The sequence below is a fragment of the Yimella sp. NH-Cas1 genome, from assembly GCF_022359705.1.
Classification (GTDB): Bacteria; Actinomycetota; Actinomycetes; order Actinomycetales; family Dermatophilaceae; genus Yimella; species Yimella lutea.
In genome coordinates this window covers 2,633,948-2,690,565 of sequence record NZ_JAKSGG010000003.1, presented here as the reverse complement: position 1 = coordinate 2,690,565, position 56,618 = coordinate 2,633,948, and the positions used below count along the sequence as shown (strand labels likewise).

Genomic DNA, 56,618 nt, shown 5'->3' with positions numbered 1-56,618 from the left:
ACGAGCTCGAGCGGTCGTTCCGGGAGGTGAACGACAACGACGACGTCCGCGCGGTGATCGTGACCGGTGCCGGGCGGGCCTTCTGCGCCGGTATGGATCTGTCGGTGGGTGGCAACGTCTTCGGGCTCGATGAGTCCAAGCGCCCGGGCCTGGCAGACATGGACGACCTGGCCGATCCGCGGGTTGCACAGGTGCGCGACACCGGCGGACGGGTGACGCTTGCCATCCACGACTGCCGCAAGCCGGTGATCGCGGCCATCAACGGGCCGGCCGTGGGGATCGGCGCGACGATGACGTTGGCGATGGACGCGCGCCTGGTGTCGCAGAAGGCGCGGTTCGGGTTGGTGTTCGGCCGGATCGGGATCGTGCCCGAGGCGGCATCCACCTGGTTCCTGCCGCGCATCGTCGGAATGGCCGACGCGATCGACCTCATGCTTTCGGCCGACATTCTGGACGCTGAGCAGACCGTCGCTCGGCGTCTTGCGAACGGTGTGCACGGCACCGATGAGTTGCTCGGTGCTGCAAAGGAATTGGCTGACCGATGGACGAAGGGTCGGTCGCCGGTCGGCGTTGCGCTCACCCGCCAGATGATCCGGCGCAACAGCGCTTACGAGCACCCGGTCGAGGCACATCGCGTCGATTCGCTCGCGATGTTCTGGACGAGTGTCGGCGACGGCAAGGAAGGTGTGGCAGCGTTCCTGGGCAAGCGTGCTCCGGAGTACCAAGGACGCGCCTCGCAGCTGCCCGACTTCTACGACGAGTGGCTGTCGCGTGGGCAGTGACGCCAAGGCGGCGACCAAGGACGAGTCGCTGCTCACCGTCATCGTCGCGTTCGCCGCGAACCTGCTGATCGCGATCGCCAAGACCGTCGTCGCAGTCATCACCGCGTCGGCCACGATGATGGCCGAGGCTGCGCACTCGTGGGCCGACACCGGCAACGAGGTCTTCCTGCTCATCGGCACCCGCAAGGCTGCCAAGAAACCGGACGACGATCACCCGCTCGGTTACGGCCGCGTCGGCTACGTCTGGTCGATGTTCGCCGCGTTCGGGTTGTTCACGGTGGGTGCCGCGGTGTCGATCTGGCACGGCATCCAGTCGCTCGGCGCGACCGAGCAGGAGACCCCGTCCTACCTGTGGGCGTACGTCGTGCTGGCCATCGCGTTCGTCCTGGAAGGAACCTCGTTCCTGCAGGCCCTGCGGCAGACCCGCAAGAACGCGGCCCAACGGCGGCTCGCGCCGCTGCGGTACATCCACATCACGTCCAACCCCATGCTGCGCGCGGTGTTCGCCGAGGACGCTTCGGCGTTGATCGGCCTGATCATCGCCGCCTGCGGCATCGGTCTGCATCAGGTGACAGGCGACCCGATCTGGGACGCGATCGGCTCGATCGTCGTCGGCATCCTGCTCGGCGTCGTCGCGATCTTCCTGATCGCTCGCAACATGGACTTCCTCACCGGCGAGAACGTCACGCCGCTGGTCCGGAACGCGGCCCTCGCCGGACTGCTCGATCACCCCGAGGTCGAACGGGTCAGCTACCTGCGCATGGAGTGGATCGGGGCAGACCAGCTGTACTTGGTGGCCGCCGTCGACCTGATCGGCGACCGCCCGGAGCCGGATCTCGCGCGAACCCTCGCCGGCATCGCCGACGACCTGCAGGAACGTCCTGAGATCGTCCGTGCGGTACTGACCCTCACCCGTCCGGACGACACCACCGACCTGCGTCCGGGTGAACTGCCGGCCTGGTACCTCGCGGCTCGTTAACCGGTTGCTGCGCGCACGTGCGTCTGCGAGCGTGACTGCATGAGCGACACCACCATCCGCCGGATCGAACCGGGCGACGCCGACTGGTTCCTGGCTGCGGACGAACTCGTCTGGGCCGACGACGAAGCCGGCGATCGGCAGGATCGCCTGCAGAACACCCCGACACGGGCCGGCTTCGCAGCCGAGCAGGACGGTGAACTCGCCGGGATCAGCGCGTCGTGGGACATCGAGCTGGCGGTGCCGAGCGGGATGACCGGGAGTCGCCTGGTGTCGGCCGAGGGCCTCACCTGGGTCGGCGTCCACCCCGACCACCGTCGCCGGGGCGTCCTGAGCGCGATGATGCGCCACCACCTGCGTTGGACGCGCGACGAAGGCCGTTCACTCGCCGCGCTCAAGGCGTCCGAGCCCGGCATCTACGGACGCTTCGGCTACGGCCTGGCTGCGCAGTCACTCAAGGCGAAGTTCGGCCGGGGCGCCCAGTTCGCCGCTCCCTCAGAGGTTTCCGATCTGGCGGACGCAACCCGCACGACCTTCCGGACTGCTTCCCCCGACGACGCGCAGCGATTACACGCACTGATGCGCCGCTGCGCCGTCCAAGGTGCTTGCGGAGCAGTGGTCCGTCACATCGATGACCTGCGACGGCTGCTCACCGACATACCCGAACAGCGCAGGGACAGGGAGCGTAACCGTCTGCTGTGGGCGACGCGGGACGGCAAGGACGTCGGTTACGCCTTGCTGCGCCGCACCCACAAATGGGACGACGGGTTGCCCGGCGGTGAGATCGACGTGTTCATGTTCGGTTCGACCGACACCGGTGCGCGCCTGGCGCTGATGCGCCGACTCGTCGACTTCGACCTGATGGGTTCGGCCATCAACTGGATGCCGCTGGACGACCCGTTGCTGCTGTGGAGCCCGTCGCCGCGTGGCCTCGGCAGCGGCGTGACCGACTCGTTGTGGCTGCGCATCGTCGACCTGTCCGCCGCCATCGCCGAACGTGGGTTCGCCGCGCCGTGCGACGTCCGAATCGCTGTGCAGGACAAGCTCATCGAAGAGAACGACGGTGTCTGGCACTGGGTGGTCGACGCCGACGGTACGGGTGCCCTCGAGCCGGCGGCGGGCGAGGCCGACCTCAGTCTCGACATCGTCGACCTCGGTGCTGTCTGGCTCGGCGGTCAGACGCTCGGCGCACGGCACGCTGCCGGCTTCGTCAGTGAAACCACCGAGGGAGCGGCCGCTGCCCTGGACGCAGCCTTGCGGACGGCGAGCCAGCCGACGAAGGCGGTCGACTTCTGACCGAGCTCAGTCGGCCGGGTGGAAGCCGGCGTTCTGCGCGGCGGTCTCGTCCATGAACCAGACGTCGGCGTCGCGTTCCCACTCGGCTTCCGATCCGCCACGGAAGGACATCGTGTCCTGCCAGGCGCGAATCGGGTGGCCAAGCGGTTGCGCGCCGTCATCGATCGCAGCGGCAGAGCCGATGCCGTACCCGCCGTCACGAACCTCGTCGTAGTCGCTGACCCGTCGCCCGCCGGTGCCGTCGGCACGCGCCCCGCCGGGGAACGGTCCGTCGTGTGGGCCGGGCTCGACCGCCGCCGCCGGGATGTCCGTCGCCGGGAGCTCCTGCTCCTGGTCCACATCCGGCGTCGAGCGGTGCACGCCCGGCAGATCGCCGTCAGGGTTGTCGTCATCGATTCCGATCGAGCGCGGCGTCGCCTCGGCGTGCTCGCGTCCTGCGCCGGTGTACGCATCACCGGGGGAGTCCGGCACCGCGCCCGCAGCACCGCCGGCGACCGCCGCCTCGTTCTGAGGCTTCTCGTCGACGAGTGCCTCGTCCGGTGCGTCGTGCGCCTCGATCTCCTCGACGGACTCGACCGTCACCGGGTAGTCGTCGGACGACGTCGTGGTCCCCGCGTACACACCGTCACCGCGGGAGACGGCGTCCGGATCACCGACAGTCGCCGGTGTCCGCGCTTCCCGCTCGTCGCTCGACCCGACGGCCGCGCCGCTTGCTGCCCCGGCAGCGGCTGCTTGACCGGCGCGTCGATCGGCGTCGGTGTTCTCGGCGCTCACACCCTCGCCGGCCTCGTCCTGCCGGGAGCCGGCTGAACCTTGCCAGCCGTGCCGGCGGTAGTACTGGTGGAGTTCGCCTTCCTCGCTGCTCGACAGGTGGTCGTCTGAGTCGACGCGGGGTGAGTTCTTCACCACGTCCCGGGTGAACGGCACGCGGATCTCATCGCCACCGAGGTCGACGCCGTCGAGCGGCACCAACGACTCACGCGTGCGGAACAGGCCGGTACGCACGCAGGCCCAGGAGGGGCGACCGGTGGCGTCGTGGACGTAGATCTGATCGACCCCGCCGATGCGTTCGCCCTCGCTGTCGAGAACGGTTGCGCGAGTGAGGCGCTGGAGGTCCTCGTCGCGGATGCGGCGGGCCTCGTGCGGTGAGTTGTCGTGAGCCATAGGGATCCCTCATTCCTCGGGCGACTGTGTCCGAGCGCTGCGCGAACCCGGACTCCTGTCGATCGTGGCACAGCCCCGGTTGCGATTGGCCGTCCTGGGACGGGTCAGATGCGCCAGTGTGCGCTGAACCACAGTGACCGGCAAGGGCCGATCACGACGCCGTGTCTGCGACGATCGGACAAAACCACAGCGGAAGGTGATCGAACATGAATGACGCACCGATCGGGCGCACCGTCGTCCTCAACAAGGGTTTCGTCGACTCGTTGTCCAAGGGGCAGCTGCAGGCGTACGTCCAGGTCCTTGTCGACGCCTCGGAGAACCATCCTGACGCCGACAAGGAGATCATGCGTGAAGAGCTCGAACGCAGCTTCCAGCGCATCGGCGTCGAGATCTCTCCGGTCGAGATCGACCGCACCGCAGAGCAATTGGTGGGTGAGGGTGCAGCACCGCTGACCATCTCGACCAATGACGGCACGATCTTGTTCGAGCGGGAGGAGCGCAGTTCCGCAGAGCCGACCCAGGAGACTCACGCAGACCCCGCCGACCCGGAGCGGCCGCTGTATTCCTGAACCCGGTAGGTCCTGTCGCGCGAACCGGACGTCCGGCGACCCCACAGTCCTGCAGGGTCAGGCAGGGTTCGCCGGACGTTCATTTTCGCCTCGCCCGCCGGTCGCCTGCGGGGTGAATTTCGACGTCCTTGACCATTTCTTGAACATTTTCGGTTTTCTTCGACCGTGCCCTATCGGCCAGCCCGTGCTAACGTCAGTCTCGTTGCAGTTGCAGTTCCTCGTAAGACGAAGTGCCCGCCGACAGGTGGGCATTTGCATGTTCGGGGACGGTTTCGGCAACACAGTTCCTGCCGACTTGGCGGGAATGAAACCGTACACAGATTGAGAGTTACCCCGCATGGCACAAGGAACCGTCAAGTGGTTCAACGCGGAAAAGGGCTTCGGCTTCATTGCGCAGGATGGCGGCGGCCCGGACGTTTTCGTCCACTACTCCGCTATCCAGACCCAGGGCTACCGCAGCCTTGAGGAAGCGCAGCGCGTCGAGTTCGACATCACCCAGGGCGACAAGGGCCCGCAGGCGAGCAACGTCGTCGCGGTCTGAGTTCACCTCAGTATGGTGATGGCACGCAACATCTGAGACTTTCACCAGCGAAACCGCCCCGGCATCTGCCGGGGCGGTTTCGTGTCTTCGGCCGGCGTCAGCTGCGCGCGAGCAGGGACAGGAAGTTGCGTGCGACCGGCGCCGCGACCGTGCCGCCACCCTTGCCGGCCGGAACATCGGCGACCAGGACGGCAAACGCCACATTGCCCTGCCAGCCGGCCAACCAGGCGTGGGCACCGGCTTTCCCACCTTCGAAGAACTCCGCCGTGCCGGTCTTCGCGTGGACCTCACCGCCGGGCACGCCCTCGACGAGCGTGGCGGTGCCGTCGGTGACTGTCAGCCGCATCATCTGCCTGATCGAGTTGACGATCCCGGCATCCAACGGCTTCGGCGTCCGGTCGCCGCCCTGGGCGGGGGATGTGACCAGAACCGGCGGCACGTAGCTGCCGCGCGCGATGGACGCGGCAACGCTCGCGATCGTCATCGGTGAAGCAAGGATGCGTCCCTGCCCGATCGTCATCGCCGCCGTGTCGGTTGGCCCGGCGGACGCGGGGACGCTGCCGCTGTAGGCCCCGTTGACGCCGACCGACTTGCTCAGGTCGGTTCCGAACCCGAACAGCGAAGCCGCCCGCTGCAGATCGCTCGCACCGAACGCTTTCGTCGAGTTGACGAAGGCTGTGTTGCAGGAGTGCGCGAAGTCGTCGCGGAAACTGGGATCGCCGAGCGTCTCACCCTCGAAGTTGCGGAAGGCGCGGCCGTCGATCTTCGTCTCCTGCGGGCAGGCCACCTTGGTGTCGGGATTCAGCCCCTTCTTCAGCAGCTCGTACGCAGAGACGATCTTGAAGGTCGATCCGGGCGAGTAGCGACCGGTGACGGCCCGCTCCAGCCCGTACGTCGGTGCGTTGGCGGCCGCGAGGATGCCTCCCGTCGGGACGTCGATCGCCACGACCGCACCCACGGACCCCTCCGGCAGCGAGTCGAGCGCCTTCTCCGCAGCGGTCTGCACCTTCGGGTCGAGGGTGGTGCCCAGGTTCTTGCCGTCCTGTGCGCCGGCGCCGAAGAGCACCGCATCAGGCTGGGACCTCGCCGAGATCTTCAGCCCGGCCTTCGGCAGGAGCACCCCGTCGTACTGTCGTTGCAGCCCCGAGGTGCCGGCGAACATGCCTGACCGGTAAGTGCTCGGGTCCTTCTTGAGCATCTCGGCAGTGACCGGGCCGACTGCGCCGAGCAGGGGCTGCCCGAACGTACGGTTGGCTGCGAGCGGTTGCTTTCGCTCACGAACGATCGCCCCGGCAAGGTCGCGGATGCCCGACGATCGCTCCTCGTAGTCGTCCTTGCGGTAGGTGATGACATCGATCGTGGACTTCGACCCGGAAGCCTTCGCCGCTGTCACCTTGGCGCGCAGACCGCCGACGCCGGTGGTGTTCTCCAGCCGCCGGGCCGAGTCGAGGGTGGCCTTGGTCGGGTCGAGCGAGATGTCGTACACCGACTGGTTGGTCATGATCGCGGCGTTGTCCCGGCCGCGGATCTCCCCGCGCAGGCCGCTGTCCAGATCGACCACGAATGCGTCGTTCGCCTGCAACTTGGGGTGCCAGAGCGAGCGGTTGTTCGCCACGACACCCCAGCTGTCGCCGGACTTCTCCAGCTCGATCGGGTTCACCCAGCTGAACGTCCGGCCGCCCGAGACGGTCCAAGCGACGTTGACAACAGCCGTGGCGCGGTTGCCGTTGCGCTCGAACCCGGAGATCGAGGTCCGGACGTTGCCGTTGCCCAACTGCGCTGTGGTCGTGCGGAAGTCCTCGGCAGCGGCGGCGGGTTCGGTGCCGACGTAATTCGCCCGGTCGAGCGTGCGGTCCGACCACGCGCTCGCGAAGCTCGTCGCTGCGTTACGAGCGGCCTCGTCCAACTCCTGCTGTTCGGAACGTTCGTTCCAGAGCATGTAGCCCCCGGCTCCGGCGGCGATCATCAACCCTGCGGTCGTCGTTGCCAGGACTGTGCGTGCGCTCATCGATCCCTCTCGGCGTTTCAGGTGCCAGGCAGCTGCTCGTCAGCAGTGCTGCGCAGTGTCCGTGACCGGCTTCACGCTGGTCGACTTGCTCGACGGCTCGGTGGTGGGGGAGGACGTCGTGGGGCTGGACGACGTGGTCGGGCTCGACGTCGAAGCGGTCGCGCCCGCCTTCGGGGCCTTGGGGTCGTGCGGGGTGTTGATCGCGGTCTTGACCATGGAGCGGATCTTCGCGAAGTCGGGGTTGTAGTGCTTGACCGAGTCGGTGACGTTGACCGTGCGCGAGTTGCCGCTCTTCATGCGATCCACCAGTTCGGCGAACGCAGGGAGCTCGTCCTGGGGGACGTCCAGACGGATGTTCTGCCCGGCAGCTTCCATGATGCCGGTGAACTTCGTGACCATCTTGAACGGATCGGTCTGGGAGACAAGAGCGTTCACCATGCAGCGTTGACGACGCATGCGGTCGTCATCGGTGCCGGCGACGCGGCTGCGGGCGTACCAGAGAGCGTTCCGACCGTTCAGCTTCTGATAGCCCGGCGCGATGTAACCGGTGATGCTGCCGGGGACGACGTAGCCGTTGACGACCTTCCCGCCGATCGGGATGCCCGGCGGCGGACCGGGGACGGTGATGTAGACGCCGCCCATCGCGTCCACGAGTTGCTGGAAGCCCGACATGTCGATGACCGCGGTGTAGTCGATGTGCAGACCGACGATCTCGCCGATGACCTCGCGCGTGGTGTCGAGACCGGGGTTGGCCTCGTCGGCGGGGAACTTGTCCTTGTTGTTGTCGGCCTCGATCCAGACGCCGTTCATCATGCATTCGGCGCCGGCGCCACCGCGCTCAGGGCAGTCGTAACCCTTGGGGAACAGGGCGTGCATCGGGTTGTTCTTGGGAAACGGCACCTTCTGCAGGTTGCGTGGGATCGAGATCAACGTGGTGTCACCGGTCTTGGTGTCGATGCTGACGACCATCATCGAGTCGGTGCGCTGCTTGTACCGGTCGGTGCCGGCGTCCGAGCCCAACAGCAGCATGTTGACCCGAGGAACCGACTTCCACGGATCGGAACCCGTCCCGGGACCGCGTGCAGGGCCGCCGCGTCCCTCGTACCGGTCGGTGAAGATCTTGTCGAACGCGCTGCGGGTGACCGTCACGTAACGCACTGCCTGCACGGCCGGCACGGCGACGATCAGCACCATCAGCGTGGTGAAACCGCGAAGCGCCCAGCGCATCTTCGAGGTCCACCGGCGTCCGGACGTCTCCTTCGCCGTCAACAAAATGCCGCTGATCCAGACCAGGGCACCGATGGCGATCAGGACGAGCAGCGAGATCAGACCCCGTTTGGTGGCGAACTTGGCCGCGCCGGCCAGCACACCGCCGCTGAACAGCACGAACCCCAGGACGATGGCCGTCACCGCAGCGCCCAGAGCCAGGACGACTCCGAGCCACTTGCGCCGGGTGCGCAGCAGCCCGATCCCGGGCCAGATGGTCGACAGACCGGTGAGGGCCAGTGCTCGCTTCAACTGCTCGGAGCGCACCTGCCGTACTTCGTGCCGGCTCAACTCCCGGCCGTCGCGTGTGGGCGTGGAAGCGTCGTCCTCGGTGGACACATTGCGGTCCTCGGTCGACATCGATTCCTTCTCACGCTGGTCGTACGGCCGTCCTCGTGGGCGCGGCCGCTCAGGCTGTGGTCGTTCTCCGGATGTTCTGTTGCACGACAATCCCCTGTAAGGGACGACGTGCACGGTACTGCGGTTGGTTCCCCCTCGAACCCATTTTGCAGGTACTCGCCGTAGCGGGGTAGCCTGACCGGGCTGCCGTACATGGTGCCTCGTCGTTGCTCGATGAGCAACGTGAGACATCGCACGGCAAGCGGAGGAGGCGTCGCCTAGTCAGGTCTATGGCGCCCGCCTGCTAAGCGGGAGCGGTCTTAAAGCCGCACGCGGGTTCAAATCCCGCCGCCTCCGCCGATCGACAAGGGCTCCCCGACCGGGGGGCCCTTGTCTCGTTCTGCGGGGTCTCATCGAGGCAGCCGGATCTGGAAGATCGTGTCGCCGGGCCGCGAGGTCACCGACACGGCGCCGCCGTGTGAGCCCACCACCGCGTCGACGATCGACAAACCGAGACCCGTCGACCCTTCGGTGCGGGTACGCGCGCGATCGCCACGGGTGAAGCGTTCGAAGATGTGCGGCACGAGGTCCGGATCGATACCAGGCCCGTCGTCGCGCACCATCAGTTCCACGTGGTCCTCGAACTCGCGGACACCCGCCGTCACGGTCGTGCCGGCCGGCGTATGGCGTCGCGCATTCGCCAGCAGGTTGATCATCACCTGACGCAGCCGTGCCTCGTCGCCGATCACCTCGACCGCGTCCTGCGGCAGATCCAGGTTCCACCGGTGGTCACGTCCGGCCACCTGCGCATCGCTCACGGTCTCGATGAGCAGCATCGACAGATCGACCGGTTCGCGGGCGAGTGGGCGTCCGGAGTCGAGTCGGGCCAGCAGCAGCAGATCCTCGACGAGCGCGGTCATCCGGGTCGCCTCGGACTCGATGCGTCCGAGGGCGTGGGTGACCGAATCGGGCACCGTCTCGGGTTCGCGACGGGACAGTTCGGCGTAACCGCGGATGGACGCGAGCGGAGTCCGCAGCTCGTGCGAGGCGTCCGCGACGAAACGGCGGACGCGCGTCTCGCTCGCCTGGCGGGTGCTCAGGGCAGCGCCCATGTGGTCGAGCAGGTTGTTCAGCGCGTGGCCGACCTGACCCACCTCGGTGCGCGGGTCGGTGTCGCGCGGGTCGACACGCTCGACGATGTCGACCTCACCACGGGACAGCTGCAACTGGGACACCTTGGTGGCCGTGCCGGCGACACGACGCAGTGGTTCGAGGTTACGCCGGATGAGGAATGCGCTCCCGAGGCCGACGATGAGCACGCCGAGCCCGCTGAGCAGCCCGACCGAGAACGCCGTCTTCGCGATGTTCTCCCGCACCGGCTCCAGCGGCAACCCCATGATCGTGACCACCTCCTCGGTCGAGCGTTCGCCGGTGTCGACCTTCATCACCCGCTGCGGATGCCGGACGGCAATCAGCCGGTAGTCGCCCGCGTCGTCGACGTGCACCGTCCGAGGGTTCGAGTCGAGGCCGACCGCGAGCAGTTGGTCGATCTGGGCGGGAGACAGGCGGGTTCGCTTGCCGGGCGCGTTGATCCAGGCGTCCGGGGTGTACTTGTCGGTGTCCGGGTCACGCGAGACCGTCGGGGTCGAGGTGTCTGCGAGCACGTCGAGGCGCAGCATCGAGCCGCCGGCGACACTTCCCTGCGGCCCTTGTGGTCCGGGTGCGGCTCGGTCGCCCGAATTGCTCAGAGCAGCATGGGAACTCGTCAACTGTTCGTCCACCTGGCCGAGCAGCGTCCGCTGCAGTTGCCAGACCGTCAACGCGCCGACGGTGGCCGTGACCAGGAAGAACAGCAACAGGACGCCTGCGACCAGTTTGGTGCGCAGCGTCCAGCGGCCGGGGGAGACAAGGGTCACCCGTGGATCACTTAGCCGGTTTCAGCACGTAGCCTGCTCCGCGCATGGTGTGGATCATCGGCTCGCGCCCGACATCGATCTTCTTGCGCAGGTAGGAGATGTAGAGCTCGACCACGTTCGCCTGCCCACCGAAGTCGTAGTGCCACACCCGGTCGAGGATCTGCGCCTTGCTCAGCACCCGCTTCGGGTTGCGCATCATGAACCGCAATAGTTCGAACTCGGTTGCGGTCAAAGAGATCTCGGCACCGTCCCTGATCACCTCGTGACTGTCCTCGTCCAGCGTGAGGTCACCCACCCGAAGTACCGAGGACGATTCCTGCACCATCTGGGTGGAGCGTCGGATTAGGGCGCGGACCCGAGCGACAACCTCTTCCAGCGAGAAGGGCTTGGTCACGTAGTCGTCGCCACCGGCGGTGAGTCCGGCCACCCGATCCTCGACGGCGTCCTTTGCGGTGAGGAACAGCACCGGCAGGGACGGGTCGCTGTCGCGCATCCGGCGCAGCACCTCGAGTCCGTCGAAGTCGGGCAACATCATGTCGAGCACGACGGCGTCCGGCTCGAACTCCTTTGCCGTCTTCACCGCGCTCGTGCCGGTCGCCGCGGTGCGGATCTGCCAGCCCTCATAGCGCAGCGCCATGCCGAGAAGCTCGGTCAGATTCGCCTCGTCGTCGACGACAAGCACGCGGACGGGTGAGCCGTCGAGCCGGGTGAGCGCAGGAGCGTTTGCCATGAGACCAGTGTGCATTTCACAGCTAGCCGACAGCTATTGCATTCCTGTGCGATTTCTATGACAAGTCAGTGAGGGGCGAGCAGCCGCGCTGCTCGCCCCTCACCGTTGATGCTGGCAGCGGTTATCGAGTCGCGAGCACCTGGCGCATGCCCGGACGGGTCTCCGGCGCCTCGTTGCGGCGTGCGTCGGACTCCTCGTCGGTGGTGAGTTCCTGGCTTTCGCGTTCGGCCTTCACCCGCTCCAGGTAGGCGTTGACCTCGTGTGACTTCTTCGCGTCGTCCCAGCCGAGCACCGGTGCGATGAGGTCGGCTGCTTCCTGGGCGGCTTCGGTGCCGCGGTGCTTGGTCTCGATCGACATGCGGGTGCGCCGGGTGAGCACGTCGGCGAGGTGCAGCGCGCCTTCGTGGGTCGCGGCGTACTTGATCTCGGCGCGCAGGTAGGCCTCGGCGTTGGTCACCGGTTCGAGCAGCGACGGGTCCTCCTCGCCGAGTGCCAGCACCTCGTGCAGTTTCGATCCGTACCGGCCCAGCAGGTGCTCCACCCGCCACTCGGGCAGCCCGGTCTCGGCGGCGAGCTCGCCCTTGAGGTTGAGCATCGCCTGGTAGCCGTCGGCCCCGATGAGCGGGACGTTCTCGGTGACGGAGTCCTTGATCTGGCCGAGGTCTTCGGCAGCGGCGTCGACGGCGTCTTTGGCCATGACCCGGTAGGTCGTGTACTTACCACCGGCGATCGAGATCAGACCGGGCTCCGGACGCGCGACCGCGTGCTCACGAGACAACTGGCTGGTCGACTCGCTTTCGCCGGCGAGCAACGGGCGCAGCCCGGCATAGACGCCGAGAATGTCGTCCTTGGTCAGTGGGGTGGCCAGCACCTCGTTGACGTGCTCGAGGATGTATTCGATATCGGTTTTGGTGGCCGCCGGGTGGGCGACGTCGAGCGCCCAGTCGGTGTCGGTGGTGCCGATGATCCACTGCTGGCCCCACGGGATCACGAACAGCACCGACTTCTCGGTGCGCAGGATAAGGCCGACCTCGCCGGCGATGCGGTCGCGCGGAACGAGGATGTGCACGCCCTTGCTGGCGCGCACTCGGAAGCGTCCGCGTCCGCCGCTCATCTTCTGCACGTCGTCGGTCCAGACGCCGGTGGCGTTGATGACGACCTTGGCGCGCACCGTCTGGGTGGTGCCGGTGTCGACATCGCGCACGACCGCACCGACGACGCGGTCGGCTTCCTTGACGATCTCGACGACCTCGGTGCTGTTTCGCACGACCGCCCCGTAGTGCGCGGCGGTGCGGGCGACCATCATCGTGTGTCGGGCGTCGTCGGCCTGGGCGTCGAAATAGCGCACTGCGCCGACCATCGCGTCGGACTTCAGGCCGGGGAAGAGCTTCAGGGCACCGCCGCGCGTGAGGTGCTTCTGGCGCGGCACCGAGCGTGCACCGCCCATCTGGTCGTACAGGGTGAGGCCGGCGGCGACGTACGGGCGCTCCCAGCCGCGGTGCGACAGGGGGTACAGGAACGGGACGGGGTGGACGAGGTGGGGAGCGATGCGGGTCAGCATCAACTCGCGTTCCTTCAGCGCCTCGGCCACCAGGCTGAAGTTGAGTTGTTCGAGGTAGCGCAGCCCGCCGTGGAAGAGCTTGCTGCTGCGCGAAGAGGTGCCGCTGGCGAAGTCGCGCGCCTCGACCAGTCCGGTGCGCAGTCCGCGGGTCGCTGCATCGAGCGCAATGCCGGCGCCGGTGACGCCGGCGCCGATGACCAGGACGTCGAACTCGCGTTCACCGAGTTCCTCCCAGGCTTGCTGGTGCTCGGCCGGACCGAGTGTGGCGCTGAAGGGCTGCATGACCATGGGAATCTCCTGGCTGCCTCGACGAGTGTTCTGGTTCAACTGTAAACGAGTGGTCAACGTCGCCACCCACTGGCCACTACGGATGTAGAGGACCGAAAAACGCGCCGGTCAATTGTGCTCAAGCCCTACGGACATGGGTCGACCTTTGGTAGAACATAGTCACATCTACGTCGAGGATCGCGGTCCGCGCTCTTCGCATACTGGGAGGAGGGGTTCAACGGTGAGCCTCGGAGCCGTATTTGTCAGTGAAGTGATCGGAACCGCGATCCTGCTGTTGTTGGGTTGTGGTGTCGTCGCGAACGTCGCCCTGCCGAAGAACAACGGTACGGACGGCGGTTTCCTGATGGTCAACTTCGGGTGGGGTCTCGCGGTCTTCGCGGGTGTCTACGCCGCCTGGAAGTCGGGCGCGCACCTCAACCCGGCCGTCACCATCGGTCTGCTCACTCAGAGCCTCGGTGACGAACCCGTGACCTACGCCGAGGGCGTGGAGATCACCGCCGCGTCCACCATGGTCTACCTGGCCGCCGAACTGATCGGTGCCTTCATCGGTGCTGTGTTGTGCTGGATGGCCTACAAGAAGCAGTTCGACGAGCGCGGTGAGGCCGGCTCGCTCGGCGTCTTCTCCACCGGCCCGCAGATCCGTTCCACCGGTTGGAACCTCGTGACCGAGGCCCTGGGGACCTTCGTTCTGGTCTTCATCATCATGATGTTCGGCAAGTCACCCGCAGGTCTCGGCCCGTTGGCCGTGGCGCTGCTTGTGGTCGGAATCGGTGCCTCGCTGGGTGGCCCCACGGGGTACGCCATCAACCCGGCGCGTGACCTCGGTCCGCGTATCGCGCACGCCGTGCTGCCGATCCCGCACAAGGACGACAGCAACTGGGGTTACGCGTGGATCCCGGTCGTCGGCCCGCTCCTCGGCGCCGTCGCTGCAGGTCTGCTCGCGATCGTCTACATGTGATCGGACGTGGGCCCGTCGCATCAGCGGCGGGACACTCCTCTCTTTCCCGCACGAAACTTTCGGCTAAGGAGCCACCGCAGTGAGCAAGTACATCGCTTCGATCGACCAGGGCACCACCAGCACGCGGTGCATGATCTTCGACCACGACGGCAAGGTCGTCTCGGTCGCACAGATGGAACACGAGCAGATCTTCCCCAAGGCCGGCTGGGTCGAGCACAACCCGGCCGAGGTCTGGGAGAACACCCGCAAGGTGAGCGCCGAGGCCATGGCCAAGGGAGACATCTCGCGCGGCGACGTCGCCGCGGTCGGCATCACCAACCAGCGTGAGACCGCGGTCGTCTGGGACAAGAACACCGGCGAGGCCGTCTACAACGCGATCGTCTGGCAGGACACCCGCACCGACAAGATCGTCGAGGAACTCGGCGGCTCCGAGGGTGCCGACAAGTACAAGGACAAGGTCGGCCTGCCGCTGGCCACCTACTTCTCCGGTCCGAAGGTCAAGTGGATCCTCGACAACGTCGAGGGCGCTCGCGAGAAGGCCGACAAGGGCGACCTGCTGTTCGGCAACATGGACACCTGGGTGTTGTGGAACATGACCGGCGGCTCGGACGGCGGTGTCCACGTCACCGACGTCACCAACGCCTCGCGCACCATGTTGATGGACTTGGACACCCTGCAGTGGGACGAATCCATCGCCAAGGACATGGGCATTCCGATGTCGATGCTTCCGGAGATCCGGTCGTCGTCGGAGGTCTACGGCAAGGGCCGGGAGAAGGGCTCCTTCCCGGGTGTGCCGATCGCGGGCATCCTCGGCGACCAGCAGGCCGCCACCTTCGGTCAGGTCTGTTACGAGCCCGGCACGGCGAAGAACACCTACGGCACCGGCAACTTCATGCTCCTCAACACCGGTGAGGAGAAGGTCATGAGCAAGAACGGCCTGCTCACCACCGTCTGCTACAAGATCGGGGACAACAAGCCGATCTACGCGCTGGAGGGTTCGGTCGCCGTCACCGGGTCGCTGGTGCAGTGGCTGCGCGACAACCTCAACCTGATCAGCTCGGCGCCAGAGGTCGAGGACCTCGCCAAGGGTGTCGAGGACAACGGTGACGTCTACATCGTCCCCGCCTTCTCCGGTCTGTTCGCCCCGCACTGGCGCTCCGACGCCCGCGGCGCGATCGTCGGCCTCACCCGGTTCGCGAACAAGGGCCACATCGCCCGTGCCGCGCTCGAGGCCGTCGCGTTCCAGAGCCGCGAGGTGATGGACGCGATGAACGCCGACTCCGGCGTCGACCTCACCGAGCTGAAGGTCGACGGCGGCATGGTGGTCAACGAGACCCTCATGCAGTTCCAGGCCGACATTCTTGGCGTGCCCGTCATCCGTCCGGTGATCAACGAGACCACCGCGTTGGGCGCGGCCTACGCGGCCGGCCTGGCCGTCGGTTTCTGGAAGGACGAGGACGAACTGCGCAAGCAGTGGGCCGAGGACAAGCGCTGGGAGCCGCAGATGGACGAGGCCGACCGCAAGCGTCTGTACGCCAAGTGGAACAAGGCCGTCCAGCGCACCCTCGACTGGGCCAAGGACGACGAGAAGCCGGAAGACGCGGTGTCGGAGGCCGACATCCAGCAGTAACCGACCGGTGGATGAGCCGTCGTGAGGCTGCGAGCGACGCATCGAAACCCGGAACATAACCAGGCCCCAGCCCGACACGGGTGGGGCCTGGTTCTGTTCAGGCAGCGGGGACGCTGTGGTGCCGGCCGATCGGCACCACCAGCGGCGTCCCGGTCACCGGGTCGGGCACGATACTCGCGGTCAGGCCAAAGACCCCGCGCACTCGCTCGGCGGTAATCACCTCGGCCGGGCCGCCCTGAGCGACGACCGTTCCCTCCTTGACCGCGATGAGTTCGTCGGCGTACCGGGCAGCCAGGTTGAGGTCGTGCAGCACCATCGCCACCGTCGTCCCGCGCTCGCGGTTGAGGTCGGTGACCAGGTCGAGCACGTCGACGGCGTGGGCGAGGTCGAGGAAGCTGGTGGGTTCGTCGAGCAGCAGCACGTCGGTCTGTTGGGCGAGCACCATCGCGATCCACACCCGCTGTCGTTGGCCACCGGAGAGTTCTTCGACGAGGCGGTCTGCGAGGTCGAGGGTTGCGGTGGCTTCGAGTGCCTCGGCGACGATGCGATCGTCGTCACGGGTACGGGGACGAAACGCGCTCTGGTGCGGATGCCGGCCCAGCCCGACGAGTTCGACGACGGTCATGCCGCTCGGCGCGACAGGTTGCTGTGGGAGCAGCGCGACGCGCCGCGCGACCTGCTTGGGGTGCATCGATCTCAGGTCGGCGCCGTCGAGCAGCACCGCACCCGCGTGCGGACGCAACACCCGCGACAGCCCGCGCAGCAGCGTCGACTTGCCGCAGCCGTTCGCGCCGACGATCGCGGTGATCTGGCCCGCGGGCAGCGCGAGGTCGAGAGCGTCGACGACGGTGTGCTTGTCGTAGGTGAGGGTGAGGCCACGTGCTTCGAGGGTCATGCGTCGTTACTTCCTCGCGAGGGTGGGGCGGTGGATCAACAGGAGCAGCAGGAAAGGCGCGCCAGCGACGCCGGTGAGCACACCGACCGGGAGGCTGCCGGGCACGACGTACTTCGTGAGGTAGTCGGCGGCAACGACGATGCAGGCTCCGATGAGTGCCGACAACGGGATCGAGGGGCGGCCGCCGTTGAGGCGGCGCGCGGTGGGCCCCGCGAGCAGGCTGACGAACGCGATGGGGCCGGTGACGGAGGCCGCGGTGGCGGTGATGAGGACCGCGACGGCCATGAGCGCGAGTCGGGTGCGGTCAGCCGCAGCGCCGAGTGCAGTGGCCGCTTCGGCGCCGAGTTCGATCAGTCGCAGCGGCCGGGCGAGTACGGCGGCCACCGGCAGGCCGATGGCCAATACAACTGCCAGCCGGGCGATTCCGCTCCACCCGGGGGAGTTGAGCGACCCGGTCAGCCACACCATCGCGTCCTGTGCCTGATGGATGTTGGAGCGCATGAGCAGCCACTGGATCAGCGACTGCAGCGCCGCGCTGATGCCGAGCCCGATGAGGATCATCCGGTGCGAGGCGGTCGCGCCGCGGCCGCCGACGAGGTGGATCAGCAGCGCGACGACGAGGCTGCCGACGAGCGCGGCGAGCGACATCGGTGTGCCCGACCAGCCCAGCAGCACCGACGAACCCAGCGCCCCTGCGCTTGCTCCCAGCGAGACGCCGAGCACATCGGGGCTGGCCAGCGGGTTGCGCAACATCGTCTGGAAGATCGACCCGGCCGCGCCGAAGGCGACCCCTGCAAGAGCTCCTGCGAGCGCGGCCGGGAGTTTGGACTCCATCACCATGAAACCGGCCACCGGGATGTCGGTGCCGGTCACGATGCGGAAGAAGTCGGGGATCGTCACGGTGTAGTCGCCGAGCAGCACGCGCGCGGCGAGCAGTCCGAGCAGTGCGAAGGCCGCGGTTACGAGCGCGACCGACAACCTGCGGCGGACGCGGGTGCGCGCGGCGGCTACCGCCTTCAGGGCAGGGGTGGCGCAGGTTGCGGCAGTCACAGGGTGACCACCTTGCGGCGCAGCAACACGATCAGCGCGGGCACCCCCACCAGTGCGGTGAGGATGCCGGCCGGAAGCTCGCCTGGGCGGGCCACGACGCGTCCGATGACGTCGGCGAGGGTCAGCATCACGGCGCCGCCCAGGGCGCACAGCGGCAGCAAGCGGGTGTGGTCGGGCCCAGCGAAGCCGCGCACGACGTGGGGCACGACGAGCCCGACGAAGGCGATCGGTCCGGCGATCGAGGTGGCCGTGCAGGCGAGCAGCACGGCTCCGGCGGCGACGGTGATGCGCACCAGCGCGACCCGCCGGCCGAGGGCGCGGGCGAGGTCGTCGCCGAGTGCGAGCGCGTTGAGAGTGCGCGCCGAGGCGATCACGATCAGTGCGCCGACGGCGAGGAAGGGGAGGGTGAGGAGCAGGTTCGCCGACTCGCGTCCGCCGACGGAGCCCACCTGCCAGAAACGGTAGACCTCAAGCGCCCCCTGGTCGCGCATGAGCAGCGCGGCGGTGATGCTCGAGCAGCCGGCGGTGACCGCGGCGCCGGTCAGTGCCAGCGTGATCGGGCCAGCGCCACCGTAGGCCGCGGAGGCGATCGCATAGACGGCGAACGCCGCGAGAGCGCCGCCGAGCAGGGCAAGGAGCACGAACGACAGTTGGTTGCCGGCGAAGCCGGCGGTCAGGCCGATGACGACGGCCAGTGAAGCGCCGGCGTTGACACCGAGCAGTCCCGGGTCGGCCAGCGGGTTGCGGGTGAGCCCCTGCAGCGCGGCACCCGACACGGCGACCGACGCCCCGACGACGACGGCGACGAGGGTGCGGGTGGCGCGTGCATCGACGACGGCGGCCGCGTCACCGGTGCCGGTGAAGAACGCGTGCAAAGCGTCGAGCATGCCGAGGCTGCTGCTGGAGCCGATGGCGAGGGAGAGCGCGCAGGCGACGCCCAAGGTCGCCGTCGCGATCGCGAAGCCGACGCCGGCGCGCCGGCGCGACCCGCGTCCGGTTGTGGGTCGGCCGGACGCGGGTCGGGTGGAGACGAGAGTGCTCACTGCGCCTTGGCGGCAGCCGCAGCAAGCTGCGGCAGGAACTTCTCGAGTGCGGTCGGGATGCTCAGCGGGGTGGGGCTGGACATCGGCATGGCCGCGACGTTGTCGGAGCTGGCGACGTACGAACCACGTTGCAGCGCAGGGATTTTCGACAGCAGCGCGTTGCCGGTGATCTGCTTGGTCTGCGCTGCGTTGTCGACGTAGAAGACCAGCACGTCGGCGTCGGCGGTCGAGGCGTTCTCGGCGGAGACATCGACGCTGAACAGGTTGGGCTTGCCGGCCGACAGCTTGGTGACGAAGCTCGGCGTCGTCATACCGAACGCCTCGAGCATGCGCGGACGGTTGTCGATGCTGGTGTAGAAGCTCACCTTCGACAGGTCGGTCGGTGTGAACCAGGCCCACGCCGCCGACTTGCCCTTGATTGCGGGGTACTTCGCGACGGCGGTCTTGATCGAGTTCTCGGTGTCGGTCTTCAGCTTCGCGGCCTCGGTGGACTTGCCGAACGCCTTGCCGACGAGGTCGAGCGACTGCTGCCACGAGGTGCCCCAGGGCTGGTCGGGGTAGGCGACGACAGGCGCGATCTTCGACAGCTTCGCGTAGTCGTCTTTGGTGATGCCGGAGTTCGTCGCGAGGATCAGGTCAGGCTTGAGCGCGGCGACCTTGTCGAACGGGGTGCCGTCGGCGTCGCTGTAGCGGGTGGGCTGCTTTCCGCCGATCTTCGCCAGCGCGGCGTCGTACCAATCGGTCGACTTGCCGGCGTTGCCACCCCAGGTGACTTCCGGCGCGCCGACCGGCGCGACGCCGAGCGAGACCGCGACGTCCTGGTCGCTCCAGCCGAGGGTCACCACTCGCTGCGGCGCCTTGGTGATGGTGGCGGAACCGAGCGCGGTCTTCACAGTCACCGGGAAGTCGCCGCTGTCGGTGGTCGTTGTGGCGCCGGCCGCCTGGGTGCCCGCGGTTTGGCTGTCGGCGCCACCGGTCGGCCCGGTCGAGCAGGCTGCGAGCAAGCCCGTTGCCAGCAGCGCGATGGGAAGTGCGATCTTCTGCATGCGAGGAATTTCCTTGTCGGATAAGAGATTTCGGGCGGGTTGTGGTTCAGACGCGGGCTTGGCCGAGCTGCCAGAAGGAGGAGAACATGACCTTCCTGCGGTGCACACCGCGCTCGCCGACGAGGTGTTTGCGGGTGCCGGTCGCGAGGGCGCGCTCCCCGCAGATCCACGCATAGCCGAGGGCGGGCCACTGCAGACCGGGCAGCACCTCCAGCACGGCTTCGCCGGGCGCGCGATCGCCGCGAATGACGATGTGCGCGTCGATGTCGACCGGTAGCGGCGACAGGTGATCGGTGTCCGGCACCTCGACGATGATCGTGCGCGGCTTGTCCGGGTGCTGGTCGATGATCGCGGCCAGGGCCGGTGCGCCGGTTTCGTCGGCGACCAGCAGTTCGTGGCCGTCGTGCTGGGGCAGGTAGAGCGCGGTGCCCTGGCGGAAGCCCAGGCGGTCACCGACGCGCGCTCGCGACGCCCAGGCAGTGCCGGGACCGGCGTCGCCGTGCAACACGATGTCGACATCGGCCTCGCCGAGGTCGGGGCGCACCGCCCGCAAGGTGTACCACCGAAGTTCGGGGCGTTCGACCGGATTCATCGCATGCACTGCGCGCCGTACGTTGGCCTCGTTCGGATCTGGCATCGTCAGCCGACCGTCGGTGGGGATGAGCAACCCGAAGTACTCGTCGGGGCCGTTGCTGGCGTAGCCGCTGAACTCCTTGGCCACGAACGTGAACCGACGCACATGGTCGGCGACCTCAGTGATCGAGCGGACGGTCATGGGCCACTGCCGAAGGTCGGTGCGGTCGGGCATCTGCGCCATCGTGACGGCGGTGTACGCAGAGACGGCGCGCTGTTCGATGCGGTCGAGCAGAGTGGTCACGCGAATTCCTTCCGGTTGCTGGACCCCACTTCATGATTTGAGAGCGGCGGCCCAAGAGCGGCGGATTAGGTCAGGCATACCTAACTAAGCGTTACCTAACCATGTCAAGCCGGTCTCACTCCCGCCAGGGGGTGCTCGCGGTAATGCGTAAGTCGCGCTTCTACCGGGTCGATGTTCCGCGTAGGCGTCGCTCGCTGCGCAGCGCCGTCGAGTACGCCGTGGCAACCTTCGGCGGACTCGACTACGCGTTCAACAACGCAGGCATCTTCGCGTCCGCACCACTTGCCGATCTCGAGATCGAGGAATGGCAGCGCGTCGTACGTCGAGATCTCGCCCCTGGTGGGCGGCATCCAGGTCCGGGTGTCGTCTCCGGAGGGCCCCTCGACCTTGATCACAGTCGCGCCGAGGTCGGCCAGCAGCATGGTCGCGTGAACCGACGCACACTCGGAGGTAGCAATGGGAAAGCGTGGCAGCGGTCCCGACTTCATCGAAGCCTTGGCCAGAGGCCTGGAGGTGATTCAGGCGCTCGGCGACGCCCACGACACGAAAGGTGCTGCTCGCCGACCTGAGCCCTGAGGAGCTGGACGCGGTGCTCGACCAGCCGAGCCGATCGGGGGTGGTCGCCCGCCGGGAGGTCGACCGGGCCCAACTGGGACGGGAACTTGCGGATACTCGCGCCAAGGGGTGGTGCATGACCGATCAAGACCTCGCAGTGGGCATCCGTTCCGTGGCCGCGCCTCTGCGCGATGCGACGGGGCGTGTCGTGGCGGCTCTGAACGTCAACGCTCATGCCGGCCAGACTTCGGTGGACAGGTTGCTCGAGCACCACCTGCCCAGACTGCTCTCTACGGCATCCTCGATCAGTGAGGACTACGTGCGTCGGAACCAGCTTCGGTGACCGAACAGCAGTGAGGTGGGTCAGAGCCAGTTCTTGCGACGGAAGATGACCCACATCGTGGTGCTGACAGCGAACATCAAGAACAACGCGAACGGGTAGCCGAACCACCAGGAGAGTTCGGGCATCTTCTCGAAATTCATGCCGTAGATGCCGGCGACGACAGTAGGGGTGAACAGGATGGCCGCCCACGACGAGGCCTTCTTCACCTCGTCCGCCTGGTTGTTCGCCACCTCGGCAAGCCGCTTCATCTCCTCATTCTGGGTCTGTGCGACGAGGGTGGCGTTGAGGGTGAGGATGTCGGCGAGCGACTGCCGGAAGCCGTCGACCCGCTCGGCGACACTGGTGGCGTGGTCGGCGACGTCGCGTAGTGAGCGCTGGAGTTCGGGGTCGGTGCCGTATTTCTCGACACCCTTGTCGAGCGCGTCGAGGATGCGTTGCAAGGGCTTCACCGCACGCTGCAACTCCATGACCTCCTGGCTGAGTTCGTAGATGCGGCGCGAGACGCTCGGATCGGACTCGAACACCTGCGTCTCGATCTCGTCGATGTCGTTCTCGAGGCCTACGAGCACGGGAGCGTAACCGTCGACGATGTGGTCGAGCACGCCGTACAGCACGGCTTCGGGGCCGAGCGCGAGCAGGTCGGGCTCGGCTTCCAGCCGTTTGCGCACCGGACCGAGCTTGGGGTCGGCGCTGTGCCGCACGGTGATGACGAAGTCGGGTCCGATGAACAGGTGGATCTCGCCGAAGTCCACGGTCTCGGTGTCGTCGTCGTAGCTGGCCGAACGGAGCACCACGAACAACGTGTCGTCGTAGCGCTCGAGCTTCGGACGCTGGTGGGCGACGATCGCGTCCTCCACCGCCAGCGGGTGCAGGTCGAAGATGCGCGCGACCTGCTGCACGTGATCGGCGCTGGGGTGGGCCAAGCCGATCCAGGCCATCGGCCGCTCGGACGGATCGGGCTTGTGCGACAACCGGTGGATGGTCTCGGAGATCGTCGCGGGGTTCTCCAATTTGCGACCGTTGCAGTAGATCGCACGCTCGACCACCGTGGCCTCTGCGGGACGGTCTTGCTCATCGCGCGCAGGCTCGAACGACGCAGCCGGACCGTCGTAGGTGAACAGGTTGCGTGCGGGTGATTTCGGGACGGTGACCGGGCGTCCGCGCCAGACGGGCATGGCCGAAACACTAGCCCCGAAAGGTCGGATCATTCACGTCCGTGCGGGTAGGCCATGGCGAGCACGTCGAGGGCTTCGTCGAGCTGCTGCTCGGTCAGTGTGCCGTCGGCGACGTGGTCGCGTTCGATGACGACCTCGCGGATGGTCTTGCCCTCCTTCAGGGCCTGCTTGGCGATGCTTGCGGCTTCGTCGTAACCGAGCTGGTGGTTGAGCGCGGTGACGATCGACGGGGACGACTCTGCGTACCGGCGCATGCGGTCGGCGTCCGGCTCGATCCCATCGACACAACGCTCTGCGAAGACCCGAGAAACGTTGGCCAACAACTGGATCGACTCCAGTACATTACGCGCGATCACGGGCAGCATCACGTTGAGTTCGAAGGTGCCGGCGCTGGCCCCGAACGCTACGGCTGTGTCGTTGCCGATGACCTGCGCACTCACCTGCAGCATCGCCTCGCACAGCACCGGGTTCACCTTGCCCGGCATGATCGAGCTGCCGGGCTGCAGATCGGGCAGGTGAATCTCCGCCAGACCGGCGGTCGGCCCGGAGCCCATCCACCGGATGTCGTTCGCGATCTTGGTGAACGCGACCGCGCAGGTGCGCAGCAGGCCCGACAGGTCGACCAGCGAGTCGCGGCTGGACTGGGCAGCGAAGTGGTTACCCGCCTCGGTCAGCGGCAGGTCGAGCGACTTCGCGAGATCGTCGATCACCGTCTTGGCCAGCCCGGTGGGCACGTTGATGCCGGTGCCCACGGCGGAGCCGCCGAGGGGAAGTTCGCCGACGCGGGGCAGCACCTCGCTCAGGCGGGAGATGACGTACTCGACCTGCGCGGCGTATCCGCCGAACTCCTGCCCGAGGGTCACCGGGGTGGCGTCCATCAGGTGGGTACGCCCGGACTTCACCAAGTCGGCGAACTCGGTCTCCTTGGTGCGCAAAGACTTTGCGAAGACCTCAAGAGCAGGGATGAGCTCGTTCTTCACGCCGGCGGTGGCGGCGATGTGCATCGCCGCGGGGAACTGGTCGTTGGAGGAGAACGGGTCGTTCACTGCATCGTTGGGGTGGACGTCCTTGCCGAGCGTGTCGGCAGCGAGGGTCGCGATGACCTCGTTGGCGTTCATGTTGCTGGACGTGCCCGAGCCGGTCTGGAAGACGTCGATCGGGAACTCGTCGTCCCAGGTGCCGTCCGATACTTCTGCGGCAGCGTCCGAGATCGCCTGTGCCACAACGGAGTCGAGGGCTCCACTGGCGGCGCGCGCTCTCGCGGACGCGCCCTTGATCGAGGCCAGCGCGTGGATGAGGGACGGTTCGATCGGACGCCCGGAGATGGGGAAGTTCTCGACAGCGCGTTGGGTCTGTGCGCGCCATTTCGCGTTGACGGGTACTTCGACCTCGCCCATCGAATCGCGCTCGGTCCTCGTCTTCTGCTCGGACATCGTTGCTCCTTCGGTCGAGTTCGTCGTCCTTCTCCAGTCAACAGCGGTTGGCGCTCCAGTTGTTCCTCCGGCTGCGGTGCGAACCGGGCGGGCCGTGGGACAGTCCTTGCATGGAATTGCTGACCGAGCCCATGACCGCTGCCGAGTTCGAGCGTTGGACCGCGGTGACGCCGTCGGTGCAGCAGTGAAGCTGGCCGGGGCGGAGCTGGTCGCGACCAAGATGAGCATCCGGGTGAACGACGTGCCGGACGGCACGATCGAACTGCGTCCGATGACCGAGGACCGTTTCGAACGGTTCATCGGCGACGGCATCGAGCATTACGCCCACTCCATCTTCGATGCCGGCGGTTTCGAAACGATCGAAGCCGCGCGGCTGGCTTCGTTCGAGGAACACAAGCGCCTGCTGCCGCAGGGTCTGCAGTCGCCCGGTCATCGGCTCTGGTCGGCCTTCGACGCGGCCGATCCGACGCAGGAAGTCGGGCTGCTGTGGGTCCAGGAACGACCCGACCACGGCTTCATCTACGACATCGCGGTGGACCCTGCGCACCAGCGGAAGGGCTACGGCACCCACATCCTGCGCGGTGCGGCTGCCGAGATGCGGTTCATCGGACGAGAGACGCTGTGGCTCAACGTCTTCGGTCACAACGCGGATGCTCGTCGGCTTTACGAGCGCGAAGGGTACGCGGTGAACGAGGAGATCGTGCGCATCGCGGTCGGGTCGGGCGGGTAGGTCTACCCATGGCCTGATCGGGGTGCTCGTGCCAACGCACGCGCTCGCCTGTTCGCAGAAGGGGCGGGTGCCACGATGGTGACCGCGCCGTCCTGGGCCTGGCTGCTCATGCTCTCCGAACCGATGAACGGCAAGGACTTCACCGGGTCGCCCTATGTGCTGCCGAATGTGATCGACCGGCTGACCACTCCCACTCACGCGGTGGTGAAGATCGTCGGGGGCAAGGTCGTAGAGCTGCACCAGATTCTCCAGATGTGAGCCGAGCGGAGCAACACGGAAACAACGCGGCGCCGCAAGCCCTGTGCTGCTCGTTCCGCCGACAGGATGGACGGATGCGCCGCGTTGTTTCCGCCCATGTCGAAGCCACTGTTTCCGCCACCGCCGACATCACCTGGTCGGTGGCGGTGTCCGAGGTCGTACCGCGAGCCGAGGAGGAGCTCACGGTCACCGTCGACGGCACGAAGATCGAGATGGAAGAGATCGTCGACGGGATGACGCGGCTGCACCGGTGCCGGCAAACCCCGGCGGGCGCTCTCGTCCTCGACTATCGATGCACGGTCGACGAACAGGCTCCCGAGCCGGACGTGACGCTCCTGGACGAGGTCGTGTTCCTGCGTCCGAGCCGTTATGTCGACTCCGACACTCTCGCTCCCGTTGCCCATGCGACGTTCGGGGATAAGCAGGGCAAGGACCTGCTGGATTCCGTTGCGGTGTGGGTGAATCAGAGCCTGCAGTACGTCAGCGGTTCCAGTCGTCCGACCGACGGATCCATCCAGACCTACCTGTCCAGGCAGGGGGTCTGTCGCGATTTCGCGCACCTGGTGATCGCGATGCTGCGTGGGCTGAACGTGCCTGCCCGGCTGGTGAGCGTCTACGCGCCGGGGCTCAGCCCGATGGACTTCCACGCGGTCGCCGAAGCGTTGATCGACGGCAAGTGGCAGGTCGTCGACGCGACCTCGATGGCGCCGCGTACCTCACTGCTGCGTATCGCGACCGGCCGGGACGCGAGCGACACCGCGTTCATGACGGTTGCTGCCGGTCAGGTGGAGCTCGGTCAGATGCAGGTCACCGCGATCGCCGAGCCCGACCTGCCGACCGATGACCCCTCGATGCTGACCCAGCTGCGCTGATCGTTGTCTGAGTGTCAGACGCAGTCCGCGACGCGGATGGTCTGACACTCAGACGGTCAGGGCGACCCGGACGATCACGGCCACCGCAGCGACGGTGGCCAGCATCAGCATCAGCTGCTTGAACCGGGTCGGGTCGATGCGGTGACGCAGCGGCTGCGCGAGCACCGAACCGAGCACCATGAACGGCATCCAGGCGACGCCTGCGATCAGCGCCTCACGCGGCACCTGGCCGCCGACGCCCAGTCCGGCCAGCGAGGCCAGTGCACCGATGAGGAAGAACGGGGCGAGCGTGGAGCGCACCTGCTGCGGCTTCTGCTCCTGCAGCACCAGGCCGTAGAAGGGTCCGCCGATCGATGCGGCTGTGGCCGAGACGCCGGTGACCAGGCCGGCGAGCCCCGACAGGGCGGGCGTCGGTTGCACATGGATCCGGGTGAACGAGCCCGCAACCGCAGCCAGCACCATCGCGGCGACCACGAGCGAGATCACCGAGGTCGACGCGACCGACACCAACCAGACGCCGAGCGGCATCGTGGCCAGGCGTCCGAGCAGTGCCCAGCTGCAGGACCGCCACAGCACATGAGCTCGTCCGCGCACCGCCTCCAGGAGCGGTAGCGGCAGGACGGTGATCAACAACGACGCCGGCATCAGGTCGGGAGCTGCCATGACGACGAAGGGTGCCGCGACGACCGCGAGACCGAACCCGGCGACCCGTTGCACGAACGCGCCGAGGCCGATCACGAGTCCGAGAACGACGAACAGCGTCCATGAGATGCCCATGGGTGCTCCCTTCGCTCAGGCCGACGGACGATGGTCTCAGCGGCGGCCGGGAAACGACGAATCGGTCAGCGTCGGCCGAGGTTGCAAAGGCGCAGGACGAGGTCGATCGTCCGCCAACTGAGTTTGCCGTCGCCGAAGCGTGCCGCCGCGCGCAGCGGCAACTCGGCGAAGTTGCGTTCGACCATGGGACGGTCGGCATCGCTGAGCTCGGTGCCGGCGATCGTCGCGCGCCAGCAGATCGCCCGGAAGGCGCGTCCGGCCGGGGTCGTGGCGATCTCGGCGAAGGTGGAGTCGCGGTCGAACGGACGTGTCGGACGCGGTGCCGGGATGGAGCGACCGAGCCGCGCGGCGAAATCGACGTCGCTCGCAGCGAGGGCGGGCCCGGACGGTGGATCGGCACTGTCGGTGGCGTCACCGTCGACCTGCAGCGAGAGCGTGAGGCCGGGATCTGCACTCGATCGCGCTGCGACGAGTTCGAATCGTCCGGTGGGACAGCGCCATTCGTCCGTACGGACGTCCCAGAACTCGAAGCTTCGGGCAGGCACCTCGACGTCCACCCGTCGTGAACCGCCGACTTCGAGATGCACCTTGGCGAAGCCGGCCAGCTCGCGTTCCGGACGCAGGACGACGCCGGTGAGGTCACGACGGTAGATCTGCACGACCTCGCTTCCCGCACGCGTACCGGTGTTGGTCACCGTGATGCTCACAGTCAGGACCTGGCCACGGCGGATCGACGGTGAGGACAACTGGGGATCGGACCAGTCGAAGGTCGTGTAGCCGAGTCCGTGGCCGAACGGGAACGCCGGTGCCGGACCGCCGGACACGTGGTGCCGGTACCCGACGAAGAGCCCTTCGCGGTACTCGACCTGGCGTGGGCGTCCGGGAAACCACGGCGTGCTCGCGACGTCCTCGAGACGTTCGGGGAAGGTCTCTGCCAGGCGCCCGCCGGGTTCGGCATCACCGAGCAGCACGTCGACGACGGCGGCGCCGGATGCCTGCCCGCCGAGGTAACCCTCGACGATCGCCGCCACCTCGTCGCGCCACGGCATCGTGACGGGTGCGCCGTTCGACAGAACCACGACGGTGCGCGGATTGGCCTGTGCAACAGCCGAAACCAGTTCGTCGTGCGCCGCAGGGAGCGACAGCGTGTCGCGATCGAAGCCCTCCGATTCGTAGGCCGGGGGCAACCCGACCATCACGACGGCGACATCGGCAGACGCTGCGATTCGCGCTGCTTCGTCGAGCTGAGCGGCGCTGCTCGTGGACGTCGCCGGGTCGTAGCCCTCGGCATAGGTGACCTCGACGCCGGCGTCGGCGAACGCGTCCCGCACCGTCGTCACTCGGGTGGGATTGACCAGTGAACTGCCTGCGCCCTGGAACCGCGGAACCTCGGCCAGCCCACCGATCAGCGCGATCGATGCCCGGCGATCGAGGGGAAGGGTGTCGTCATTGCGGAGCAGGACCGCGCCGGCCGCCGCGGCCCGCCGACACAGTTCGTCGTGATCGGGTTCGACCGAGCCGACCTCGTTGCCCTGCACTCGTGCGAGCAGGTCGAGGACGCGCTGTGCGGACGTCTCGACCTGTCGATCGGTGAGCTGTCCGGAGGCCAGAGCATCCTGAATGTCGTTGTCCGACAAGGAATGTCCGCCGGGCATCTCCAGATCCATACCGGCGGTGATGCCGACGTCACGCTCGTACACCGCACCCCAGTCGCTCATCACCACTCCGTCGAAGCCCCACTCGTCGCGCAGGATCTGGGTGAGTAGTCGGTGATTCTGGGAGGCAAGTTCACCGTCGACCGAGTTGTACGACGCCATCACCGTCCATGGCTTGCCCCGTTTGACGGCGTACTCGAAGCCGGACAGGTAGATCTCACGCAGCGTGCGCTCGTCGACGACCGCGTCGACCACGAAGCGGTAGTACTCCTGATTGTTGACCGCGTAGTGCTTCAGGCAGGCGCCCACACCGACGCTCTGCAGACCATCGACAACCGCCGCAGCGAAACGTCCGCTGATGAACGGATCCTCGGAGAAGTACTCGAAGTTCCTGCCGCCCAACGGGTTTCGCTTGATGTTCAGCCCTGGGCCGAGCACGACGTCCACACCGAGTTGGCTCGCCTCGGCACCCAACGCGACAGCCACCTCCCGTGCAAGGTCGAGGTCCCAACTGGAGGCCAACGTGACGGCAGAGGGAAAACAGGTGGCCGGGTGGCTGTTGCCGACTCCGAGATGATCGGCCGACTCGCGCTGCAGCCGGATGCCGAGGGGACCGTCCGACAGGGTCGCGGGAGGCAGGTCATGAACGGGCAGCGGACGCGTGTGCCAGAAGTCGACACCGCTGAGCAGACCGATCTGCTTGTCACTGGTCAGGTCGGTGGCTCTCGGCATGTGGGACACAACGACCACTTTCGCAAAGTCGGAGGCGGCTTGCTGTGATTCACGCCACATCATCGCGCCCGGAAATGGCAGGCTCTGTCCATGAAGAGCACCATGCAGTCGCCGCCCCTGTTGATCTCGTCCCTGCTGGAGTACGGAACCACGGTGCACGCCGAGAGCAGATGCATCACCTGGACGCCGGAAGGGGACGGGAGGTCACGTACAGCGAGATCGGACGACAGTGTCGACAGCTCGCGAATGCGTTGCGGGGCATGGGTATCGACGGTGACAACCGCGTCGCGACCTTCATGTGGAACAACGCCGAGCACCTCGTCGCCTACCTGGCCGTCCCGTCGATGGGGGCGGTGCTGCACCCCCTCAACATCCGACTGTTCCCCGAGCAACTGATCTACACGGCCAACCACGGCGGCAGCGAGGTCGTCGTCGTCGACAACACCCTCGCCGAGCCGTTCAGCAAGCTGCTGGAGCACCTGCCCAAGATCCGGCACGTCATCGTCAACGGACCGGTCGACGACGCCGTCCGTGAGGCCCTGGGGGCGCCTGCTCACGTCGAGGCAGTGCACGACTGGAACGAGTTGCTGGCCGGTCGGTCGGACGAGTTCGAGTGGCCCAAGGACGTCGACGAGAACGACGCCTCGTCCATGTGTTACACCTCCGGCACCACCGGAAACCCCAAGGGCGTCGCCTATTCGCACCGCTCGAACTACATCCACGCGATGAGTTGCTGCCTGACGCTCGCGCTCACGCCGTCCGACACCGCGCTCGTCGTCGTGCCGCTGTTCCATGCCAATGCGTGGGGCTACCCGTACACCGCGATGCTCGCGGGCGACAACCTGCTCATGCCCGACCGCTTCCTGCAACCCGAACCGCTAGCTCAGATGATCGAGAAGTGGCAGGTGACCGTCGGTGCGGGCGTGCCGACCATCTGGAACGGACTGCTGCAGCACCTGGACGCCAAGGGTGGTGACATGTCGAGTTGCCGCATGCTGATGTCCGGCGGCGCGGCCTGCCCGCCGGCTTTGATGAAGGCCTTCGAGCGCTACGACGTGGAGATCATCCAGGGCTGGGGTATGACGGAGACCTCGCCGGTGGCGAGCCTGGCGTTCCCTCCCGGTCGTCTCGAGGAAGGCGGCGACGAGTACTGGAAGTACCGCGCCTCGCAGGGCCGGATCATGGGCGGGGTCGAAGCCCGCATCATGGGGCCGGACGGTTCGGTGCAGCCGTGGGACGGGGAATCGGTCGGCGAGGTAGAGGTCCGCGGTCCGTGGATCACCGGCTCGTACTACAGCAACGGCAGCGAAGCCGAAGGCGAATTGGCCGATATGGCAAGCAAGTTCGACGACGGCTGGCTGCGCACGGGTGACGTGGGTTCGATGACCTACGACGGTTACATCCTGCTGAGCGACCGCGCCAAGGACGTCATCAAGTCCGGCGGCGAGTGGATCAGCTCGGTCGACCTGGAGAACCATCTGATGGCGCACCCGGCCGTGCTCGAGGCGTCCGTCATCGGTGTGCCGGACGACAAGTGGGGCGAACGTCCGTTGGCCGCTGTCGTCATCAAGGACGGCGAATCGGTGGAGATGGAGCAGTTGCGCGATTTTCTGTCCGGACGCGTCGCGCGGTGGCAGGTGCCCGAGCGCTGGGCGATCATCGACGAGGTGCCCAAGACGAGCGTCGGCAAGTACGACAAGAAGGCACTACGGTCACGCTTCGCCGAGGGCGGTCTCGACGTCGCGGAGACTGGGGCACCCGCCCAGTAGGTCAGAACGAGGAAGCCCCGACCGGCGCATCCGCCGGTCGGGGCTTGGAATCCTCTGTCTCAACACAGATTCTTGGTATTACCTGTGCACCCGTAGGGATTCGAACCCCAAACCTTCTGATCCGTAGTCAGATGCTCTATCCGTTGAGCTACGGGTGCTTGCTGCCATCACTGGCAACGACGTCACACTCTACCTGCTCACCTCGATCGATGAGAAATCGAGGGCACGATGTGTACGTCACGCTCTGATCGGTGAAGCCGGGCGCCCGTCCGGCCCGCAACCGGCGGACGGTTCCGAGCCGGACGAGCCCGCACTCAGTTACCCGGGCTGACGCTGTCGGCGGCGACGATGCGGCCGTCCTTGACCTGCAGGATCGCGGTGTACGTCTGCTCGGCGGCGGTGTACTTCGAAGGGACGACGTAGGACGATCCCTCACGGTAGTTCGACAGGTTCGGTGCACCGTGCACGCTCTGCGTCCACACCCACTGGGGAGCGCTGATGTTCTCGTTGACGCCGACCAGGATCGACGCGCGGGCGTCCGGGGCAAGGGTCGCGGAGCGCGCGGCGCCGTCCTCGGGGCCACACGGCACTTCCGGCTCGGGGTCGCAGTTGTCGACCTGCGGCTTGAAGGTGACCTTGTTCCCGTCGACCGACACGATGCGCGCGGTGAAGCGTCCGTCTCCGGTGTTCTCCTCGCCCTTCTTCGGCTCCGCAGGCTCGACCGTCACCGGTTCGGCGCGGAAGACGTTGTCGCTCTTGAGGATGAACGTGCCCTCACCGTTCGCCTTCCAGACGCGGACGATCGGGTGTGCGGTGCGCTCCGCGGTGGAAGCGTCGTTGTCCCACGAGGACGTCTCGATCAGGCCCTGGTCGGAGAGCTCGAGCTCGATCGGACCCCAGTTGGCCTGCGACCCCTTGGTGTTCACCACCAGATCGTTGCCGTCCTTGGTGAGCGGTCCCCAGACTCCGCTGCCGTTGGAGAAACCGGCTGCGAACCGGTGACCGACGCCCGGAAGGCTGCTGTTGACGACGAAGACGGCGTGGAAGTCACCGAGTTCGGCGGCGTCGATCTTCGGGGTCGACTGCTCGTGCGACTCGGGGGCCCTGGAGGAGCCGACCTGCTTCCACGACGTGCCGTCCTTGCTCTCGAAGAACTTGACCGTTCCGTCCTTGGCGTACGACATGCCCTCGTGGCCGTTGCTCACCTTGATCGATTTCACGTACGGGGTGCCGGCGACTTTGCTCAGGCTGCCCGACTTCACGGTGGACTGCGAGGACGTGCTGCTGGAGTTGCTCGACCCGGACGACGACGCCGACGAACCCTCCGGCGAGGACGACGACCCCGACGAGGACGACGGGGACGATGGTGAGCCGGACGGGCCGGACCCCATGGTCTCGCTGTTGCAGGCAGTGGTGCCGAAGCCGACAATCGCGATCAGGACGAGGCTGGACAGGCGGCGGGCGGTGTTGTTACGCATGGCATTTCCCCTTGTTTCGTGATTGCGCGAGCGAAGTTCGTTGGTGTGATGATGGCGTGTGAACAGGCGTTCCCGCGATGGGGAGACCTGCCCACGCGGCGCCTGACACAGGAACCCGTCTGTTACTCGCCGCGTACCGGCACGGTGACCGGCTCGACGGGTCCTGCGCACTGCCGATCGTCTGCGGCTTCCGGTACGAACTGTCGCCCGCTCAACACGTTGGTCGACTGCAACTCGGGACGGCCCTGCAGAATGCCGGTGAAGGTGTAGCGGCGCATGGTGGTCAAGGAGCAGCCGGTGTCGAACTCGGCGATGTCGAACGAGTACGCCTGGGTCTGTACCTCGGTGCCCTTCTCGGCGCCCTGTGCAAGGCGGGCGCCGAAGAGCCCGCCGCCAGTGAACGTGCCGACGGTCATCCAGTTCCCGTCACGATGCGGGGTGTGGGTGTGTCCGGAGATCAGCAACTGGTCGTCCTCGAACCCGTCCTCGACCGCGCCCGGCTCGTGGCTCACCACGACGTCCGGGGCCGGGACCTCGTTGTCTTTCCACGTGCTCAGAAAGTGCTTGCGGGCACCTGAGTGGATGCTTTTGTCCTTCGGGTCGCCGTCGCCGTAGAAGCGCCGGTCGTTGAAGCCGCCGAATGTCACACCGGCCATTGTCACCTTCGTGTACAGGCGTGAGTTGGGTTGCAGAGTAACCACATTGGGCACCTTGCTCATCCGGTCCAGCAACGCGGTATCGGTGGCGCTGGTCGCGTCGTGGTTGCCGCGGACGAACAGGTACGGCACGCCGAGCCGCTCGATCGACCGGAAGATGCCGGCGGCTTCGGCCTCGCGCACACTGCCGAAGTTGATCAGGTCTCCCGCGTCGACAACGACGTCCACTCTTTCGGATCGGATGATGTCGCGCATCAATGCGTACTGGTTCGTGCCGTGGATGTCGCTCACGAACATCACCCGCAGCGCGGTCGGCGCAGCGGTCGAGCGGGGCGCGTACTTGGTCTGCAGGGCGCTCGAGAGGGCGAGCACGCTGGTGATGTACCGCGAGGACTCGGAGGTGCGCTTCTCCAGATCGGTGAGGATCGACAGGTCGTTGCGCGCCATGCTCAACAGCGACGTGGTGCGGACCTCGCCGATGTGGCGCTCGTGGTAGGTCACGTAACCGGCGAGGGCCGGTGCGACCAGCGAGAGCGCGAGCGCACCGGCCGCCGTGACCAGACTCGCGCGCGGGTTCCGCCAGGCGCGCCGCGCAACGAGCAGGGCTCCGGCGGTGAGGGCGAGGCCGAGGACGAACCGCCAGGCCACCCCGGTGAGCCCGGCACGGGCAGCAGTGTCCAGCTCTGCGGGGCTCGGCTGGAACTGTGCGGGCGTCGGTGTCCGGCCGGCGAAGGCCTCGGTGACGTCCTTGCGCAACTGGGCGTCGACGATGATGCCCGGGGCAGGCAAGGGGCCGTCGAAGCCGACCGACACGTCGCCCAGCAGGGTCGGCAGGCGGACCGTGGAGTCGGGCACCAGCCCCATCCGGACGTCCGCAGAGTAGAACTTCGTCTCGACGGTGGTGGGGAACAAGCTGGTCATCCCGACCCCACCGACGTACCCGAATGCGGCAAGCAACAGCGTCGCGAGCGCCCACCTACCGGCGCTGCGTGCGTTGCTTCGGGTGATCTGTGGAGCCTTCACTCCTCAACCCGACCAAATCACCGGCGTCCTCGGCGGGAAAACGGCACGGTGAACTTGGGATCAGACGTCGTCGGCCTTCTGGGTGGCCGGGTCCCACTTGGTGACGCCCTCTGCTTCCCAACCGCGTTCCTTGCGGGCCTGGCGCGACAGGTCGCGCTGGCTCGGGGTGAGGCGCTCGAGGTAGAGCTTGCCGTCGAGGTGGTCGGTCTCGTGTTGCAGGCAGCGTGCGAACAGTCCCTCGCCCTCGTAGGAGACCGGGTTACCGTCCAGGTCGGTGCCGGTGACGCGGGCCCACTCGGCTCGCGGGGTGGGGAAGTGTTCGCCGGGTACGGACAGGCAGCCCTCCAGGCCGTCGTCCTCGTCCGGCTCTCCGGGCGGCACGACCCCCTTCTCCAGCACGGGGTTCACCACGACGCCGACGAAGTTGTCGTCCTCGCCCCGTTCGGACGGGCAGTCGAAGACGAAGATGCGGTGGCGGGCGCCCACTTGGTTGGCGGCCAGGCCGACGCCGTTGGCTGCCTCCATGGTGTCGAACATGTCGGCGACCAGCGTCCGGATCTCGTCCGTGACTTCCTTGACCTTCTTGGTCGGCTGGTGCAGCGCCTTGTGCCCGATGATCGTGATGGGACGGACGGCCATGTGCGTGGTTCTCCTGGGTGGTGACGGATCAGCGACCAAGTTTCGCACGCGCGCCGAGGCGTCGAGTGCTCAGTGGTCGCGGCGGTCGATGCGTTGCGGCGGGGACGCGTCCTCGTGGCTCACCGACCAACTGTCGCCCTGGAAGGGAGTGTCGATCTGGGACGCGTTCTCGTGGTCAGGTGCGGGCTCGGTGACCTGCGGGCCGCGCAGCAGGCGTTCGCGCATCGGAGTGCGTGCCTTGTCGCGGTAACGGTCGACATAGGTGCCGAGGCGGGACGCGACGTCGGACTCGGGGACGTGGGGGACCGGTCGCGCACCCACAGGCGGACGTGGTGGTGCGGTCTTCGTGGCGGTGCGGGTCGAGGACGGACGGGGCAGGAACGGATCGGTGTCGTCGGCGCGGTCGTCGTACGCGTCCGTGGTCGGCACCATCACCGGCATCGCGTCCTCGTCCGGATGGCTGAACAGTTCGCCACAGATCGCCCGATAGGACGCCTCGGGGTGCGGAATGTAGGTGATCAGGCGCAGTGCCTGCTCCTGGCCCGCGGACTCCATGACGAACTCGCCATAGCCGAGGATGCGTCCGATGACGGGCTGGTTGAACGACATGTCGGTCACCTTGGCCAGCGGCATCATCGCGGTCTTGCGGTTGAGAATGCCGCGTCGCCAGACCAGCCGCTGATCGGTGGCCATGAACCAGTCGCGGGTCCAGAGCCAGACCGTGATGACCGTGTAGGCCAGCATCGCGAGCAGGACGTACCACATCGCGTTCGTGACGACCCCGAACGAGGGCGGTGCCGTGAACCCGACGAACAGCGTGATCGCGAAGCCCGCGAGCAACGAGAAGACGGTGCCGGCAAGCGATGCCCAGTGCGGACGGTGGACGACGACCATCCGTTCGCCGTGCACCAGGAAGCGGCGCATCGTCTGCGCGCCGCGCGGGTCGACCAGTTCACCCCACGAGGATCGGGTGTTGCTCGGATCGTCGAGGGGACGCCGTGGCATGACGCTACTTGCCGATGATGGCCTTGAAGAAGTCGCCCATGTTCTCGACCCCGGAGGCCAGGAGGTCCCAGATGTTGCGGACGATGTCGGCGGACTTGTCAGGGCTGGTGAAGATGGCATAGAGAACGAAGGCGAAGAGCACCCAGATGGTGATCCTCTTGATCTTCTCGGTCGCCATGGGACCCTCCGGTTGATGAGCGAGCGGGACAGCCCGCTCAAGACGAGCATATTTGCGCGGCTCATTCTGCCAGCGATGTGACGGCTGTGACTGGAGTGGTCATCGCCCGGGAGTGTCGCCGTGCCGGTGGTCGTACGCTTCGACTCGTGAACTCACTGGCTCCGGTGTTGCGTTCGGCTCTCGAGGACGAGCTCGCCGGGCGTCCCCGTGCGGCACTTGCGGCCGCGACGGTGCGGCTGTCCGAGCGCTATCGACGAGGTGGCGCGGCCGCGTCGCCGATCCTTGCGACCGATGCGGATGTGGCCGCCTACGCGGCATATCGAATGCCCGCGACGTATGCCGCATGTGAGCGGGCGCTCGCGCTTTCCTCGTTGTGCTTCGGTGGCCGGATCGACTCGGTGGTCGACCTCGGTGGTGGCACCGGCGCCGGGGCGTGGGCGGCTGCGTCGGTGTTCGAGCCCTCGTCGGTGCGCGTGCTCGACCAGGTGGACGCGGCGTTGAAATGCGGGCAGCGACTGTCCTCGTCCGTGTTCGATGCTCGTTTCGAGACCTGGAGGGTCGGGTCTGCCGTACCGGCCGCCGACCTGGTGATGGCGTCGTTCGTGCTCTCGGAACTGAGCGAGGCGCAGCGGGCTTCCCTGGTCCACGCGATGGGGTCGTCGGCGTCCGAAGCGGTGTTCCTGATCGAGCCGGGCACGCCGGACGGACATCAGCGGATCCTTGCCGCCCGTGCACAACTCGTCGATTCGGGTTGGACGATCGCGGCTCCTTGTCCGCAGTCGAGGGAATGCCCTGTGCGGCAACCTGATTGGTGCCACTTTGCCGCGCGGGTCGAGCGTTCGGCGATGCACCGACAGATCAAGGGTGGCGATCTCAGCTACGAGGACGAGAAGTTCTCGTTCGTGTTCGCCGTCCGCTGCGGTGCTTCGCCGTCCGGTGCGCGCGTGCTGCGGCACCCGGGCAAGCGCAAGGGGTTCGTCGATCTGACCGTCTGTGATGCCGCGGGCGAGACCGGTCGACGGGTCGTCACCAAGAAGCAGGGGGATGCGTACAAGCAGGCCCGCGACCTGCGGTGGGGCGACCCCTGGGTCTGACCCATCTGCCGCATCTGGCCATCCGGGCGGCGTCTGGACATCCAGATCACAACGGGTGCCGCCGGCGCTCCCAGTCGTGACTCGGATGTCCATTCGCGATCCGGATCACCAGATTCTCACAACCCCCAAACAAATCGTTGCTGTTGATGTCGCTCTGGGAGAACGCATTCCGCCGACCGTACTGTCGCGGGTGGTCAGCTACGACATGGTCGGCTCGTTCGTCGCGACGCCGATCGGGATGCTCGTGTTCGGCGTCCTCGCCACTGCCGTCCCGCTCAAGCCGCTGCTGATCGCGTCAGGCGTGCTCTACGCGCTCATCGCGCTGTCGACGCTCGCCGTGCACTCGATCCGGACGATGGAACGGCTTCCCGAGCACGCCGACGAGCCGCTGCTCACCTGACCGGTCAGTCGGCGACGCCGTACAGACGGTCGCCCGCATCGCCCAAGCCCGGGACGATGAAGCCCTGCTCGTTGAGACGTTCGTCGATCGAGCCGGTGACCAGCGTGATCGGGATCTCGAGTTCGGCGAGGTCCCTCTCCATGAACTCGATGCCTTCGGGCGCGCACAGCAGCGTAACCGCGGTGACGTCGTCCGCGCCGCGCTCCGCCAGGTAACGGATGGCCATGGCCAGCGAACCACCGGTGGCGAGCATCGGGTCGAGCACGTAGACCTGGCGGCCGGACAGGTCGTCGGGAAGGCGGTTGGCGTACGTGACCGCTTCGAGTGTCTGCTCGTCGCGCTGCATGCCGAGGAACCCGACCTCGGCGCTCGGCAACAGCCGCACCATGCCTTCGAGCATGCCCAGGCCGGCACGCAGGATGGGCACGATCAGCGGCTTCGGCGATGACAGCTTGATACCGGTGGTGGGGGCGACGGGGGTGCTGATCTCGAACGGCTCGACCCGCACGTCCCTGGTGGCCTCGTAGGCCAGCAGCGTCATCAGCTCCTCGGCCAGGCGCCGGAACGTGGGGGAGTCGGTGCGCACGTCCCGCAGGTAGGTGAGCTTGTGGGCGATGAGCGGGTGATTGGCGACCAGAACACGCATGGACCAGACTCTACGGGTGATCGCCGCCGCCGACGACTGGATGCAGATCGCGCTCGACGAGGCGCGTGCCGCGCTCGCCACTGACGACGTGCCGGTCGGGGCCGTGGTGCTCGATGCGGACGGAGTGGTGATCGGCACGGGACGCAACGCGCGGGTCGCGATCAACGACCCGCTCTCACACGCCGAGATCGTCGCGATCCGTGCAGCTGCTGAGACGCACGGCAACTACCGCCTCGACGACTGCACCCTTGTCGTCACTCTCGAACCCTGCCTGATGTGCACCGGTGCGGTGATGCAGGCCCGCATCCCGAGGGTGATCTTCGGGGCATGGGATGCGAAGGCGGGCGCCTGCGGTAGTGCATGGGACGTCGTGGCGACCAACCGCTCCCCGCACAAGCTGACCGTGGCCGGCGGGGTGCGTGAGGCAGAGTGCGCGCAGTTGCTCACCGACTTCTTCCGCGCACGGCGGCGGCGCAAGGGCTGATTGCGACTCCTCACCCCAGGGCCCACCAAGTGGTGCAGATCACATTTCTATAGGTCAGACTGGTCGCCTACGTCCGACCCCAGGAGTCCGATGAGCAGCCCGACCTTGCCGGTGACGCCAGCCGTCCGTGCTCTCGACGACCTGCGGCACAAGGCCGCGGATCTTGCGCGCCTGCACGAGCAATGGCAGCGCAGCCGGCTGGTCCCTGACGCCCTGCGCCCCGAGGTGGCGCGGGCATGGGCGCGCCACGAGCCCGAGCACCGAGCCGCTCGTTCCATCGGCACGCTCGCTGTCGACCAGGTGCGCGAGCGGCGGGACGCCTCGGTGGTGCTCGCGGCTGCGGTCGAGCCGCTGCGTCAGTTGCTGCTCGACACGGCCGTCGAGTCGAGCAACGAGATGGTCGTCTGCGACACCGACGGAGTCGTGCTGTGGGTCGACGGGCCACGTCCGGTGCGCGCCGAGTCGGAACGGCTGGGGTTCGTCGAGGGTGCCCGCTGGACCGAAGACCTCGTCGGCGTCAATGCGCTCGGCACCGCGCTGACGGAGAGGCGAGCGATCCAGTTGTTCGGCGCGGAGCACTCCAACCCCGACCAGCACCGCTGGGTCTGCACCGGCGCACCGATCCGCGACCCCGCCTCGACCGCGGTCATCGGGGCGATCACGCTGTCCGGGCCGCTCGCGAGCGCCCACCCGCACACCCTCTCGCTGGTGACCAGCGCCGTCCGGGCCGTCGAGTCGGAACTCACGTTGAGCCACCGCCGCTCGCTGCGCGACCTTGCCGGCGCAGACGAGCGCGCCGCGCTGGTCGTCGACAGGTACGGCTGGGTCGCGGCGGCCCGCGGTATCGATGCGCCCGAACGCGTCTGGGCGCCAAGGGGATTCGCTTCCGGTGCGATCTGGTTGCCCGCGTTCGGCACCTTCGAGTGCGTGCCGGTCAGGTCGGGCTGGGCATTGCACCCGACTCAGTCGCCGCAGCCGCAGCTGCGGCTGGTGCGGCACCCGCGTCCGACCCTGGAGGTGGGGGAGGCGCAAGACCCATCGGACGCCGCGAACGCGCGGTTCGCGCTCACCCCGAAGCAGGTGGTGCTGGTCGAAGCGCTCGCGGCCGCGCCGGGCGGACTCGACGTCGCCCAACTGCAAACCGTGCTCGGGGTCGGCAGCGCCGTGTCGGTGCGGGCCGAGATCTCCCGGCTGCGACGCCGCGTCGGCGGACTGCTGGAGAGCCGGCCCTACCGCTTCACCGTGCCGTGCGCGATCGACTGACCGCTGCAACCTTCTGCAACGCTTTCTCGCTGCGCACCTGACTCCTAACGTCGGCGATGTGACCCACATCACCTTCGAAGGAGACCGTGATGACCGATGAACTGAAGACCGCCCAGCAGTGGCTGAGCTCGTTCGAGCAAGCCCTCGGCGGGGACGACGACGCCGCGGTGACCGACCTGTTCGGGCCGGAGTGTTACTGGCGCGACCTGGTGTCGCTGACCTGGAACCTGCATACTGCCGAGGGCGCCGACGAGATCACCGCGATGCTCGACGGCACTGTGAAAGGCCTGCGCCCCAGGAACATTCGTGCGACCGAGGCGGCCGACGCCGACGGGGTGATCGAGGCCTGGTTCGAGTTCGACAACGACGCGTTCAACGGCAAGGGCCTGGTGCGGCTGCGCGACGGCAAGGCATGGACGCTGCTGACCACCTCGCAGGAACTCGTCGACTTTCCTGGAGAACCGGGGCACCCGGCGTCCGCTCGGCGCCGAACACGGCAACCCCAACCAGGACAAGAACTGGCTCGACCACCAGAAGGAACGCCAGGCGCGCCTGGGTTACGAGGACCAGCCGTACGTGGTCATCGTCGGCGGCGGTCAGGGTGGCATCGGGCTCGGTGCCCGGTTGAAGCAGCTCGGGGTGCCGACGCTGATCATCGACAAGCACCCGCGTCCGGGCGACCAGTGGCGTGGCCGCTACCACTCCCTGTGTCTGCACGACCCGGTCTGGTACGACCACCTGCCCTACCTGCCGTTCCCGGCGAACTGGCCGGTGTTCACGCCGAAGGACAAGATCGGCGACTGGCTGGAGAGCTACACCAAGATCATGGAGCTCGACTACTGGAGCAACACCGAGTGCGTGTCGGCCGACTACGACGAGTCGACCCAGAAGTGGACCGTCAGGGTGATGCGCGACGGTTCGCCGGTCACCCTCGAGCCCTCGCAATTGGTGCTCGCAACGGGCATGTCGGGTGTGCCGAACATGCCGACCGTGCCGGGCATGGAGACCTTCAAGGGCGAGATCCAGCACTCGTCCCAGCACCCGGGTGGCGACGCGTACGCCGGCAAGAAGGCCGTCGTCGTCGGTTCGAACAACTCGGCCCACGACATCTGCGCCGACCTGTGGCGAGCCGGAGCCGACGTCACGATGCTGCAGCGTTCGAGCACCCACATCGTGCGGTCGCAGTCGCTGATGACCGAGGTGCTCGGCCCGCTCTACTCCGAGGAGGCGCTGGCCAACGGCATCGACCACGACAAGGCCGACCTGATCTTCGCCTCGATCCCGTACAAGGTGCTGCCGGGCGTGCAGAAGCAGGCCTTCGACGTCATCCGCGAGAACGACAAGGAGTTCTACGACGGGTTGGAGAAGGCCGGGTTCATGCTCGACTTCGGCGACGACGACTCCGGTCTGTTCCTGAAGTACTTGCGGCGCGGCTCCGGCTACTACATCGACATCGGTGCCTCCGACCTGGTGGCCAAGGGCGAGATCAAGCTCGTCGCACCGGCGAACGTCGACCACATCGACGAGACCGGGGTGGTGCTCGACGACGGACGCCACCTCGACGCCGACCTCATCGTGTTCGCCACCGGCTACGGCTCGATGAACGGTTGGGCGGCGAAGCTGATCAGCCAGGAGGTCGCCGACAAGGTGGGCAAGTGCTGGGGCCTCGGCTCCGACACGACCAAGGACCCGGGCCCGTGGCGAGGCGAGCTGCGCAACATGTGGAAGCCCACCAAGCAGGACAACCTGTGGTTCCACGGCGGCAACCTGCATCAGTCCCGGCACTACTCGCGCTACCTGTCGATTCAGCTCAAGGCGCGCATGGAGGGGCTCGACACGCCCGTCTACGCCATCCCCGAAACCGTCCACCTGTCCTGAAGGAGCCGTCATGGCCAACGTCCACATCACCGGCGCAGCGCGCGGAATCGGCAAGTCGATCGCGAACCGATTGGCGAGCGACGGACACGACCTGGTCGTGTCCGACCTTCCCGACATGTCCGACGCACTCGAGGCCACCGCCGAGGAGTTGCGGACCCACGGCGGCAAGGTCGTCGCCGCCACCGGTGACGTGTCATCGGCCGACGACGTACGCCGGTTGGTGGCCACGACCGTCGACGAACTCGGGTCGCTCGACGTCATGGTCGCCAACGCCGGTATCGCCCAGACCAAGGCGCTGCTCGAAGTGACTCCCGAGGAATACGACCGGGTGCACGCGGTCAACGGGCGAGGGGTGTTCCTCTGTTACACCGAGGCCGCCAAGCAGATGATCTCCCAAGGCAACGGCGGCAAGATCATCGGCGCGGCGTCGATCGCGGCGCACAAGGGATTTCCGTTGCTCGGTGTCTACTGCTCCAGCAAGTTCGCGGTGCGGGCGCTCACCCAGTCGGCCGCGCAGGAGTGGGCCGAGCACGGCATCACGGTCAACGCCTACTGCCCGGGCATCGTCGACACGACGATGTGGGAGGAGATCGATCGCGATCTCGGCGCGATCAACAACGTCGGCAAGGGCGAGTCGATGAAGGCGATGGCCGCAGGCATCGCACTCGGACGCGTTTCGACCGGCGACGACGTCGCCAAGCTGGTGTCGTACCTGGCTGGCCCCGACTCGGACTACATGACCGGGCAGTCGGTGCTGGTCGACGGCGGAATGGTCTTCAGTTAGGTCTTCAGTCAGTCCGACGGCAGATGGAACGAGGCGCCCGCATCGCTGCGGGCGCCTCGTTCCATCTGGCGGTGGCGGAGGGATTTGAACCCTCGGTGGGGGTTAACCCACAAACGCTTTCGAGGCGTTCTCCTTAGGCCGCTCGGACACGCCACCGCCGAAGAACATACCCGACGGTCGACGTTCGGCCCAAACCGGCACACTGGACGGGTGGAGCACGAAGACATCGTCCGGCTGCGGCGGGCGCGTGATCGGATGGATCGCGACTACGCCCAGCCCCTCGACGTGCCCGCTCTCGCGGCCGATGCGCTGATGTCGGTCGGCCATTTCCAGCGCTCGTTCAAGAAGGCGTACGGCGAAATGCCCTACTCCTACCTGATGACCCGGCGGGTCGAGCGCGCCCAGGCGCTGCTGCGCATCGGTGAGTTGAGCGTCACCGACGTCTGCATGGCGACCTCAGGCCAGCATCGAGGAGTCGATCTCGGCGATCGAGGTGACGCCGGTGGTGGCCATCATGAGGTCGAGTTCGGCACGGAAGTGTTCGAGCACCTCACGCACCCCGTCGGCACCGGCGATCGCGAGCCCGTAGACGTGGGGGCGGCCGATGCACACCGCTGACGCGCCGAGCGCCAACGCCTTGTAAACGTCTGCACCACAACGGATCCCGCTGTCGAACAGCAGCGGGACGCGTCTATCGACAACGGGGACGATCGCCTCCAGCGCATCGAGGGAGGCGATCGCTCCGTCGACCTGCCGGCCGCCGTGGTTCGAGACGATGATCCCGTCGACACCCGCCTCCAGTGCCAGCCGAGCGTCCTCGACGGACTGCACACCCTTGACCAGGATCGGCAGGTCCGTCATCTCCCGCAGCGTCGCCAGGTCGTCCCAGGTCAGATCGGTTCGGGAGAAGACGTCGAGGAAGGTCTGGACGGCGGCGCGTGGATAGGGCGAGCGGAGGTTCTCGCGGAACTCGCCGGGATAGTGCTTGGTGATCGAGAGCAGCGAGCGCACCGCGGCCGGGGTCGGTCGTCCGTCGGGCTGTTTGCCCGGCCCGCCGTTCACGCGCTGCTCGACCAGGTCCTGGAACGCCGGGTCGGACGTGTATTGCGCGATGCCGAGACCACGGGCGAACGGCAGGTACGCGCGATCGAGGTCGAGCGTGCGCCAGCCGAGCACGGTCGTGTCGAGCGTGACCACTATCGCGCCCGCACCGATGGCCTCGGCCCGGCGTACGAACGACCCGACGACGGACGGCTGGTTGCTCCAGTAGAGCTGGAACCAACGCGGGTGATCGCCGAGTTCGGCGGCGATCTGCTCCATCGGCACGGACGCCTGCGAGGAGATGATCATCGGCACGCCCGCGGCCTTCGTCCCGCGCGCGACGGCGAGATCGGCATCGGGATGTGCCATCTCGGCCACACCGATCGGGGCTGTCAGCAAAGGGGAGGGGAAATCTCTGCCCAGCAGGGAGATCGACTGTTCCCGGCGGCTCACGTCGCGCAGCATTCGCGGCACGATGCGGTGCCGGTCGAAGGCGGCACGGTTGGCGTCCATCGTCGACCCGGATCCGGCACCGGTCTGCACGTAGTCGCGTGCCGGCGGGCTCATCGCCTTCAACCCCGCGCGCTCCAGCGAGTCGGCATGGGTCGGCACCGATGGCGTCCGACCGAACACGCCCGCTGAGTAGATTCGCGACTGGATCTCACGTCCGAAAGGCAACTGGGTCATCTCGGGGACTTCTGGTTCAGCAGCCAGGCGGGGTGGTGCTGGTGGTCGGCGCGGGGGTGTTGATCGTCGGGAAGGCATCACCCAGAACGACGTCGATCGAGTCGTCGTCGCGTCCGTCCCTCATGCTCTGGGCGCCCGGCACGAGGGGTTGCACGAACTGCTTCGCCTTGGCTGCGCCCTTCGGGCCGAACCGGATCTGGCCGACCGTCTTCAGCTTCATCTGGTACGGGTCGTTGCTCACAACACCGACGGTGAAGTGGTGCGCCTTCAGCGCTTTCGCCGTCTCCTTGGCCTTGCCCTGGCCGCTGGAGGCGTTGTAGACGTTCAGGACGAACCCGGCGTTGGCGTGCACGACCTTCGTGGGTGAGCAGCTCGCCGGCTTCTGGGGCGGGCGACTACCCGGGATCATCCCGGTGGTGTACGCCGCCGCGTAGGCCGATCCGAGCACGACGGCCAGTCCGACCCCGATGAGCACCATGAGGGAACGCCTGCGCTTGCGGTCGCGGGCGTGGGAGCGTCCGGTCGATTGTGCGTACTTCATGAGATCGGCACCATCAGATCACGTGGACGCGTGCGTGCAGCGGCGATCGGTGCCCATGTCGGTGGGCATGTCGATCCGTAACGACACCCCAGGCCGTGATCGAAGGACGGGCGCACTTCGCTCACGGCCTGGGAGATCACCGCGCCAGTCTAGGTCGGCTGGTTCCGGCGGCTCGCCGGAGTTCGGCTGTGATCTGAGTCTAGAGTCGTCGCCGTGAGCGAATCTGCGACGCAACTCGACCAGATCAAGTCCGGGTACGGCTTCGAGGGCCTGGCCCTCCAGCTCGGGGTGGCGATGGACGAAGACACCCCGCATCCCGACGCGCCGGTGCGCCTGCCACTGGCGATGATGAACCGCCACGGCCTGGTCGCCGGCGCGACCGGAACGGGCAAGACCAAGACATTGCAGTTGATGGCCGAGCAGTTGTCGAACCAGGGCGTTCCGGTCTTCATCGCCGACATCAAGGGCGACATCTCCGGCCTGGCGACGCCGGGCGAATCGAGCGAGAAGCTGCTCGATCGCACGCAGGGCATCGGGCAACAGTGGACCGCGACCGCTTACCCGACCGAGTTCCTCACCCTCGGCGGACGGGGCAAGGGCGCCCCGGTCCGCGCCACCATGACCTCGTTCGGACCGACTCTGTTGGCGAAGGTGCTCGGTCTCAACGACACCCAGGAGTCCAGCCTCGGCCTGATCTTCCACTACGCCGACAAGCGCGGACTGACGCTGCTGGATCTCAAGGACCTGCAGGCGGTCATCAAGCACCTCGTCTCGGACGAGGGCAAGGCCGACCTGAAGGAACTCGGCGGCCTCTCTTCCGCGACGGCCGGCGTCATCCTGCGCTCGCTGATCACGTTCTCCGACCAGGGCGCCGACGTCTTCTTCGGTGAACCGGAGTTCGACACGGCCGATCTGATGCGAGTTGCGCCGGACGGAAAGGGCGTCATCACGTGGCTTGAACTTCCGCAGGTGCAGGACCGTCCCGAACTCTTCTCCACGTTCCTCATGTGGCTGCTCGCTGACCTTTTCCAGGACCTTCCCGAGGTGGGTGACGCGGAGAAGCCGAAGCTGGTCTTCTTCTTCGACGAGGCGCATCTGCTGTTCAAGGACGCGTCGAAGGCGTTCCTCTCCTCGATCGAACAGACGGTGAAGCTCATCCGATCCAAGGGTGTCGGCATCTTCTTCGTCACACAGACGCCGAAGGACGTGCCGGAGGCCGTCCTCGCCCAACTCGGCAACCGCGTCCAGCATGCGTTGCGCGCGTTCACCCCGGACGACCAGAAGGCGCTCACCCGGACCGTCCGCACCTTCCCGACGAGCGAGTACGACCTGGAGGAACTGCTCACCACCCTCGGCACCGGTGAAGCCGTCGTCACCGTCCTGAGCGAGCGCGGTGCACCGACGCCGGTGGCCTGGACGCGGATGCTAGCGCCGACCTCGCTCATGGCGCCGTCGTCCGAAGCGACGATGGATCAGTTGGTCTCCGCGTCGCCCTTCAACGCCAAGTACGGCGCCGCGGTCGATCGCGAGTCGGCGTACGAGATGTTGAACAAACGGATGGAGGCGGCGCCGGAACCCGCAGCCGCAGACCCGGAGCCGCCCGCGCCGGCAGCTCCGCCCGCCCGGCGGGCCGAGCAGGAACCGGGAGTGGTCGAGCAGGTGGTGAAGTCGAGTGCCTTCAAATCGATGCTTCGTTCGGCCGGCACCGTCATCGGACGCGAGATCACCCGAAGCCTGTTCGGGACGGCTCGGCGTCGTCGCTGACCGCTGGTTCTGATCAGCAGCCCGGCGGTCTGGAACTCGGTTTCGCCGGAGCCGGAGTCGCCTCGGCGGCGGGCACCAACTCCTCGAACTTGCTGCCCAGCATGACGTCGACGGTCTCGTCCTTGCGACCGTCCTTCACCAGGCGTGCGCCCTTGATGGACAGTTGCACGCGGCGCGCGGCCGGCTCGCCGAATTCGCCGTGCCGAATGATCGCGGTGTCGTCGGGGAAGTAGCCGCCGTTGGGGTCATTGCCGTTGGCTGCGACCTGGAAGCCACGCTCGCGCAACCCGGCAGCGACAGTGCCGGACAGTCCGCCCTTGAACGTCGTGTTGTACACCCGCACGGTCACCTTCTGCGCGGGCGGCGGCGGCACCGGCACGAACTTGAACGAGTCGCCCAGGACAAGGTCGACCGTCGGGTTGCTCCGGTCGTCCTGGTACAGGACGGCGTTCTGTACCTGGGAAGCGAGATTCAGCGCGACCTGGCGGCCGTTCCTGCCGTGGCGGATCTCCGCGGTACGCGGTTCGGGTCGGCCGTCGGGGTTGGGGTCGTTGCCGGTCTTCAGCACGTGAGCGCCACGCCAGGTCAGTTCACCTGCGGCCTTCGAAGCCAGGCCGGAGGTGGCGCTGGCGTTGTAGATGTTGAGGTAGATCTGGGAGAGCGGCACCGTGAACGACGGTTTCGGCAGTGTCTTCGGGCACGCAGCGGTCGCACGGGGTTTCTGGGGTGCGGGGTCGTCGCTGCACCCGGTGACGAGGACGGCGATGCCGACGACGAAGCCGACGCATGCCAACCGTCGGTCGTGCATTGTCGTCCCCTTCACGATCGCAGTCACAGCCAGCGTGATTGTTTCACGTCCGGCTCGTGCCCGTGCCCGGGACACGTCCGGGCGGCTCGTCGGTCGAGTCAGGCTCATGAGTCGCGGCTTTCAAATGGATTTGGCAGGAACTCCCCGAGAGCCGCGGGCGGTGGTGGGCGAAGACTTTGCTACGGTCGTCCCGGCTTCCGGGGGAGGCGAGCCCGAACGAATGGTCGTCCAGAGCGATAGTGAGGGTGAACCCGCAGCGCGGGTGCTTCCCGAGGAGGTTTGCAGTGCGTATCTCGGAACTGTCCGAGGTGACGGGGATGCCCATCGCCACTTTGAAGTTTTACCTGCGCGAGGGGGTGCTGCATCCCGGCGAAGCGCAGGCCAAGACCCAGTCCTTCTACGACGACTCCCATGTGGAGCGGGTCAGGCTCGTCCGGGCGCTCACCGAGGTCGGGGGACTCTCGATCGCGGCCACGAAGATGGTCGTCGACGCGATGAACGACCCGCAGGTCGACCGGCTCAGCCTGCTCGCGACCGCCCAGAAGTCACTTGCCCCACCGGTGATCGTCCCGCGGCGCGAGCACCCACTCGCCCGGCAGCTGTTGGACAAACTCGGGTGGGAGTACAGCGACGGTGACCGGATGGTCGATCTGCTCGAGCGCCAGCTGGAAGTGGCCGCCGAGGCCGATGTGGGTATGACGATGGCGCACATGGTGGGCCTTGCTCGGCTGGCCCACGACATCGCCGAGGTCGACATCTCCCTCGTCCCGGACGACGCGACCCTCGCCGTCCGTAACACCGTGCTCGGCACTGCAGTCTCCGACAAGTTGCTGATCACGCTGCGCCGACTCGCGCAATCCGATGTCGCCCGGCGTGCCGGCGCCGAGACGCCCCAGTTGGAGCCGATTTCGGACTGAGCGTCCGGCCCGGTATCCTCGACCGGCCTGGAGGATTCGCATAGTGGCCTAGTGCGCACGATTGGAAATCGTGTTGGGGATGAAACCCCTCGCGGGTTCAAATCCCGCATCCTCCGCGTGGTGATCGCAGTGATCACGAACAAGCCCCCGGCACTTCGGTGCCGGGGGCTTGTTCATGTTCAGGGCCCAACGGGCATGAAAGGACCCCTCGCGCACCTGAAAGAGCTCACCTGCCCTTGCTGCATTCCTGCCCTGGGGGAGTTCAGTGAGGTATCACCACACGAGGGGTCTGCTGAGGAGTTTAGAACAGGCGCGCGCCCAGGCCCAATCGCGGTGCCGTGGCGGCACCCGGGTGAGTCGACGGCCAGGCACACGGAGGCGGCACACGGAGGCGGGGCGGCTCGAGCCGTCAGCGAGGTACGAGCGACGGGTCGAACGCCGAAGGAGCCTCCAGAGGACAAACTGCTTTTCAGGTGCCCGACGGGTCCCTTCATTTCCCCTTCCTGGCGTTCGTCCCCAGCTTGGGTCGACCGGTGTGGGCTGTCGGTCCTGCGGCATAGAGTGACTGGGTGAGCACAGCCCTCTACCGTCGTTACCGCCCGGAGACGTTCGCCGATGTGATCGGGCAGGAGCACGTCACCGAGCCGCTGATGCAGGCCCTGCGCACGGGGCGGGTCAACCACGCCTACCTGTTCAGCGGTCCGCGCGGCTGCGGCAAGACGACCAGCGCGCGCATCCTGGCCCGCTGCCTCAACTGCGAGCAGGGGCCGACGCCCACGCCGTGCGGCACCTGCGAGTCGTGTGTTGCGTTGTCGCGCAAGGGAGCCGGCACGGTCGACGTCATCGAGATCGACGCGGCCAGCCACGGAGGTGTCGACGACGCTCGCGACCTGCGCGAGCGTGCGTCCTACGGCCCGGCGCAGAGCCGGTTCAAGATCTACATCATCGACGAGGCGCACATGGTGACGCCGCAAGGCTTCAACGCGTTGCTGAAGATCGTCGAGGAACCGCCGGAGCACGTGAAGTTCATCTTCGCGACCACCGAGCCGGAGAAGGTCATCGGCACGATCCGTTTGCGCACCCACCACTACCCGTTCCGTCTGGTTCCGCCGGCGCGGTTGGCCGAGTACATGGAGGGCCTCTGCGCGACCGAGGGCGTGGCCGTGGAGCCGGGAGTCCTCTCGTTCGTCACGCGTGCCGGTGGTGGGTCGGTCCGTGACTCGCTCTCGGTGCTCGACCAGTTGATCGCCGGTTCGACCGATGACGGGCTCACCTACGCCGGTGCTGCCGCGTTGCTGGGTTTCACCGATGGTGCGTTGCTGGACGCGACGGTCGACGCCTTGGCGGCCGGTGACGGTGCTGCGGTGTTCCAGCAGGTCGACCGCGTCGTCGAGTCGGGTCACGATCCGAGGCGTTTCGTCGAGGACCTCCTGGAGCGATTGCGCGACCTGATCATCGTTGCTGCGGTGCCCGACGGAGCCGAGGCGGTGCTGCGCGGTCTGCCCGGTGATCAGATCGAGCGGATGCGTAGTCAGGCCGGTGCGTTCGGGCCCGGACGGCTGTCGTACGCCGCCGACATCATCAACGCCGGTCTCACCGAGATGACCGGTGCGACCAGTCCCCGCCTGCAGTTGGAACTCATGTGTGCGCGGGTGCTGCTGCCCCGCGCCGCGGGAGAGGACGGGTACGGCGCCCGCCTCGACCGGCTGGAGCGGCGCATCGACATCTCCGCCGGGTCCGCGACAGCTCCTGTTTCCCGACCGGCTGCCGCTCCGGTGCCGAACCCGACCGTCGATCAGTCGGGAAGCCCCGTGCCGCAGCGTGACCCGGCCTCCTCCCAGCAGCGGCCGGCCCGCGAGACCCCGGTCGCCGAGGCGTCGGAGCGCCGTGTGCAGCAGCGTCCGGTCGAGCGAGGTCCGGAGCCCGCGTTCGAGCAGGAACCGCCGCCCGAGGACGACTTCCCGGACGACTCCGTGCCGCCTCGGCGATCATCGACGGGTCAGCAGACGCCGACCGAACAGACACCGTCCCGCGACGCGCGTCCGGCCGAGCGGCAGTCCGCGCCGGAGACCGAGCAGGCACCCTCGCAGGCACCGTCGCAGGCACCGGCAGCTCACCCCGGTGCACTCGGGGTCGAAGAGATCCGTCGCGAATGGCCGGCGATCCTGCAGCGAATCTCCGCCATTCGCAGGGTCACCTGGACGCTGATCAGCCAGCATGCGCACGTCGCAGCGTTCGACGGTTCGGTGTTGACCCTGGGCAGCAGCAGCCCCGGACTGGTCGAGCGCATCGGCTCCGACCCCAACCCGGAGATCGTTCGCAAGGCCGTGCACGACGCACTCGGGCTCGACGTCCGGGTGACGGCTCAGGTCACCGGGTCCGACGGGCAGGTGTCGGTGGCGCAGCAGCAGCAGCAGCGCAGTTCCGGTTGGGGCCCCAGCGCTGATGCCCACGTGGTCGACGCAGGTGAGGACGAAGCGGCCAAGCAGGCGGAAATCCGTTCCCGCTGGCAACAGCGGGTCCGTCAGGCCGGTGGAGAACCCGACGACGCTGCGGTCACACCGTCGCGTGTGACCACCTCCGACGATCGCGCGTCCGAGCACCCCGCTCCGCCCAGCGCAGATCGTGCGGCCCTCGACCAACAGGCAGCCCTGTCTCGTTATCAGCGCGACGACCAGTCGGGTGACTGGTCCTCGGTGTCGTCCGACGCGCCCGCCTGGGCAACCGCAGAAGCTGCGCCGAGCGCCTCGCCGCAGCAGCCCTCGTCCACCGCCGCTCCCGAGTCCAGCAGAGGTCGTGACGACGACGGGCCGGTCGAGTCGATGGACGACGAAGACGTCACCGACGGCGACGAGGTCGGCCTGCCGGTGATGACGTCCGTGCTCGGTGCGACGGTCATCGAAGACATCAGGGAGTAGCGATGCTCTACCTCACGACGCAGCTGTTGGTGTCGCCGTTGGCCCGGGCCTGGTTCCGGCCCGACGTCGAGGGCGCCGACAACGTGCCGCGCACCGGTGGGGTGTTGCTCGCGTCCAATCACCTGTCGTTCATCGACAGCTTCGCGATCCCGCTGGTGGCGCCCCGGAAGGTGGTGTTCCTCGCCAAGGCCGAGTACTTCACCGGCACCGGCGTGAAGGGTGCGGCCAGCCGAGCGTGGTTCACCTCGATGGGCATGGTGCCGGTCGAGCGTGACGACTCGAAGGCCGCTGCGCAGTCGCTCGACATCGCGCTCGACGTCCTTCGTCGTGGGGAAGTGTTCGGCATCTATCCCGAGGGCACCCGCTCGCGCGACGGGCGGCTCTACCGCGGACACGTCGGCGTCGCGCATCTGGCGCTCACCGCGAAGGTGCCGGTCGTCCCGGTCGGCCTGATCGGCACACAGCACGTCCAACCGATCGGCACCAACAAGGTGCGGCGCGAGAAGTTCACCGTGAAGTTCGGGGAGCCGATCGACTTCTCCGGACGCTTGGACGGCGTCGCCCAGGGCAAGGCCCGGCGCCTGGCGACCGACGAGATCATGGACGCGATCGCCGCGCTCAGCGGTCAGGAGCGCGCCGGCGTCTACAACGAGCGCTCGGCTCCCACGACCTGATCGATCAGGGGTGCAGGGCGTCGAACTCGGCCTCGGCGGCAGCGTCGTCGTCGACGTCGAGGCGCAGGTGGCGCAGGATCGTCAGCAGCACCCGCAAGCACGACGCGGCGCGTACGCCCCACTCCGACAGGTAGCTGAACTGCCACCACCACAGCGCCTCGACGGTGCGACCGGCGCGGTAGTGGACGAGTCCGTGCTCGAGTGCCTGGACGATGTCGGTGAGGTCGTCGGAGACGGCGCCGCGCGCGGGTTCGACGGAGGTGACCGGGTCGACCAGGTCGGTGTAGTCGTCGATGCCCTCGAAGAGGTTGGCGAGGTTCTGGCGCAATGGGTCGAGGTCGGCCTCAGCGCCGGGATCGGATTCGAAGCGTTCTGCGGGCACGACGTCCTGCACCGCGCCGAGTCGGGCGCCGCTCATCTGCAACTGGGACAGCAGGAGCAGCAACAGCGGGATCGCTGTCTCGGGGGCGCCGCCGGCGGCGATCTCGCGTACGGCGGTGGTGAAGGTCTCGGCGTCGCGGGCGGTCTCGGCGGCCAGGCCGCCCAGGTCGGAGATCTCAGACATTCGTCAGCACCTTTCGTCCTTCGATGGCCCGGCCGAGGGTGACTTCGTCGGCGTACTCCAGGTCGCCGCCGACCGGCAGGCCTGAGGCGAGACGCGAAATCCGGACGCCCATCGGACGCATCGAGCGCACCAGGTAGGTGGCGGTCGCTTCGCCGATGTGGTTGGGGTTGGTCGCGATCAACACTTCCTCGATGGGTTCTTCACCCAAGCGGCGGAAAAGTTCGGTGATGCGCAGGTCGTCCGGGCCGATGCCCGACATGGGATCGATCGCACCGCCGAGCACGTGGTAGACGCCCTTGAACTCACGCGCCCGCTCCATGGCCATGACGTCCTTGGGTTCCTCGACCACGCACAACTGGGTACGGTCGCGTTTTTCGTCGGCGCAGATGCGGCATCGATCGGACTCGGCCACGTTGAAACACGTGTCGCAGAAGCGAACTCGCGCCTTGACCGTCTGCAGCACCTCGACCAAACGGTTCACGTCGGCGCTGTCGGCCTGGAGCAGATGGAACGCGATGCGCTGCGCGGACTTGGGCCCGATGCCGGGAAGCCGGCCGAGCTCGTCGATCAGGTCTTGGACCACACCTTCGTACACAACCCTGAGCGTACGTCGTCAGGCCGACACCGCCGGTTGCCGCGCGCGAGGATCAGTTCGCGGTCTGCGGGCGCAGTTCGTCGCGGGTGGGTGCGGGGTGGAAGGCGCCCTGCCCGAACAGCAGTCGTTGGACTGCGAAGGCCGCTGCCAGCACGGCCGCACCGGCGACGCCATCGAGGATGAAGTGGTTGGCCGTGCCGACCACGACCACGAAGGTCATCATCGGATACACGATGCCGAGGACGCGTAGCCACGGTCGCCGCGCGATCGAGAAGACACACAGGCCCACCCAGAGTGCCCACGCGCAATGCAGGCTCGGCATCGCGGCGAACTGGTTGGTGGAACTGGCGACCGTCGGGTCCGACCAGGAACCCCAGGCGCCGTAGGTCACCAGCGTGTCGGTGAATCCGGCCCCCGGCAGCAACCGCGGGGGAGCCATCGGCAACAGGTAGAAACCGACCAGGCCGAGGACCGTGGTGCCGACCAGGACGGTGCGCGCCGCCCGGTAGTAGCGCTTGTGGACGCGGAAGATCCAGATGAGCGTCAGCGCGGTCACCGGCAGATGCAAGTAGGTGTAGTAGGCGTTGAAGCCGTGCGCGAGTATCGATTGCCCGGCGACGAACCGGTTGACCGAGAGCTCGAGGTCACCGGTCAGCTGTTGGGTCAGATCGAGCACCTGGTGGCCGCGGTTGTACGCCTCGTCCTGACGGGCGGGCACCAGGTTACGCAGCCGTTCGTAGACGACGTTCAGGACGACGATGATCGAGATCTCCACCCACCATCTCGGGGAGCGGTGGGTGCGGAGCGTGACAGGGAGGAGCGCCCGACGCCGCCTGACCCCCCTGGTCGCGACTGTCGTGACAGTTCCCCCAACGCTGTTCACGCTGCTTGACACCAGGTAAGTGTCTCCTTCTCGATCCTTGTTTGCCAATTGTTTGCCCGCCGGCGGTTGCCTACGACGACGCCGGACCGGCACGGCGGGTTGTTCTTCGATCCGCGATCGGGTGAGGGCAAGGCGTGGACGACGAGTCCGAATCGCGGTCTGTGCAGGGGGACGCCACAAGCCGTCGTTACGATTGTCCGGGCTCCTTCGAGCTCGCGAGCAAACGCACACGCACAGCAACCCAAGGAGATCCGCCGTGAGTTTGGTGGTCCAGAAGTACGGCGGCTCGTCGGTGGCGGACGCCGACAGCATCAAGCGCGTCGCACGACGGATCGTCGACACCCGCAAGGCCGGCAACCAGGTGTGTGTCGTGGTGTCCGCGATGGGTGACACCACCGACGAACTGCACGACCTCGCCGCTGCGGTGTCCCCGGCACCGCCGGAGCGCGAACTCGACATGCTGCTGACCGCCGGTGAGCGCATCTCGGCCGCCCTGCTGTCGATGGCCATCGCCAATCTCGGCGACTCCGCCCGGTCGTTCACCGGCTCCCAGGCCGGCGTCATCACCGACGACGTGCACGGCAGGGCACGCATCATCGACATCACGCCCGGACGCATCCGCGAGGCGCTGGACGGCGGGCACATCGTGATCGTCGCCGGCTTCCAGGGCGTCAGCCAGACGACCAAGGAGATCACCACCCTCGGTCGTGGCGCCTCCGACACCACCGCCGTCGCGCTCGCGGCCGCGCTGGGTGCGGATGTCTGCGAGATCTACACCGACGTCGACGGCATCTTCACCGCCGACCCGCGCATCGTCCCGACGGCGCGCAAGATCGACCGCATCAGCAACGAGGAGATGCAGGAGATGGCCGCCTCGGGCGCCAAGATCCTGATGCTGCGCTGCGTGGAGTACGCACGCCGGTTCAACATGCCGATCCACGTGCGCTCCTCGTTCAGTCACCGTGAAGGCACCTGGGTCGTCGACAACGACTCGCGCAACAACCAAGGAGAAGAAGGCGTGGAAGACCCGATCATCGCCGGCGTCGCGCACGACCGCAGCGAAGCCAAGGTCACCGTCGTCGGGGTCAAGGACTCCCCGGGTGTGGCCGCCAAGATCTTCCAGACGATCGCAGCCGCACAGATCAACATCGACATGATCGTGCAGAACGTCTCGGCGCTCGACACAGGTCTGACCGATGTCTCTTTCACCTGCCCCAAGGGCGACGGTCAGAAGGCCGTCGAGGTGCTGCAGGCCGCCAAGGACTCCATCGGTTACGACCAGCTCCAGTACGACGACCAGGTCGGCAAGCTGTCGCTCGTCGGATCCGGCATGCGTTCGCACCCGGGTGTCAGCGCCACCCTGTTCCAGGCACTCGCCGACAACGGCATCAACATCGAGATGATCAGCACCTCCGAGATCCGCGTCTCGGTCGTGACCAAGGACGACCAGTTGGACGACGCCGTCCGGGCCGTTCACACCGCGTTCGGACTCGATTCGGCCGACGGTGAAGCGGTCGTTTACGGAGGTACGGGCCGATGAACGAGGCGAAGAAGTTGCACGTCGGCATCGTCGGTGCCACCGGACAGGTCGGCGGCGTCGTGCTGCAGATCCTGGCCGACCGCGACTTCCCCGTGGGTGACCTGCGCCTGTTCGCGTCCGCGCGTTCGGCAGGCAAGACCATTGAGTGGCAAGGCCGTTCGATCGAGGTGGAGGACGCCGAGACAGCCGACCCGTCGGGTCTGGACATCGCCATCTTCTCCGCCGGAGGCGCGACCTCCAAAGCACTGGCGCCGAAGTTCGCCGCCGCCGGTGTGACCGTGATCGACAACTCGTCGGCCTGGCGCATGGACCCCGAGGTGCCGCTCGTCGTCACCGAGGTGAACCCGAACGAGGCGCTCTCGCCCGCCAAGGGCATCATCGCCAACCCGAACTGCACCACCATGGCCGCGATGCCGGTGCTCAAGCCGCTGTCCGACCAGGCAGACCTGCGTCGGTTGACGGTTGCCACCTACCAGGCTGTTTCCGGCTCGGGTCTCGCCGGTGTCGAGGAGCTCGCCGGCCAGGTGCGCCAGGGCGTGGAGTCCGGCAACCTCGAGCAACTGGCCCACGAGGGTTCGTCGGTCGAACTCGGCCCGGCCAAGAAGTACGTGGCTCCGATCGCTTTCAACGTCGTCGCCCTCGCGGGTAACGTCGTCGAGGACGGATCGGGGGAGACGGATGAGGAACAGAAGCTGCGCAACGAGAGTCGCAAGATTCTCGGTCTGCCCGACCTGCTGGTCGCCGGCACCTGCGTCCGCGTCCCTGTCTTCTCGGGTCACTCGCTGGCGATCCACGCCGAGTTCGACAGGCCGATCACGCCGGACGAGGCCCGTTCGCTGCTGGCCGACGCCCCCGGCGTCGAGCTCGCCGACGTCCCGACCCCGCTCGATGCTGCCGGCGCCGACCCGTCGTACGTCGGACGG

50 protein-coding genes, 4 tRNA genes, 1 other RNA gene and 2 pseudogenes (2 of these 57 running past the window's edge) are annotated in these 56,618 nt (G+C 67.2%); 26 read left to right on the top strand and 31 right to left on the bottom strand.

The features are described from left to right. The 3 genes in view from MF407_RS13280 to MF407_RS13270 are tightly spaced (at most 39 nt apart) and all read left to right on the top strand, a layout consistent with a single transcriptional unit that may run on beyond the window. Positions 1-782: the 3' portion of a crotonase/enoyl-CoA hydratase family protein gene (locus MF407_RS13280; RefSeq protein ID WP_239702569.1), read on the top strand. It extends 100 nt beyond the left edge of the window; only the last 782 of its 882 coding nucleotides appear in the window; its start codon lies off the left edge, out of view; it ends in the stop codon at positions 780-782. Continuing rightward, on the top strand, positions 772-1,761 hold the full coding sequence (locus MF407_RS13275; protein ID WP_239702568.1) for a cation diffusion facilitator family transporter: 990 nt from the start codon (positions 772-774) through the stop codon (positions 1,759-1,761). The genes MF407_RS13280 and MF407_RS13275 overlap by 11 nt, the downstream gene beginning before the upstream one ends. A gap of 39 nt (positions 1,762-1,800) precedes the next feature. Further along, positions 1,801-3,054 (top strand): GNAT family N-acetyltransferase, encoded by a 1,254-nt coding sequence (locus MF407_RS13270; RefSeq protein ID WP_239702567.1) that lies wholly within the window; start codon positions 1,801-1,803, stop codon positions 3,052-3,054. Positions 3,055-3,060: 6 nt separating this feature from the next. Here MF407_RS13270 and MF407_RS13265 read toward each other — a convergent pair whose 3' ends face one another. Next, the gene (locus MF407_RS13265) at positions 3,061-4,218 is read right to left on the bottom strand and encodes a PRC-barrel domain-containing protein (protein ID WP_239702566.1); all 1,158 of its coding nucleotides are present in this window, start codon (positions 4,216-4,218) and stop codon (positions 3,061-3,063) included. A 206-nt stretch (positions 4,219-4,424) separates the two neighbouring features. Between MF407_RS13265 and MF407_RS13260 the strand changes: the two genes are divergently transcribed. Beyond that, positions 4,425-4,787, top strand: a complete 363-nt coding sequence (locus MF407_RS13260) for a hypothetical protein (RefSeq protein ID WP_239702565.1) — start codon at positions 4,425-4,427, stop codon at positions 4,785-4,787. Between the two features lie 337 nt (positions 4,788-5,124). After that, on the top strand, positions 5,125-5,328 hold the full coding sequence (locus tag MF407_RS13255) for a cold-shock protein (RefSeq protein ID WP_129624281.1): 204 nt from the start codon (positions 5,125-5,127) through the stop codon (positions 5,326-5,328). A 97-nt stretch (positions 5,329-5,425) separates the two neighbouring features. Here MF407_RS13255 and MF407_RS13250 read toward each other — a convergent pair whose 3' ends face one another. Next, complete coding sequence (locus tag MF407_RS13250) at positions 5,426-7,336, bottom strand: penicillin-binding transpeptidase domain-containing protein (protein WP_239702564.1); 1,911 nt, start codon at positions 7,334-7,336, stop codon at positions 5,426-5,428. A 39-nt stretch (positions 7,337-7,375) separates the two neighbouring features. Next, positions 7,376-8,962, bottom strand: coding sequence for an LCP family protein (locus MF407_RS13245; RefSeq protein ID WP_239702563.1), 1,587 nt, complete (start codon positions 8,960-8,962; stop codon positions 7,376-7,378). 246 nt (positions 8,963-9,208) lie between these two features. Here MF407_RS13245 and MF407_RS13240 point away from each other — a divergent pair. Further along, positions 9,209-9,298: transfer RNA gene (locus MF407_RS13240), tRNA-Ser, on the top strand. A gap of 53 nt (positions 9,299-9,351) precedes the next feature. On the opposite strand, the gene MF407_RS13235 is transcribed toward MF407_RS13240, so the two are convergent. From MF407_RS13235 to MF407_RS13225, 3 genes are all read right to left on the bottom strand, one after another. Continuing rightward, positions 9,352-10,857, bottom strand: coding sequence for an ATP-binding protein (locus MF407_RS13235; protein ID WP_239702562.1), 1,506 nt, complete (start codon positions 10,855-10,857; stop codon positions 9,352-9,354). 7 nt (positions 10,858-10,864) lie between these two features. Continuing rightward, a complete protein-coding gene (locus MF407_RS13230; RefSeq protein WP_239702561.1) occupies positions 10,865-11,587 on the bottom strand; it encodes a response regulator transcription factor in 723 nt (240 codons plus the stop codon). Between the two features lie 121 nt (positions 11,588-11,708). Further along, positions 11,709-13,436: a glycerol-3-phosphate dehydrogenase/oxidase gene (locus MF407_RS13225; protein WP_239702560.1), complete on the bottom strand. Its 1,728-nt coding sequence runs from the start codon at positions 13,434-13,436 to the stop codon at positions 11,709-11,711. Positions 13,437-13,656: 220 nt separating this feature from the next. Between MF407_RS13225 and MF407_RS13220 the strand changes: the two genes are divergently transcribed. Together MF407_RS13220 and glpK are read left to right on the top strand one after the other, a co-directional pair. Continuing rightward, the gene (locus MF407_RS13220; RefSeq protein ID WP_239702559.1) at positions 13,657-14,394 is read left to right on the top strand and encodes an MIP/aquaporin family protein; all 738 of its coding nucleotides are present in this window, start codon (positions 13,657-13,659) and stop codon (positions 14,392-14,394) included. 79 nt (positions 14,395-14,473) lie between these two features. Further along, positions 14,474-16,024, top strand: coding sequence for a glycerol kinase GlpK (gene glpK / locus MF407_RS13215; protein ID WP_141927451.1), 1,551 nt, complete (start codon positions 14,474-14,476; stop codon positions 16,022-16,024). A gap of 97 nt (positions 16,025-16,121) precedes the next feature. On the opposite strand, the gene MF407_RS13210 is transcribed toward glpK, so the two are convergent. The 6 genes and pseudogenes from MF407_RS13210 to MF407_RS15680 form a co-directional block, all read right to left on the bottom strand. After that, positions 16,122-16,919, bottom strand: a complete 798-nt coding sequence (locus MF407_RS13210) for an ABC transporter ATP-binding protein (protein WP_239702558.1) — start codon at positions 16,917-16,919, stop codon at positions 16,122-16,124. A 6-nt stretch (positions 16,920-16,925) separates the two neighbouring features. Beyond that, a complete protein-coding gene (locus tag MF407_RS13205) occupies positions 16,926-17,969 on the bottom strand; it encodes an iron ABC transporter permease (RefSeq protein ID WP_239702557.1) in 1,044 nt (347 codons plus the stop codon). Beyond that, positions 17,966-19,012, bottom strand: coding sequence for an iron ABC transporter permease (locus tag MF407_RS13200; RefSeq protein ID WP_239702556.1), 1,047 nt, complete (start codon positions 19,010-19,012; stop codon positions 17,966-17,968). The genes MF407_RS13205 and MF407_RS13200 overlap by 4 nt, the downstream gene beginning before the upstream one ends. Next, positions 19,009-20,058 carry an iron-siderophore ABC transporter substrate-binding protein gene (locus MF407_RS13195; RefSeq protein WP_239702555.1) on the bottom strand — a complete coding sequence of 350 codons (1,050 nt, stop codon included), beginning with the start codon at positions 20,056-20,058 and terminating at the stop codon, positions 19,009-19,011. Before MF407_RS13195 ends, MF407_RS13200 begins: the two co-directional genes overlap by 4 nt. A gap of 46 nt (positions 20,059-20,104) precedes the next feature. Then, positions 20,105-20,935, bottom strand: coding sequence for a siderophore-interacting protein (locus MF407_RS13190; protein WP_141927454.1), 831 nt, complete (start codon positions 20,933-20,935; stop codon positions 20,105-20,107). 104 nt (positions 20,936-21,039) lie between these two features. Further along, positions 21,040-21,366, bottom strand: a pseudogene (locus MF407_RS15680) (CoA transferase); the annotation flags it as partial. Positions 21,367-21,485: 119 nt separating this feature from the next. Between MF407_RS15680 and MF407_RS13180 the strand changes: the two are divergent. Next, positions 21,486-21,833: an IclR family transcriptional regulator C-terminal domain-containing protein gene (locus tag MF407_RS13180; RefSeq protein WP_141927456.1), complete on the top strand. Its 348-nt coding sequence runs from the start codon at positions 21,486-21,488 to the stop codon at positions 21,831-21,833. Positions 21,834-21,853: 20 nt separating this feature from the next. Here MF407_RS13180 and corA read toward each other — a convergent pair whose 3' ends face one another. Both corA and MF407_RS13170 read right to left on the bottom strand, forming a co-directional pair. Continuing rightward, a complete protein-coding gene (corA, locus tag MF407_RS13175) occupies positions 21,854-23,008 on the bottom strand; it encodes a magnesium/cobalt transporter CorA (protein WP_141927457.1) in 1,155 nt (384 codons plus the stop codon). Positions 23,009-23,037: 29 nt separating this feature from the next. Next, positions 23,038-24,441, bottom strand: coding sequence for a class II fumarate hydratase (locus MF407_RS13170; protein WP_239702554.1), 1,404 nt, complete (start codon positions 24,439-24,441; stop codon positions 23,038-23,040). Positions 24,442-24,595: 154 nt separating this feature from the next. On the opposite strand from MF407_RS13170, the gene MF407_RS13165 reads away from it, so the two are divergent. From MF407_RS13165 to MF407_RS13155, 3 genes are all read left to right on the top strand, one after another. Next, the gene (locus tag MF407_RS13165) at positions 24,596-25,171 is read left to right on the top strand and encodes a GNAT family N-acetyltransferase (protein WP_239702553.1); all 576 of its coding nucleotides are present in this window, start codon (positions 24,596-24,598) and stop codon (positions 25,169-25,171) included. Positions 25,172-25,246: 75 nt separating this feature from the next. Next, a complete protein-coding gene (locus MF407_RS13160; protein ID WP_239702552.1) occupies positions 25,247-25,429 on the top strand; it encodes a hypothetical protein in 183 nt (60 codons plus the stop codon). A 74-nt stretch (positions 25,430-25,503) separates the two neighbouring features. Continuing rightward, the gene (locus MF407_RS13155; RefSeq protein ID WP_239702551.1) at positions 25,504-26,301 is read left to right on the top strand and encodes a transglutaminase family protein; all 798 of its coding nucleotides are present in this window, start codon (positions 25,504-25,506) and stop codon (positions 26,299-26,301) included. 48 nt (positions 26,302-26,349) lie between these two features. Here MF407_RS13155 and MF407_RS13150 read toward each other — a convergent pair whose 3' ends face one another. Together MF407_RS13150 and MF407_RS13145 are read right to left on the bottom strand one after the other, a co-directional pair. Continuing rightward, positions 26,350-27,078 (bottom strand): sulfite exporter TauE/SafE family protein, encoded by a 729-nt coding sequence (locus MF407_RS13150; protein ID WP_239702550.1) that lies wholly within the window; start codon positions 27,076-27,078, stop codon positions 26,350-26,352. 65 nt (positions 27,079-27,143) lie between these two features. Further along, positions 27,144-29,465 carry a glycoside hydrolase family 3 C-terminal domain-containing protein gene (locus MF407_RS13145; protein WP_239702549.1) on the bottom strand — a complete coding sequence of 774 codons (2,322 nt, stop codon included), beginning with the start codon at positions 29,463-29,465 and terminating at the stop codon, positions 27,144-27,146. A 74-nt stretch (positions 29,466-29,539) separates the two neighbouring features. Here MF407_RS13145 and MF407_RS13140 point away from each other — a divergent pair, with 74 nt between their 5' ends. After that, the gene (locus MF407_RS13140) at positions 29,540-31,234 is read left to right on the top strand and encodes a long-chain fatty acid--CoA ligase (protein ID WP_345770869.1); all 1,695 of its coding nucleotides are present in this window, start codon (positions 29,540-29,542) and stop codon (positions 31,232-31,234) included. 85 nt (positions 31,235-31,319) lie between these two features. Here the strand turns inward: MF407_RS13140 and MF407_RS13135 are convergent. The 6 genes from MF407_RS13135 to MF407_RS13110 all read right to left on the bottom strand — a co-directional run bounded on the left by MF407_RS13135 (position 31,320) and on the right by MF407_RS13110 (position 36,213). Beyond that, positions 31,320-31,392: transfer RNA gene (locus MF407_RS13135), tRNA-Arg, on the bottom strand. Between the two features lie 156 nt (positions 31,393-31,548). Further along, positions 31,549-32,712, bottom strand: a complete 1,164-nt coding sequence (locus MF407_RS13130; protein WP_239702547.1) for a hypothetical protein — start codon at positions 32,710-32,712, stop codon at positions 31,549-31,551. Between the two features lie 122 nt (positions 32,713-32,834). Then, on the bottom strand, positions 32,835-34,391 hold the full coding sequence (locus MF407_RS15950) for a metallophosphoesterase (RefSeq protein WP_239702546.1): 1,557 nt from the start codon (positions 34,389-34,391) through the stop codon (positions 32,835-32,837). Positions 34,392-34,451: 60 nt separating this feature from the next. After that, complete coding sequence (gene def, locus MF407_RS13120) at positions 34,452-35,030, bottom strand: peptide deformylase (RefSeq protein ID WP_129624248.1); 579 nt, start codon at positions 35,028-35,030, stop codon at positions 34,452-34,454. 69 nt (positions 35,031-35,099) lie between these two features. After that, the gene (locus tag MF407_RS13115) at positions 35,100-36,035 is read right to left on the bottom strand and encodes a PH domain-containing protein (protein WP_239702545.1); all 936 of its coding nucleotides are present in this window, start codon (positions 36,033-36,035) and stop codon (positions 35,100-35,102) included. Between the two features lie 4 nt (positions 36,036-36,039). After that, positions 36,040-36,213, bottom strand: coding sequence for a hypothetical protein (locus MF407_RS13110; protein WP_168990104.1), 174 nt, complete (start codon positions 36,211-36,213; stop codon positions 36,040-36,042). A 146-nt stretch (positions 36,214-36,359) separates the two neighbouring features. On the opposite strand from MF407_RS13110, the gene MF407_RS13105 reads away from it, so the two are divergent. Beyond that, positions 36,360-37,307: a small ribosomal subunit Rsm22 family protein gene (locus tag MF407_RS13105; protein ID WP_129624246.1), complete on the top strand. Its 948-nt coding sequence runs from the start codon at positions 36,360-36,362 to the stop codon at positions 37,305-37,307. An 85-nt stretch (positions 37,308-37,392) separates the two neighbouring features. Continuing rightward, positions 37,393-37,707, top strand: a complete 315-nt coding sequence (locus tag MF407_RS13100) for a hypothetical protein (RefSeq protein ID WP_239702544.1) — start codon at positions 37,393-37,395, stop codon at positions 37,705-37,707. 4 nt (positions 37,708-37,711) lie between these two features. Here the strand turns inward: MF407_RS13100 and upp are convergent, their stop codons facing one another. Continuing rightward, complete coding sequence (gene upp / locus MF407_RS13095; RefSeq protein WP_239702543.1) at positions 37,712-38,353, bottom strand: uracil phosphoribosyltransferase; 642 nt, start codon at positions 38,351-38,353, stop codon at positions 37,712-37,714. On the opposite strand from upp, the gene tadA reads away from it, so the two are divergent. The 4 genes and pseudogenes from tadA (at position 38,352) to MF407_RS13075 (ending at position 42,762) form a co-directional block, all read left to right on the top strand. Continuing rightward, positions 38,352-38,837 carry a tRNA adenosine(34) deaminase TadA gene (gene tadA / locus MF407_RS13090; RefSeq protein ID WP_239702542.1) on the top strand — a complete coding sequence of 162 codons (486 nt, stop codon included), beginning with the start codon at positions 38,352-38,354 and terminating at the stop codon, positions 38,835-38,837. The genes upp and tadA overlap by 2 nt on opposite strands. Positions 38,838-38,927: 90 nt before the next feature. After that, positions 38,928-40,100 carry a GAF domain-containing protein gene (locus MF407_RS13085; RefSeq protein ID WP_129624243.1) on the top strand — a complete coding sequence of 391 codons (1,173 nt, stop codon included), beginning with the start codon at positions 38,928-38,930 and terminating at the stop codon, positions 40,098-40,100. Positions 40,101-40,189: 89 nt separating this feature from the next. Then, positions 40,190-41,978 (top strand): annotated as a pseudogene (locus MF407_RS13080) (NAD(P)/FAD-dependent oxidoreductase). Positions 41,979-41,988: 10 nt separating this feature from the next. Further along, positions 41,989-42,762, top strand: a complete 774-nt coding sequence (locus tag MF407_RS13075; protein ID WP_129624241.1) for an acetoin reductase — start codon at positions 41,989-41,991, stop codon at positions 42,760-42,762. Positions 42,763-42,828: 66 nt separating this feature from the next. Here the strand turns inward: MF407_RS13075 and MF407_RS13070 are convergent. The 3 genes from MF407_RS13070 to MF407_RS13060 all read right to left on the bottom strand — a co-directional run bounded on the left by MF407_RS13070 (position 42,829) and on the right by MF407_RS13060 (position 45,031). Continuing rightward, positions 42,829-42,918 (bottom strand) — tRNA-Ser (locus MF407_RS13070). Positions 42,919-43,218: 300 nt separating this feature from the next. Beyond that, on the bottom strand, positions 43,219-44,490 hold the full coding sequence (locus MF407_RS13065) for an alpha-hydroxy-acid oxidizing protein (RefSeq protein ID WP_239702541.1): 1,272 nt from the start codon (positions 44,488-44,490) through the stop codon (positions 43,219-43,221). Positions 44,491-44,506: 16 nt separating this feature from the next. Further along, a complete protein-coding gene (locus tag MF407_RS13060) occupies positions 44,507-45,031 on the bottom strand; it encodes a LytR C-terminal domain-containing protein (protein ID WP_239702540.1) in 525 nt (174 codons plus the stop codon). 213 nt (positions 45,032-45,244) lie between these two features. Between MF407_RS13060 and MF407_RS13055 the strand changes: the two genes are divergently transcribed. Then, on the top strand, positions 45,245-46,795 hold the full coding sequence (locus MF407_RS13055; protein ID WP_239702539.1) for a helicase HerA-like domain-containing protein: 1,551 nt from the start codon (positions 45,245-45,247) through the stop codon (positions 46,793-46,795). 13 nt (positions 46,796-46,808) lie between these two features. Here MF407_RS13055 and MF407_RS13050 read toward each other — a convergent pair whose 3' ends face one another. Continuing rightward, complete coding sequence (locus tag MF407_RS13050) at positions 46,809-47,603, bottom strand: LytR C-terminal domain-containing protein (RefSeq protein WP_170221668.1); 795 nt, start codon at positions 47,601-47,603, stop codon at positions 46,809-46,811. 239 nt (positions 47,604-47,842) lie between these two features. Here MF407_RS13050 and MF407_RS13045 point away from each other — a divergent pair, with 239 nt between their 5' ends. Then, entirely contained in the window at positions 47,843-48,520 is a 678-nt protein-coding gene (locus MF407_RS13045) for a MerR family transcriptional regulator (RefSeq protein WP_345770868.1), read from the top strand. Positions 48,521-48,549: 29 nt separating this feature from the next. Next, positions 48,550-48,636 (top strand) — tRNA-Ser (locus MF407_RS13040). Between the two features lie 80 nt (positions 48,637-48,716). Here MF407_RS13040 and ffs read toward each other — a convergent pair. Beyond that, an RNA gene (ffs, locus tag MF407_RS13035) (signal recognition particle sRNA small type) lies at positions 48,717-48,813 on the bottom strand. Between the two features lie 276 nt (positions 48,814-49,089). Here ffs and MF407_RS13030 point away from each other — a divergent pair. Both MF407_RS13030 and MF407_RS13025 read left to right on the top strand, forming a co-directional pair. Next, entirely contained in the window at positions 49,090-51,438 is a 2,349-nt protein-coding gene (locus MF407_RS13030; RefSeq protein WP_239702538.1) for a DNA polymerase III subunit gamma and tau, read from the top strand. Between the two features lie 2 nt (positions 51,439-51,440). Further along, complete coding sequence (locus MF407_RS13025) at positions 51,441-52,112, top strand: lysophospholipid acyltransferase family protein (protein WP_129624229.1); 672 nt, start codon at positions 51,441-51,443, stop codon at positions 52,110-52,112. Between the two features lie 4 nt (positions 52,113-52,116). Here MF407_RS13025 and MF407_RS13020 read toward each other — a convergent pair whose 3' ends face one another. Genes MF407_RS13020 through MF407_RS15945 form a run of 3 tightly spaced genes read right to left on the bottom strand, consistent with a single transcriptional unit; the run spans position 52,117 to position 54,047 of the window. Beyond that, on the bottom strand, positions 52,117-52,677 hold the full coding sequence (locus MF407_RS13020; RefSeq protein WP_129624228.1) for a DUF5063 domain-containing protein: 561 nt from the start codon (positions 52,675-52,677) through the stop codon (positions 52,117-52,119). Then, positions 52,670-53,272: a recombination mediator RecR gene (gene recR, locus MF407_RS13015; protein ID WP_129624227.1), complete on the bottom strand. Its 603-nt coding sequence runs from the start codon at positions 53,270-53,272 to the stop codon at positions 52,670-52,672. Before recR ends, MF407_RS13020 begins: the two co-directional genes overlap by 8 nt. 52 nt (positions 53,273-53,324) lie before the next feature. After that, positions 53,325-54,047 carry a phosphatase PAP2 family protein gene (locus tag MF407_RS15945; RefSeq protein WP_168990101.1) on the bottom strand — a complete coding sequence of 241 codons (723 nt, stop codon included), beginning with the start codon at positions 54,045-54,047 and terminating at the stop codon, positions 53,325-53,327. Between the two features lie 364 nt (positions 54,048-54,411). Between MF407_RS15945 and MF407_RS13005 the strand changes: the two genes are divergently transcribed. Next, positions 54,412-55,695 carry an aspartate kinase gene (locus tag MF407_RS13005; RefSeq protein WP_141927480.1) on the top strand — a complete coding sequence of 428 codons (1,284 nt, stop codon included), beginning with the start codon at positions 54,412-54,414 and terminating at the stop codon, positions 55,693-55,695. Then, positions 55,692-56,618 carry the 5' portion of an aspartate-semialdehyde dehydrogenase gene (locus MF407_RS13000; protein WP_239702537.1) on the top strand. The gene runs 126 nt beyond the window's last position, so 927 of the gene's 1,053 nt are visible here — the first part of the coding sequence; it begins with the start codon at positions 55,692-55,694; its stop codon lies off the right edge, out of view. The genes MF407_RS13005 and MF407_RS13000 overlap by 4 nt, the downstream gene beginning before the upstream one ends.

What these genes read in the sequence shown, in the direction of transcription:
- MF407_RS13270 (WP_239702567.1), top strand. Translation starts at nt 1,801, where the DNA reads ATGAGCGACACCACCATCCGCCGGATCGAACCGGGCGACGCCGACTGG.
- MF407_RS13265 (WP_239702566.1), bottom strand. Translation starts at nt 4,218, where the DNA reads ATGGCTCACGACAACTCACCGCACGAGGCCCGCCGCATCCGCGACGAG.
- MF407_RS13260 (WP_239702565.1), top strand. Translation starts at nt 4,425, where the DNA reads ATGAATGACGCACCGATCGGGCGCACCGTCGTCCTCAACAAGGGTTTC.
- MF407_RS13255 (WP_129624281.1), top strand. Translation starts at nt 5,125, where the DNA reads ATGGCACAAGGAACCGTCAAGTGGTTCAACGCGGAAAAGGGCTTCGGC.
- MF407_RS13250 (WP_239702564.1), bottom strand. Translation starts at nt 7,336, where the DNA reads ATGAGCGCACGCACAGTCCTGGCAACGACGACCGCAGGGTTGATGATC.
- MF407_RS13245 (WP_239702563.1), bottom strand. Translation starts at nt 8,962, where the DNA reads ATGTCGACCGAGGACCGCAATGTGTCCACCGAGGACGACGCTTCCACG.
- MF407_RS13230 (WP_239702561.1), bottom strand. Translation starts at nt 11,587, where the DNA reads ATGGCAAACGCTCCTGCGCTCACCCGGCTCGACGGCTCACCCGTCCGC.
- MF407_RS13225 (WP_239702560.1), bottom strand. Translation starts at nt 13,436, where the DNA reads ATGGTCATGCAGCCCTTCAGCGCCACACTCGGTCCGGCCGAGCACCAG.
- MF407_RS13210 (WP_239702558.1), bottom strand. Translation starts at nt 16,919, where the DNA reads ATGACCCTCGAAGCACGTGGCCTCACCCTCACCTACGACAAGCACACC.
- MF407_RS13195 (WP_239702555.1), bottom strand. Translation starts at nt 20,058, where the DNA reads ATGCAGAAGATCGCACTTCCCATCGCGCTGCTGGCAACGGGCTTGCTC.
- corA (WP_141927457.1), bottom strand. Translation starts at nt 23,008, where the DNA reads ATGCCCGTCTGGCGCGGACGCCCGGTCACCGTCCCGAAATCACCCGCA.
- MF407_RS13170 (WP_239702554.1), bottom strand. Translation starts at nt 24,441, where the DNA reads ATGTCCGAGCAGAAGACGAGGACCGAGCGCGATTCGATGGGCGAGGTC.
- MF407_RS13160 (WP_239702552.1), top strand. Translation starts at nt 25,247, where the DNA reads ATGGTGACCGCGCCGTCCTGGGCCTGGCTGCTCATGCTCTCCGAACCG.
- MF407_RS13155 (WP_239702551.1), top strand. Translation starts at nt 25,504, where the DNA reads ATGCGCCGCGTTGTTTCCGCCCATGTCGAAGCCACTGTTTCCGCCACC.
- MF407_RS13150 (WP_239702550.1), bottom strand. Translation starts at nt 27,078, where the DNA reads ATGGGCATCTCATGGACGCTGTTCGTCGTTCTCGGACTCGTGATCGGC.
- MF407_RS13145 (WP_239702549.1), bottom strand. Translation starts at nt 29,465, where the DNA reads ATGCCGAGAGCCACCGACCTGACCAGTGACAAGCAGATCGGTCTGCTC.
- MF407_RS13140 (WP_345770869.1), top strand. Translation starts at nt 29,540, where the DNA reads ATGGCAGGCTCTGTCCATGAAGAGCACCATGCAGTCGCCGCCCCTGTT.
- MF407_RS13130 (WP_239702547.1), bottom strand. Translation starts at nt 32,712, where the DNA reads ATGCGTAACAACACCGCCCGCCGCCTGTCCAGCCTCGTCCTGATCGCG.
- def (WP_129624248.1), bottom strand. Translation starts at nt 35,030, where the DNA reads ATGGCCGTCCGTCCCATCACGATCATCGGGCACAAGGCGCTGCACCAG.
- MF407_RS13115 (WP_239702545.1), bottom strand. Translation starts at nt 36,035, where the DNA reads ATGCCACGGCGTCCCCTCGACGATCCGAGCAACACCCGATCCTCGTGG.
- MF407_RS13110 (WP_168990104.1), bottom strand. Translation starts at nt 36,213, where the DNA reads ATGGCGACCGAGAAGATCAAGAGGATCACCATCTGGGTGCTCTTCGCC.
- MF407_RS13100 (WP_239702544.1), top strand. Translation starts at nt 37,393, where the DNA reads ATGTCCATTCGCGATCCGGATCACCAGATTCTCACAACCCCCAAACAA.
- tadA (WP_239702542.1), top strand. Translation starts at nt 38,352, where the DNA reads ATGGACCAGACTCTACGGGTGATCGCCGCCGCCGACGACTGGATGCAG.
- upp (WP_239702543.1), bottom strand. Translation starts at nt 38,353, where the DNA reads ATGCGTGTTCTGGTCGCCAATCACCCGCTCATCGCCCACAAGCTCACC.
- MF407_RS13085 (WP_129624243.1), top strand. Translation starts at nt 38,928, where the DNA reads ATGAGCAGCCCGACCTTGCCGGTGACGCCAGCCGTCCGTGCTCTCGAC.
- MF407_RS13075 (WP_129624241.1), top strand. Translation starts at nt 41,989, where the DNA reads ATGGCCAACGTCCACATCACCGGCGCAGCGCGCGGAATCGGCAAGTCG.
- MF407_RS13065 (WP_239702541.1), bottom strand. Translation starts at nt 44,490, where the DNA reads ATGACCCAGTTGCCTTTCGGACGTGAGATCCAGTCGCGAATCTACTCA.
- MF407_RS13060 (WP_239702540.1), bottom strand. Translation starts at nt 45,031, where the DNA reads ATGAAGTACGCACAATCGACCGGACGCTCCCACGCCCGCGACCGCAAG.
- MF407_RS13050 (WP_170221668.1), bottom strand. Translation starts at nt 47,603, where the DNA reads ATGCACGACCGACGGTTGGCATGCGTCGGCTTCGTCGTCGGCATCGCC.
- MF407_RS13025 (WP_129624229.1), top strand. Translation starts at nt 51,441, where the DNA reads ATGCTCTACCTCACGACGCAGCTGTTGGTGTCGCCGTTGGCCCGGGCC.
- MF407_RS13020 (WP_129624228.1), bottom strand. Translation starts at nt 52,677, where the DNA reads ATGTCTGAGATCTCCGACCTGGGCGGCCTGGCCGCCGAGACCGCCCGC.